This window comes from Labrys miyagiensis (assembly GCF_030160835.1).
Lineage (GTDB): Bacteria > Pseudomonadota > Alphaproteobacteria > Rhizobiales > Labraceae > Labrys > Labrys miyagiensis.
On sequence record NZ_BSPC01000032.1, the window covers coordinates 1 to 57,671 of the forward strand.

45 protein-coding genes are annotated in these 57,671 nt (G+C 64.8%); 23 read left to right on the top strand and 22 right to left on the bottom strand.

Features of this window, described 5'->3' with window-relative positions:
• Window positions 1–51 precede the first annotated feature (51 nt).
• Window positions 52–1,140, bottom strand: coding sequence for a saccharopine dehydrogenase family protein (locus QQL24_RS18085; protein WP_284313691.1), 1,089 nt, complete (start codon window positions 1,138–1,140; stop codon window positions 52–54).
• Window positions 1,141–1,260: 120 nt separating this feature from the next.
• On the opposite strand from QQL24_RS18085, the gene QQL24_RS18090 reads away from it, so the two are divergent.
• The 6 genes from QQL24_RS18090 to prmC all read left to right on the top strand — a co-directional run bounded on the left by QQL24_RS18090 (window position 1,261) and on the right by prmC (window position 10,493).
• Window positions 1,261–1,689: an Lrp/AsnC family transcriptional regulator gene (locus QQL24_RS18090; RefSeq protein WP_284313692.1), complete on the top strand. Its 429-nt coding sequence runs from the start codon at window positions 1,261–1,263 to the stop codon at window positions 1,687–1,689.
• A 146-nt stretch (window positions 1,690–1,835) separates the two neighbouring features.
• Entirely contained in the window at window positions 1,836–4,085 is a 2,250-nt protein-coding gene (locus tag QQL24_RS18095; RefSeq protein WP_284313693.1) for an OmpA family protein, read from the top strand.
• Between the two features lie 446 nt (window positions 4,086–4,531).
• Window positions 4,532–5,782 carry an aspartate kinase gene (locus tag QQL24_RS18100; RefSeq protein ID WP_284313694.1) on the top strand — a complete coding sequence of 417 codons (1,251 nt, stop codon included), beginning with the start codon at window positions 4,532–4,534 and terminating at the stop codon, window positions 5,780–5,782.
• A gap of 281 nt (window positions 5,783–6,063) precedes the next feature.
• Window positions 6,064–8,328, top strand: a complete 2,265-nt coding sequence (gene ptsP, locus QQL24_RS18105; protein ID WP_284313695.1) for a phosphoenolpyruvate--protein phosphotransferase — start codon at window positions 6,064–6,066, stop codon at window positions 8,326–8,328.
• Window positions 8,329–8,419: 91 nt separating this feature from the next.
• Window positions 8,420–9,499 (top strand): peptide chain release factor 1, encoded by a 1,080-nt coding sequence (gene prfA / locus QQL24_RS18110; RefSeq protein WP_284313696.1) that lies wholly within the window; start codon window positions 8,420–8,422, stop codon window positions 9,497–9,499.
• 142 nt (window positions 9,500–9,641) lie between these two features.
• Window positions 9,642–10,493: a peptide chain release factor N(5)-glutamine methyltransferase gene (gene prmC, locus QQL24_RS18115; RefSeq protein WP_284313697.1), complete on the top strand. Its 852-nt coding sequence runs from the start codon at window positions 9,642–9,644 to the stop codon at window positions 10,491–10,493.
• A 40-nt stretch (window positions 10,494–10,533) separates the two neighbouring features.
• Here the strand turns inward: prmC and QQL24_RS18120 are convergent, their stop codons facing one another.
• From QQL24_RS18120 to QQL24_RS18175, 12 genes are all read right to left on the bottom strand, one after another.
• The gene (locus tag QQL24_RS18120) at window positions 10,534–11,727 is read right to left on the bottom strand and encodes a S53 family peptidase (protein WP_284313698.1); all 1,194 of its coding nucleotides are present in this window, start codon (window positions 11,725–11,727) and stop codon (window positions 10,534–10,536) included.
• Between the two features lie 174 nt (window positions 11,728–11,901).
• Window positions 11,902–12,150: a hypothetical protein gene (locus tag QQL24_RS18125; RefSeq protein ID WP_284313699.1), complete on the bottom strand. Its 249-nt coding sequence runs from the start codon at window positions 12,148–12,150 to the stop codon at window positions 11,902–11,904.
• 113 nt (window positions 12,151–12,263) lie between these two features.
• Window positions 12,264–12,854 carry a CarD family transcriptional regulator gene (locus QQL24_RS18130; RefSeq protein WP_284313700.1) on the bottom strand — a complete coding sequence of 197 codons (591 nt, stop codon included), beginning with the start codon at window positions 12,852–12,854 and terminating at the stop codon, window positions 12,264–12,266.
• Window positions 12,855–13,449: 595 nt separating this feature from the next.
• Complete coding sequence (gene fdxA / locus QQL24_RS18135) at window positions 13,450–13,788, bottom strand: ferredoxin FdxA (RefSeq protein WP_284313701.1); 339 nt, start codon at window positions 13,786–13,788, stop codon at window positions 13,450–13,452.
• 147 nt (window positions 13,789–13,935) lie between these two features.
• Window positions 13,936–14,286, bottom strand: a complete 351-nt coding sequence (gene fdxA / locus QQL24_RS18140; protein ID WP_284313790.1) for a ferredoxin FdxA — start codon at window positions 14,284–14,286, stop codon at window positions 13,936–13,938.
• A gap of 277 nt (window positions 14,287–14,563) precedes the next feature.
• Complete coding sequence (locus QQL24_RS18145; RefSeq protein WP_284313702.1) at window positions 14,564–16,573, bottom strand: CocE/NonD family hydrolase; 2,010 nt, start codon at window positions 16,571–16,573, stop codon at window positions 14,564–14,566.
• 64 nt (window positions 16,574–16,637) lie between these two features.
• A complete protein-coding gene (locus tag QQL24_RS18150) occupies window positions 16,638–18,284 on the bottom strand; it encodes an ABC transporter ATP-binding protein (protein ID WP_284313703.1) in 1,647 nt (548 codons plus the stop codon).
• A gap of 10 nt (window positions 18,285–18,294) precedes the next feature.
• Entirely contained in the window at window positions 18,295–19,146 is an 852-nt protein-coding gene (locus QQL24_RS18155; protein ID WP_284313704.1) for an ABC transporter permease, read from the bottom strand.
• Window positions 19,147–19,155: 9 nt separating this feature from the next.
• Entirely contained in the window at window positions 19,156–20,106 is a 951-nt protein-coding gene (locus QQL24_RS18160; RefSeq protein ID WP_284313705.1) for an ABC transporter permease, read from the bottom strand.
• 127 nt (window positions 20,107–20,233) lie between these two features.
• Complete coding sequence (locus tag QQL24_RS18165) at window positions 20,234–21,808, bottom strand: ABC transporter substrate-binding protein (RefSeq protein ID WP_284313706.1); 1,575 nt, start codon at window positions 21,806–21,808, stop codon at window positions 20,234–20,236.
• A gap of 472 nt (window positions 21,809–22,280) precedes the next feature.
• Window positions 22,281–23,645, bottom strand: a complete 1,365-nt coding sequence (locus QQL24_RS18170) for an ammonium transporter (RefSeq protein ID WP_431310710.1) — start codon at window positions 23,643–23,645, stop codon at window positions 22,281–22,283.
• A gap of 46 nt (window positions 23,646–23,691) precedes the next feature.
• Window positions 23,692–24,030 carry a P-II family nitrogen regulator gene (locus QQL24_RS18175; protein WP_284313707.1) on the bottom strand — a complete coding sequence of 113 codons (339 nt, stop codon included), beginning with the start codon at window positions 24,028–24,030 and terminating at the stop codon, window positions 23,692–23,694.
• A 308-nt stretch (window positions 24,031–24,338) separates the two neighbouring features.
• Between QQL24_RS18175 and QQL24_RS18180 the strand changes: the two genes are divergently transcribed.
• Together QQL24_RS18180 and QQL24_RS18185 are read left to right on the top strand one after the other, a co-directional pair.
• The gene (locus QQL24_RS18180) at window positions 24,339–24,983 is read left to right on the top strand and encodes a thermonuclease family protein (RefSeq protein ID WP_284313708.1); all 645 of its coding nucleotides are present in this window, start codon (window positions 24,339–24,341) and stop codon (window positions 24,981–24,983) included.
• Window positions 24,984–25,047: 64 nt separating this feature from the next.
• Window positions 25,048–26,469, top strand: a complete 1,422-nt coding sequence (locus QQL24_RS18185; RefSeq protein WP_284313709.1) for a M48 family metalloprotease — start codon at window positions 25,048–25,050, stop codon at window positions 26,467–26,469.
• A gap of 195 nt (window positions 26,470–26,664) precedes the next feature.
• Here the strand turns inward: QQL24_RS18185 and QQL24_RS18190 are convergent, their stop codons facing one another.
• From QQL24_RS18190 to QQL24_RS18205, 4 genes are all read right to left on the bottom strand, one after another.
• Window positions 26,665–27,348 carry an RraA family protein gene (locus QQL24_RS18190; protein WP_284313710.1) on the bottom strand — a complete coding sequence of 228 codons (684 nt, stop codon included), beginning with the start codon at window positions 27,346–27,348 and terminating at the stop codon, window positions 26,665–26,667.
• An 18-nt stretch (window positions 27,349–27,366) separates the two neighbouring features.
• Window positions 27,367–28,536 (bottom strand): alpha-hydroxy acid oxidase, encoded by a 1,170-nt coding sequence (locus QQL24_RS18195; RefSeq protein ID WP_284313711.1) that lies wholly within the window; start codon window positions 28,534–28,536, stop codon window positions 27,367–27,369.
• A gap of 8 nt (window positions 28,537–28,544) precedes the next feature.
• Window positions 28,545–29,402 (bottom strand): amidohydrolase family protein, encoded by an 858-nt coding sequence (locus QQL24_RS18200; RefSeq protein ID WP_284313712.1) that lies wholly within the window; start codon window positions 29,400–29,402, stop codon window positions 28,545–28,547.
• Between the two features lie 296 nt (window positions 29,403–29,698).
• Window positions 29,699–31,189: an HAL/PAL/TAL family ammonia-lyase gene (locus QQL24_RS18205; RefSeq protein WP_284313713.1), complete on the bottom strand. Its 1,491-nt coding sequence runs from the start codon at window positions 31,187–31,189 to the stop codon at window positions 29,699–29,701.
• A gap of 115 nt (window positions 31,190–31,304) precedes the next feature.
• Here QQL24_RS18205 and gloB point away from each other — a divergent pair, with 115 nt between their 5' ends.
• The 8 genes from gloB (at window position 31,305) to QQL24_RS18240 (ending at window position 41,610) form a co-directional block, all read left to right on the top strand.
• Complete coding sequence (gene gloB, locus QQL24_RS18210) at window positions 31,305–32,072, top strand: hydroxyacylglutathione hydrolase (RefSeq protein WP_284313714.1); 768 nt, start codon at window positions 31,305–31,307, stop codon at window positions 32,070–32,072.
• A 12-nt stretch (window positions 32,073–32,084) separates the two neighbouring features.
• A complete protein-coding gene (locus tag QQL24_RS18215; RefSeq protein ID WP_284313715.1) occupies window positions 32,085–32,684 on the top strand; it encodes a hypothetical protein in 600 nt (199 codons plus the stop codon).
• Between the two features lie 358 nt (window positions 32,685–33,042).
• Complete coding sequence (gene kdpF, locus QQL24_RS36705) at window positions 33,043–33,129, top strand: K(+)-transporting ATPase subunit F (protein ID WP_431310712.1); 87 nt, start codon at window positions 33,043–33,045, stop codon at window positions 33,127–33,129.
• A 178-nt stretch (window positions 33,130–33,307) separates the two neighbouring features.
• Window positions 33,308–35,017, top strand: coding sequence for a potassium-transporting ATPase subunit KdpA (gene kdpA / locus QQL24_RS18220; protein ID WP_284313716.1), 1,710 nt, complete (start codon window positions 33,308–33,310; stop codon window positions 35,015–35,017).
• 12 nt (window positions 35,018–35,029) lie between these two features.
• Complete coding sequence (kdpB, locus tag QQL24_RS18225; protein ID WP_284313717.1) at window positions 35,030–37,081, top strand: potassium-transporting ATPase subunit KdpB; 2,052 nt, start codon at window positions 35,030–35,032, stop codon at window positions 37,079–37,081.
• Between the two features lie 163 nt (window positions 37,082–37,244).
• Window positions 37,245–37,850, top strand: a complete 606-nt coding sequence (kdpC, locus tag QQL24_RS18230; RefSeq protein WP_284313718.1) for a potassium-transporting ATPase subunit KdpC — start codon at window positions 37,245–37,247, stop codon at window positions 37,848–37,850.
• 313 nt (window positions 37,851–38,163) lie between these two features.
• Entirely contained in the window at window positions 38,164–40,833 is a 2,670-nt protein-coding gene (locus QQL24_RS18235) for a sensor histidine kinase (RefSeq protein WP_284313719.1), read from the top strand.
• Window positions 40,834–40,929: 96 nt separating this feature from the next.
• On the top strand, window positions 40,930–41,610 hold the full coding sequence (locus QQL24_RS18240; RefSeq protein ID WP_284313720.1) for a response regulator: 681 nt from the start codon (window positions 40,930–40,932) through the stop codon (window positions 41,608–41,610).
• Between the two features lie 82 nt (window positions 41,611–41,692).
• Here the strand turns inward: QQL24_RS18240 and QQL24_RS18245 are convergent, their stop codons facing one another.
• Window positions 41,693–42,292 (bottom strand): LysE/ArgO family amino acid transporter, encoded by a 600-nt coding sequence (locus QQL24_RS18245; RefSeq protein WP_284313721.1) that lies wholly within the window; start codon window positions 42,290–42,292, stop codon window positions 41,693–41,695.
• Between the two features lie 91 nt (window positions 42,293–42,383).
• Here QQL24_RS18245 and QQL24_RS18250 point away from each other — a divergent pair, with 91 nt between their 5' ends.
• Complete coding sequence (locus QQL24_RS18250; protein WP_284313722.1) at window positions 42,384–43,343, top strand: LysR family transcriptional regulator ArgP; 960 nt, start codon at window positions 42,384–42,386, stop codon at window positions 43,341–43,343.
• Between the two features lie 40 nt (window positions 43,344–43,383).
• Here the strand turns inward: QQL24_RS18250 and QQL24_RS18255 are convergent, their stop codons facing one another.
• Both QQL24_RS18255 and QQL24_RS18260 read right to left on the bottom strand, forming a co-directional pair.
• Window positions 43,384–44,292, bottom strand: a complete 909-nt coding sequence (locus QQL24_RS18255) for an aldose 1-epimerase (RefSeq protein ID WP_284313723.1) — start codon at window positions 44,290–44,292, stop codon at window positions 43,384–43,386.
• A 177-nt stretch (window positions 44,293–44,469) separates the two neighbouring features.
• Complete coding sequence (locus QQL24_RS18260; protein ID WP_284313724.1) at window positions 44,470–45,165, bottom strand: class I SAM-dependent methyltransferase; 696 nt, start codon at window positions 45,163–45,165, stop codon at window positions 44,470–44,472.
• A gap of 140 nt (window positions 45,166–45,305) precedes the next feature.
• On the opposite strand from QQL24_RS18260, the gene QQL24_RS18265 reads away from it, so the two are divergent.
• The 6 genes from QQL24_RS18265 (at window position 45,306) to QQL24_RS18290 (ending at window position 56,188) form a co-directional block, all read left to right on the top strand.
• Window positions 45,306–46,343, top strand: coding sequence for an aldo/keto reductase (locus QQL24_RS18265; protein WP_284313725.1), 1,038 nt, complete (start codon window positions 45,306–45,308; stop codon window positions 46,341–46,343).
• Between the two features lie 660 nt (window positions 46,344–47,003).
• Window positions 47,004–48,023, top strand: coding sequence for a cellulose biosynthesis protein BcsN (gene bcsN / locus QQL24_RS18270; RefSeq protein ID WP_284313726.1), 1,020 nt, complete (start codon window positions 47,004–47,006; stop codon window positions 48,021–48,023).
• A complete protein-coding gene (gene bcsA / locus QQL24_RS18275; protein ID WP_284313727.1) occupies window positions 48,020–50,218 on the top strand; it encodes a UDP-forming cellulose synthase catalytic subunit in 2,199 nt (732 codons plus the stop codon). Before bcsN ends, bcsA begins: the two co-directional genes overlap by 4 nt.
• On the top strand, window positions 50,215–52,665 hold the full coding sequence (locus tag QQL24_RS18280) for a cellulose biosynthesis cyclic di-GMP-binding regulatory protein BcsB (RefSeq protein ID WP_284313728.1): 2,451 nt from the start codon (window positions 50,215–50,217) through the stop codon (window positions 52,663–52,665). Before bcsA ends, QQL24_RS18280 begins: the two co-directional genes overlap by 4 nt.
• On the top strand, window positions 52,662–53,756 hold the full coding sequence (locus QQL24_RS18285) for a family 8 glycosyl hydrolase (protein ID WP_284313729.1): 1,095 nt from the start codon (window positions 52,662–52,664) through the stop codon (window positions 53,754–53,756). Before QQL24_RS18280 ends, QQL24_RS18285 begins: the two co-directional genes overlap by 4 nt.
• Complete coding sequence (locus tag QQL24_RS18290) at window positions 53,753–56,188, top strand: cellulose synthase (protein ID WP_284313730.1); 2,436 nt, start codon at window positions 53,753–53,755, stop codon at window positions 56,186–56,188. The genes QQL24_RS18285 and QQL24_RS18290 overlap by 4 nt, the downstream gene beginning before the upstream one ends.
• Before the next feature lie 136 nt (window positions 56,189–56,324).
• On the opposite strand, the gene QQL24_RS18295 is transcribed toward QQL24_RS18290, so the two are convergent.
• Both QQL24_RS18295 and QQL24_RS18300 read right to left on the bottom strand, forming a co-directional pair.
• Complete coding sequence (locus QQL24_RS18295) at window positions 56,325–56,861, bottom strand: HNH endonuclease (RefSeq protein WP_284313731.1); 537 nt, start codon at window positions 56,859–56,861, stop codon at window positions 56,325–56,327.
• A gap of 315 nt (window positions 56,862–57,176) precedes the next feature.
• Window positions 57,177–57,359: a hypothetical protein gene (locus QQL24_RS18300; protein WP_284313732.1), complete on the bottom strand. Its 183-nt coding sequence runs from the start codon at window positions 57,357–57,359 to the stop codon at window positions 57,177–57,179.
• Window positions 57,360–57,671 lie beyond the last annotated feature (312 nt).

A 57,671-nucleotide genomic window follows, 5' to 3' on the forward strand; every position in this document is an offset into this window, starting at 1 on the left:
GTTGTGTGCGCTCGCGTCGCGCCCTTCGCCCCAGAATTTATCTCACCTTCCCTACCGCCCCGCCGCCTGCGCGTAGGCACCGCCGAAGCGGTTCGCCAGGAAGGCCTCCAGCCCGATATCCTCCTGGCGGATGAAGCCGCGCTGCGGGAGTTCGCCCTTGGCCAGCATGTCGAGCACGGCGCAGATGGCGGAGGCCGTCGTCACCTGGATGGCGCTGCGCAACTGGGCGCCGACGCGGCGGCTGTAGATCTTGTTGGCATAGGTGTCCTGCACGAGATGGCCGTGGCGCTTGCCGCTGACGGTGACGAAGATCACCACCACATCCTGCACCGTGGCCGGCAGCGCATTCTCCAATATATCCTTCAGCACCTCGCGCCGGTGCCGAAGACCGAGATCGTTGAGCAGCGCCTTCATGATGGCGGCGTGGCCGGGATAGCGGATGGTGCGGTAGTTCAGCGTGCGCACCTTGCCCATATAGGTCTCGCAGAGGCTCCCGAGCCCGCCCGAGGTGTTGAAGGCCTCATAGGTCACGCCGTCGAGCGAGAATTCCTCGCGCTCCTCCATGGCCGGCATCTCGACGCGGTGGCCGTCGACGATCGCCTCGCAGGGCTCGCAATATTCGTTGATGACACCGTCCGTGCTCCAGGTGAGATTATAGTTGAGGGCATTGGAAGGGTATTGCGGCAAGGCGCCGACGCGCATGCGGATGGAATCCAGCGTGTCGAACTGCTTGGCGAGATCGTTGGCGACGATGGAGATGAAGCCGGGCGCCAGACCGCATTGCGGGATGAAGGCGCTTTCGGCCGAGGCCGCGAGATCGCGCACCCGGCGGGTGGAGGCGACATCCTCGGTGAGATCGAGAAAATGCACATTGGCCCGCGCCGCGGCCTCCGCGATGCGGGTGGTGAGGTTGAAGGGCGCCGCGCTCAGCACCGCGAAAGCGCCGGTGAGCACGGCGTCGAGCGCTTCCTCGTCCCGGATGTCGACTTCGCGCCGGATCACCGCGCCCGACAATTCGGCGCTGTCGAGCTGCTCCGCCGAGTGGTCGATCACGGTGACGCTGTAGTCCCCACTCACCGCCAGGATATCGGCGATGGTCGAGCCGATCTTGCCTGAACCCGCAACCACGATCCTGCGCATGCCGCCTCTCCCCTGCGAATCGCCCGTCACAGGATACTCTCGGCCTTCGTCCAATCGAAGCTGTCATTTCGACGATGTGCCGAGCTATCCCTGCATAACAAAGCCAGCTATATCGTCACTATGACGACGGCAGCCGACGACGCCCTGATTGCCATCCTGCGCGAGAACGCCCGTGCCTCCACGGCCGAGATCGCGCGGCGGCTCGGCGTTTCCCGGACGACGGTGCAAAGCCGGATCGAGAGGCTGGAACGGCGCGGCGTGATCATCGGCTACACGCTGAGGCTGTCGGAGGAGCACACCGGCGCCCTCATCCGCGCCCATGTCCTGCTCACCATCCTGCCCAAACTGATCCGCCAGGTGGAGGCCGGCCTGCGCGCGATTCCCGCCGTGCGCATGCTCCATTCGGTAAGCGGCAATGTCGACATGATCGCGGAGATCGAGGCCCGTTCCGTCGGTGAGCTCGACGAGTTGGCCGACCGCATCGGCGCGCTCGATGGGGTGGAGCGCACCTCCACCTCGGTCATTCTATCGACCCGAATCGATCGCTGATTCTCGGCGAGAGGCGCGCCGTCTTGAAATTGAACACTGTTCAATTCAGGAGGCATTGCGGCCTGGAAAGATGGCGCTACCCGTTCCGCGTTCAGTTTCGGTTCAGCCACAATCCGGATTATGGCGCTCCAACAAGAGAGGTTGCCATGTCCCTGCGCAAAAATTTGATCGGTCTGGTCGGAACCCTGATGCTTGCCGTTTCTCCCACGGCGATCGTGCTGGCGCAGGATACACAGACCCCCACGGTCGAGGCGCCCGGCAAGGCCTCGCCGGAGGATGTGATCAAGCGCCACAAGCAGAAGCAGCAGGGCGCCGGCGACGAATCACAGAATCCGGAGGGTGCTCCGCTGAAGCCGCGGCAGGGCCGGCAGAAGCCAGCCGCGCAGGATGATGCCGGCGGCGCTCCCGCGGCCGCCGATGATGGCGCCCCTGTCGTGAAACCGAAGCGCCAGAAGCCTGGGGCGGCCGAGCAGGACGGCGCCGGTGCAGCACCCAATGCCGCCGATGAGGGCGCCGGCGCGCCCGCCATGAAGCCAAAGCGCCAGAAGCCGAATGCAGCCCAGCAGGACGGCGCCGGTGCAGCACCCAGCGCCGCCGACGAGGGCGCTGGCGCACCCGCCATGAAGCCGAAGCGCCAGAAGCCGGATGCAACCCAGCAGGATGGCGCTGGTGCAGCGCCCAATGCCGCCGATGAGGGTGCCGGCGCGCCCGCCATCAAGCCGAAGCGCCAGACGCCGGCGCCGGCCGCCGAAACGGCCGCTCCCGCCACATCGGAGCCGGCCCAAAACAACGCACAGCCCGACAATGCGCAGCCTGACAACGGGCAGCAGCCCGGCACCGGCAAGCCGCCGCGCCAGAAGGGTCAGCGCCCAGCCAATGAGGGCCAGCAGGGTGGCGCCTCCCCCGCGATCGGGGGCGAGCCGCAGGCTCAGCCGGACCAGCAGCAGGGTCAAGGTCAGGGTCAGGGCAAGCACCGCGACCGTACCAACCAGCAGGGACAGCCCGACACCCCCCAGCCGGAGGCCACGCCCAACACGGCCGGCCAGCCGCAGAATCAGGGCCAGAAGCCGGGATCGCAGTTCCTTCCCGGCCGCCAGCGTCCGGCAGGCCAGGGCGCCGCCCCCGGCCAGGATCAGGGACAGGACGATGGCACGCAGCAGGGCCAGGGTTGGCGCAACCGCCTTCCCGGTCAAGGCAACCTCCCTGGTCAAGGCAGCCTCCCCGGTCAAGGCAACCTGCCGGGCCAGGGTGGCTTCCAGAATCAGCAGCAGGGCGGCGCCATGCCGCAGGGCCAGAGCGACTTCGTGCGTGCTCCGGTCAACCCGGTCGCCGAACAGCGCGCGCTCGGCCTGCTCAACGATCCTACGCCACCCGACCGTCTCAACAATCAGCAATTGCGTCAGCGGCTCGACGTGTATCGTGGCGCCCTTGCGGGGGGTAATCTCTCGCCGGGCACCGAACAGGCTCTGATCGAACGCCTCAACGGCGCCCGCGCTGCTCTCCGCAACCGCGTCTCCGACCAGGAATATGGTGGCCCGCAGAATGCCCAGAATGGGCGCAATTCGCCCTTCGGCCGCCCGCAATTCCAGGAGGGCATGCCGACCACCCAGGATATTCCCGCGATCCTGGCCGACCGCCGCCCCTCCAATGTGCTGACCATCGACCAGCTCAACCGCCGCATCCTGGTCTATCGCGACGCTTCCAACGACCAGCGCTACAGCCCCGACGACCGCCAGGCCTTCGCGCGATATCTGCAGGACGACCGCGGAGAGCTTCGCCGGCGCCTCATCAGCGATCGCGGCCAGCGCCAGGACCGCCTGCGCCGGCCCGACCCGGGCTACCGCCTCGACATGGATGTCGCCCCGCGCGGCCCGCGCCAGCAGAGCATCTGGGCGGCCGAAGTCGATGACGAGGAGATCGAGGAGCAGTTCGCCTCACGGCCACTGCGCCCGCTGCCGCGCCGCTACAGCCGCGCCGACTTCTTCGCCCAGCCCGAAATGGTGATGGCGCAGCCCACCGTGCGCCAGGCCATCCCCAGCGTCGAACTCGACACCATCCATTTCGGCTTCAACGAATCCTTCATCCGCGAAGAGGAAATGGCCAATCTCGATCGCGTCGGCCGCATTCTCGAGCGCATCGTCGCCGCCCATCCCAACGAAGTCTTCGTGATCGAAGGCAACACCGATGCGGTGGGCGACGACGCCTACAATTTGCGCCTCTCCAAGGAGCGGGCCGAGGCGGTGAAGCAGGCACTTACCCAATATTACGTGATCTCGCCGGACAATCTCGCGACGGCGGGCCTGGGCGAGCGCTATCTCAAGATCCCCACGCCCGAGCCCGAGCAGGAAAACCGCCGCGTGACTATACGCCGCGTCACCTCGCTGCTGGAGAATTGAGGGGATAGAAGCGCCGCGAGAGCCTCCCCCACGAAGCTGGGGGTATCGCGCACACTGCGTGTGCGCTGGCACGACGAAGTCGTGACGGAGGGGGCGTGGCCAGGAATGGGCAGGGGAAGCGGAAGCCTCGTTTCGTTTCATGCGCTCTGTTCTGACCACACCCCCTCCGACCTCACTTCGTTCGGCCACCTCCCCCAGCTTCGTGGGGGAGGCTTTGCGCGGCGCCTCCCCATTTGCCGTGCTGCTCCCCCTACCGCTTTTGCTTGAATTCCCCGCCCCTTTCGCTTACACCCCGCGGCGCGGACGCCCCCTGGCGTTCGCGCCCTTTCGCCTCATGCAGGGTGTCCGCTGCCGGCAGGATTTGCCGGCCCGTGCTCCTGCGGCGTAACCCATCGAGAGCGCCCTCCCCGATAAGCGTTCGAGAGTTGATCGGAGCCCAGTGGCCGATGTCCGGCAGTTCGCGTCCCCGTCTTGTCATGAAGTTTGGCGGCACCTCCGTCGCCACCGTCGAACGCATCAAGAATGTGGCGCTTCATGTCAAACGCGAGGTCGATGCGGGCTATGACGTCGCCGTCATCGTCTCCGCCATGACCGGCAAGACCAATGAACTCGTTGGCTGGTGCAACGAGGCGACCTCGCTCTACGACCAGCGCGAATACGACACCATCGTCGCCTCGGGCGAACAGGTAACTTCGGGCCTGCTCGCCTTGGTGCTGACCTCGATGGGCATCAAGGCCCGCTCCTGGCAGGGCTGGCAGGTGCCGATCGAGACCTCCAACGCGCATGGCTCGGCCCGGATCTCCGGCATCCCCTCCAAGAATCTCGACGAGGGCTTTGCCGCGCGCGAGGTGGCGGTGATCTCGGGCTTCCAGGGCATCGAACCTGTCAGCCAGCGCATCACCACGCTCGGCCGCGGCGGCTCCGACACGTCGGCGGTCGCAATTGCCGGCGCTGTTGGAGCCGAGCGATGTGATATCTATACGGATGTCGACGGTGTCTACACCACCGATCCGCGCATCGTGCCCAGGGCCCAGCGCATGGACCGCATCGCCTTCGAGGAAATGCTCGAAATGGCCTCGCTCGGTGCCAAGGTGCTGCAGGTGCGTTCGGTGGAACTCGCCATGGTGCACAAGGTTAAGACATATGTGCGGTCGTCCTTCGACGATCCCGCCAATCCCAATCCCGGAACCCTCATCTGCGACGAGGAAGACATCATGGAACAGCAGGTCGTGACCGGCATCGCCTATTCGAAGGACGAGGCGCAGATCACCCTGCGCGACGTCGCCGATCGCCCGGGTGTCGCCGCCGCCATCTTCGTGCCTTTGGCCGACGCCAACATCAATGTCGACATGATCGTGCAGAACATCTCTGCCGATGGCGCCTCAACCGACATGACCTTCACCGTGCCGCAGGCCGAGTTCCAGCGCGCCAAGGACGTCATCGACAAGGCCCGCCTGACGGTGAAGTGCGACAATGTCGAGACCAATATGGATGTCGCCAAGGTCTCGGTGATCGGCATCGGCATGCGCAGCCATGCCGGCGTGGCCGCCACCTGCTTCCAGGCTCTCGCCGGGCGCGGCATCAATATCCGCGCCATCACCACCTCCGAGATCAAGATCTCGGTCCTTATCGACGCCGTCTATACCGAGCTTGCTGTGCGCACGCTGCACACGCTCTACGGCCTCGATAAGGCCTGATTGATTGATTTTTATCCTGGCGCAATTCGCCAGTCAGGGCCGGAAAAACTCTTTCATTTTCCGGAAAAACTTGCGACAGGACAAAAAGTTAAGGCGTGCTTCGTTTGAGATCTTGAACGAAGCACGCTCCCGATTCATCGTATGCTTTGGAGCAAAACGCGTTTAGGTGGAAACGCCATTTTGCTCCGGCTATTGGTTTTGACGCGTTTTGCGAGTCTTGCCGATTCCGGCAGATCACAAAACGCTCAGGGGTCTGTCGACGACCCTGATGGAGGCATTGTATGCGTGGCGCGATCGGCGGTCCGCGCCTGCTCCTGAAACGGCTCCGCGAGGTGACGGCGGAACCCGTCTCGGCGCAGGAGCGGCTGGACAAGATTGTGGTGCTGATCGCCGCGAACATGGTCGCGGAGGTGTGCTCGGTCTATGTCCTGCGCACCGATGGCACGCTCGAACTCTATGCCACTGAAGGCCTCAATCCGAACGCCGTGCATCTGACCATGATGCGCAAGGGCGAAGGCCTGGTCGGCCTGGTGGCCAAGGAGGCGGAGGCCGTCACCACCTCCGACGCCCAGCACCACCCCTCCTTCTCCTACAAGCCGGAGACGGGCGAAGAGATCTACAACGCCTTCCTCGGGGTTCCCATCCTGCGCGCTGGCGAAACGCTCGGCGTGCTGGTGGTGCAGAACCGGGCGCAGCGCGTCTATTCGGAAGAAGAGATCGAGGCGCTGCTCACGGTCGCCATGGTGCTGGCCGAGATGATCGCCTCGGGCGAGTTGCAGGCCCTCGCCCGCCCGGGCGCCGACCTTGCCAGCCGCCGCGCCTTGCACATGACCGGCGCATCGCTCGCCGAGGGCGTCGGCCTCGGCCATGTCGTGCTGCATGAGCCGCGCGTGGTGATCAAGACGCTGATCGCCGACGATGTGGGCCGCGAGACCAACCGGCTCGACAATGCCATCGTGGGCCTGCGCGATTCCATCGACGCCATGCTCGACCGCGGCGACCTCGCCCGCGCCACCGAGACGCTCGACGTGCTCGAAGCCTACCGCATGTTCGCCCAGGACCGCGGCTGGATCGCCAAGATGCGCGAGGTCATCGCCACCGGCGTCACCGCCGAGGCCGCCGTGCAGCGCGTGCAATCCGACACCCGCGCCCGCATGCAGCGCGTCGCCGATCCCATCCTGCGCGAGCGGCTCTACGATCTCGACGACCTAGCCAACCGCCTGCTGCGCCAGCTCACCGGCGATGGCCATCACGTGCCGGCCGAGGCGATGCCGAAGGACGCCGTGCTGGTCGCCCGTTCCATGGGGCCGGCGGCTCTGCTCGACTACTCGCGCGACAGCCTGCGCGGCCTCATCCTCGAGGAGGGTGGCCCGACCAGCCATGTCGCCATCGTGGCGCGCGCGCTCGGCATCCCCACCGTGGGCGAAGTCGAAGGCATCACCAACCTGGTCGAGCCGGGCGACGCCATCATCGTCGACGGCTCCTCCGGCGACGTGCAGGTGCGCCCGGCCTCCGATGTCGAGCATGCCTATGCCGAGAAGGTGCGCTTCCGCGCCAAGCGCCAGGAGCAGTACCAGGCCCTGCGCAGCCGGCCCAACCGCACGCGCGACGGGCGCGATATCGGCCTCTTCCTCAATGCCGGCCTGCTGGTCGACTTGCCGCATGTGAAGGAAAGCGGGGCCGACGGCATCGGCCTGTTCCGCACCGAACTGCAGTTCATGATCGCCTCGCAATTCCCGCGCACCGGCGAGCAATACCAGCTCTACAAGGCAGTGCTGGAGGCGGCGGGCGATCGGCCCGTGACCTTCCGTACCCTCGATATCGGCGGCGACAAGGTGCTGCCCTATATGCACCAGATCGAGGAAGAGAACCCGGCGCTCGGCTGGCGCGCCATTCGCCTCGGCCTCGACCGGCCCGGCCTGATGCGCTCGCAGTTGCGCGCCTTGCTGCAGGCGGCCGCCGGGCGCGAACTCCGCGTGATGTTCCCGATGATCGCCGCGGCGGAGGAATTCGACCAGGCCCGCAGCGTGGTGGAGCGCGAAATCACCTTCCTGCGCCGCCACGGCAAGCCCCTGCCCGATCTCGTCAAGCTCGGCGCCATGGTCGAGGTGCCGAGCCTGCTGTTCCAGCTCGACGAAATCCTGGAGCGCACCGATTTCCTGTCGGTGGGCTCGAACGATCTCTTCCAGTTCCTCTATGCGGTCGATCGCGGCAATGCGCGTGTCGCCGGCCGCTTTGACACGCTCTCACCCTCGGTGATGCGCGCTCTGAAGATGATCGCCGACAAGTCGCATGAGGCCGGCGTGCCCGTGACGCTGTGCGGCGAGCTTGCCTCCAAGCCACTGGAGGCGCTCGCCCTCATTGGCCTCGGTTTCCGGCAGCTCTCGATGACACCCTCCGCCATCGGGCCGGTGAAGGCGATGCTGCTGGAGACGGAGGCGGCCGAGGTCGCAGATCTCGTTAAGCGCCATATCGCGCCCGGTGCCGAAAAGCCGCTGCGCCAGGCGCTGCGCGAATTCGCCGACCAACGCGGTATTCCGTTATAGCCTGGGAGCGCGGACATCCTGTCCGCTCTTTTCTCTCCAAGCGCGCCGTTTCCAAGAGCGGACAAGATGTCCGCGCTCCCAGGACCATCCCATGCTCCCCCTCGAACGCCTCGATGCCTTGCTCCGCCGCCGCGACTTCGTCGAAGCCGAGCTCGCGTCCGGCCCGGACGCCGAGACCTATGTCGCCCTGGCGCGCGAATTGTCGGAACTCGATCCGGTGGCGGCTGCCGTCCGCGAATGGCAAGGCGCGCAGGAAGAGCTCAAGGGCGTCGAAGCGATGATCGCCGAGCCTGCCATGGCCGGCGAAATGGCGGAGATGGCTGAGGAAGAGCGCAAGGCCCTGGTGGAGCGCATCGCCAGGCTCGAGACCGACATCAAGCTCTCACTGATCCCCAAGGACGCGGCGGACGAGAAATCCGCCATCCTCGAAGTGCGGGCAGGCACCGGCGGCGACGAAGCCTCGCTGTTCGCCGGCGACCTCTTCCGCATGTATCAGCGCTATGCCGATCTGCAGGGCTGGAAGACCGAGGTGCTGTCGGAAAGCGAGGGCACCATGGGCGGATACAAGGAAGCCGCCATGGCGATCCGCGGCAAAGGTGTGTTCGCCAGGTTGAAATTCGAATCCGGCGTGCATCGCGTGCAGCGCGTGCCGGTGACGGAAGCGGGCGGGCGCATCCACACCTCCGCCGCCACCGTCGCCGTGCTGCCGGAGGCCGAGGATGTCGACATCCATATCGACGAGAAGGACCTGAAGGTCGACGTCTTCCGGGCCTCGGGTGCCGGCGGCCAGCATGTCAACACCACCGACAGCGCGGTGCGCATCACCCATCTGCCCACCGGCATCGCGGTGGCCGTGCAGCAGGAACGCTCCCAGCACAAGAACCGTGCCCAGGCCATGGCGATGCTGCGCGCGCGTCTCTACGAAGCCGAGCGCGAGCGGGTGGATTCGGCGCGCGCCGCCGACCGCCGCGATCAGGTCGGCTCGGGCGATCGCTCAGAGCGCATCCGCACCTATAATTTTCCGCAGGGGCGTCTCACCGACCATCGCATCGGCCTGACGCTCTACAAGCTCGACCAGATCATCACGGGCGATGCGCTGGGCGAGGTGGTCGACTCGCTGGTGACCGAGAACCAGGCGAGATTACTGGCCGCCAGCGAGGCGAAGCAGTGAAGGATTTGCGCGGGAAACGCCGTGGCTGGGAGCGCGGACGTCCCCGTCCGCTCTTCGCTTGGCGTCAAGCACAACGTTTCCAAGAGCGGGTCGTCCGACACTCTCCGAGTGTCGGAGGGACGTCCGCGCTCCCAGGACGACCATGACCACCCTCGGCGCCCTTTATCGCGAGGCTCTCGCCGCCTTTCAGGCTGCGTCCCTGCCCACGCCCGAGCTCGACGCCCGCTGGCTGGTGGCCGAGGCTGCCAGCCTTCCTGCCAACGCCATCACCCTGGATCCGCAGCGAGCGCTCGCACCGGAAACCATTGCCAAGGCCCGCGCTTTCATCGCCCGGCGCCTCGCGGGAGAGCCGGTCGACCGCATCCTCGGCAATCGTGAATTCTGGAGCCTTGCCTTCCGGCTCGGCCCGGCCACTCTCTCGCCGCGCCCGGATACCGAGACCATCGTCGAGGCCTGCCTTGCCGTGCTGCCGGACAAGCAGGGCGCCTATCGCCTGCTCGACCTCGGTACAGGCACGGGCGCCATCCTCGTCGCCCTGCTGAGCGAACGGCCACAGGCAACCGGCCTCGGCATCGACAAGGCGGCGGATGCCGTGGCGATCGCCCGGCTCAATGCTGAGGACAATGGCGTTGCCGCGCGAGCCCGTTTTGCCGAGGGGGACTGGATGGGCGATATCGCCGGCGCGTTCGACCTCATCGTCTCCAACCCGCCCTATATCCCCTCCCCCGACATCGCCAGGCTCGACCGTGAAGTCCGCGAGCACGATCCGCGGCTCGCTCTGGACGGCGGAGAGGATGGCCTCGATGCCTATCGTGCCATTGCGGCGGCTGCCCCACGCGTTCTGGCGCCGGGCGGCATCCTCGTCTTCGAGCTCGGCATCGGGCAGGAAGAAGACGTGGCCGCCCTGATGCGGTCCGCCGGCTTCACCCTGCTCGGTCCAGCCCGCAGGGATCTCGGTGGGGTGGCAAGAGCCTTGGTGGGAAGGCTGGGATAGTCCGGGACCGCCGACTGAAAGGGAGCGATCCCGGAGGCGACTATGCCTTGTAGGGCGCGGGCGCGTCCTGCGTCGTGAACAGGTTCGCCAGCTCATGCGCGATCAGGACACCAAGACCGCTGCAGGGGTCGGGACCGATCGTGGCCACGTAGCCGTCATTGTTGCCCTCGGTGATATCCTGGAAACAATCTCGATTGGCCCACAGGATCGGGTTGACGAAACCGTTGCTCTTCTTAGCGAAGGCGGCAAACAGGCCGGCATAAAGGGGAGCGACAGCGCTGGTGCCGCCGGTTACCCGCTCACTGCCATGGACGAAGATCCTGTAGCCGGTATTCTTGTCGGCGTTCCCCGCCACGTCGGGCACCATGCGGCCAATGCCGACGGGGGCTCCCCTGGCCCAGGCCTGTGGGAAGAACAGGCTCGAATAGCCGCCGCCTGTCCCGATCCCATTGATCTTTCCCGGATCGTTGTTCCAGACGACTTCCTTGTCGCGCGTCTTGCTGGTGCCGGCACAAGCCACCGCATGCGGGCAGGCGGCCGGCAGGTTCACCGTCTTCTGCGCTTCGCCAGCATTGGCTTCGCGGTCGCCGGCGGCTGCGAAGACCGTCATGCCCAGCGCCGCCGCGCGGATGAGAGTTGCCTCCAATTGCACGGCGACATTCTGGCCGAACTTCCAGAACAACCATTCCCAGGCATTCTCGGGAGCGCCCCAGGAAATCGAGAGGACGGAGCAGCCATCGGCGGCGGCCTTCTGGATCGCAGGAGCCATCGAGCGCAGATCCATGTCCGTCCAGTAGACGCGGATTTTGGCGGGCTGGCCGGTCGCGACATAATAGGCGGAAGCGGCCACTTCGATGTCCAGAGCGATCTCCACATCCGGATCAAAGTCCTCGCTAACAGGCTGATTGGGGCGGTTGCCGACGCCATTGATCACGATATTCTTTACCTCGGGCATCGGTTGCCCGATGCCCTCGAAATAGGCCTCGAGGTCGCTGGGCTGGTAGCCACCGCCCATGGCCAGGATGCCAATCACGCCGCCGCCTTCCAGGCCCTTCGGCCAGCCATAGGCCTCGCACAGTTCGGGTACGGTCCAGGTCTTCGCCACGGGATCCGGTGCAAACTGCTTCGGCGGACGCGCCTGGGGAAGTTTGTCCTCCTTCAGGTCGATCATTTCGAAGAAAGGCCGGCACTTCGGAACATCCTTGCGCTGGCTCATGGATCGGTGGATGGTCATCGCTCAAGCTCCTGATTCAAGTAAGCACGCGGATTCGGCGGCGGGCAGCACGCTCGGCCACCGATCCGACCTTCCAACTCATCAGGCAGCCCGGACTGCCCACGCACTGACGGCGTCGTCATTCCGTCGGCGGCGATTGTCGCACAAAGCCTAGACAAAGCTGTGCGACGACGCTCACGCCGACATCGCCCCCCAGTATTGTAACTCGATTAGCCGCAAGGGTGTGAGTTCAGCGTGAATCGGCTGAAGTAAAGCGGTCGTCACGAAGCAGCGCAGATGACGTAGCGGAAGAAAAAGCCTGCCACACATGCCTTCATGACGGCGCCAAGCGCGTTCCAGCGATTGAGCCAGATGGCGCAAGTCTTTCCAGTCAAAGGGCTTTTTCGCAGCCATCATGCCGCGCCTGGCGCGACGATCGATCACCAGACTTGGCTGCCGGCCGGGCGCGCCAGCGCCGCCAGCAGTGGCCCCTGACGGTCGGCAATAAAAAACCCCGCCGAAGCGAGGTTTTTCGAAGTTCTGAAAGGAAGCGAGGCTTACGCCGCCTCTTCCTCTTCCGTGGCATCCTCGAAATCCGCATCGGCGTCAGCTTCCTTGGCGCCACCGCGCTTCGGGCCCTTGGCAAGATTGGCCTCGATCACCTTCACGGATTCAGAATCCGTGAGGTCGTCGACGGCGGCAAGCTCGCGCGCCATACGGTCGAGGGCCGCTTCATAGAGCTGGCGCTCGGAATAGGACTGCTCAGGCTGGGCGTCGGAGCGATAGAGATCGCGCACGACTTCGGCGATGGCGATCAGGTCGCCCGAATTGATCTTCGCTTCATATTCCTGCGCACGGCGCGACCACATGGTGCGCTTGATGCGGGCGCGGCCCTTCAACGTTTCCAGCGCCTTGGCGACGATAGCCGGCTCGGACAGCTTGCGCATGCCGACGGAAGCGATCTTGGTGGTAGGAACGCGCAGAGTCATCTTGTCCTTGGCGAAGGAAATCACGAACAGCTCAAGCTTGAAACCTGCAACTTCCTGCTCGTCGATCGACACGATTTTGCCAACACCATGCGAGGGATACACGATGCTCTCGCCAGTCTTGAAACCCTGCTTCGTGGACGTCTTCTTCGCTGTCGTCATGACGCTTCTCAACGCTCCTATCTATGGCGGTCCACGACAAAGCGCAGCCGCATCAAATCACGGGCAGACACAGCCTGCAGCCGTTAACATCATTCGACATTGAAACCAGGCCAAAGCTCAAAAGCCGCCGCGAGGAAAGTCGAACTGAGGATGGTCAAAAAATTCCATGTATCTCTTCGCGTTGACCACGCCCCGAGATAGAGATCCCTTGAAGCTGAGCACAAAAAAATTGCCCCTGTGCGGAGCGGCGGCGGGGTAACTCGGTCTCTCTCTGACCCATTTGAGCTATATATACCAAAAATAGGCAAAAATCAACGGTTTCGCATATAAAATCGGCACTTAAAGCGCTTGTTAGGGTTTACGTGTCGAGTTTTTTGCGAATAGCCGCTATGCAAAAAGTGACGAGCCGGCTCATAGGGTATCGATTTATTCAGCCACCGCCGATCGAACTCTCAGTTCGATCTCAATATCGCACCGGGAGTTCATCACCGGCGGAAGGGTCCGATGCGTCACACCCTCCCTTGCACCCAGGGACCGATGGAGACCGAAGGGGGAGCGGCGATCACAGACCACCACGCCCCTTTGCGGCAGTAGATCAGGCGTCGCCCTGGCCGGGCTCCGGCGAGAGCAGTTCAAGCTTGTCCGGCTTGCCGTCCCACTCCTTGGAGTCGGGGAAGCTTTCGCGCTTGACCGTGATATTCGGCCAGGACTGGGCGAATTTCGCGTTCAGCTCGAGCCAAGCTTCCAGGCCCTTCTCGGTATCGGCCTTGATCGCATCTGCCGGACATTCGGGTTCGCAGACACCGCAATCGATGCATTCGTCGGGATGAATGACGAGGAAGTTCTCGCCTTCGTAGAAGCAGTCCACCGGGCAGACTTCCACGCAGTCCATATATTTGCACTTGATGCAGTTCTCAGTGACCACGTAGGTCATGCCAGACAATCCCGAAAGTTTATAATCTTGCTAAATGTGCGTAGCCGAACTGGGGCGAGGGTTCAAGGCACGCCAGCACAGAGCAGCCATTCGTCGCGGTACAGGCTTTACAAGACTCCACCACACTCGGCCCCTCGTACCTGTCCCCTACCCGGCCTGTCCTGCATCACCGGCGCCCGCATGCGGCGACAACGGTGCAAGCTTGCCGGGCCTGCCGTCCCACGCCTTGGCATCGGATAGAGGCTCGCGCTGCACCGTGATCTCAGGCCAGACCTGAGCGTAGCGCGCGTTCATTCCGACCCAGGCCTCCAGCCCTCGCTCGGCATCGGAGCGGATCGCATCAGCCGGACAGGCCGGTTCGCAGATGCCACAATCGATGCAGAGCGTGGGATCGATGACGAGCATGTTCTCGCCTTCGCGGAAGCAATCGACCGGGCACTCGCTCACGCATTCCATATATTTGCATTTGATGCAGTTCTCGGTGACCACCCAGAGCAAAGCGCCAGACGGAAGCGGTGCTTTGCTCTGGCTCAATGTTTCGACGCGTCTTTGCAATTCTTGGCGATTCCGCCAAATCGCAAAAACGCTTTGGGTCATGTCGGCCATTCCATCAGGGGTTGAACCCGATGGGATGGCTATGAATCCTATACGGCATACTCAAGGCGCAATTGCGGTCGGAGCGTTCTACTTTCGGATCAAATCACCAAGAAACGCAAAATGCCTCTGCCTCCAACGCGTTGAGCAAAAAGAGCGTTTCAACCTGCACACGTTTTGCTCAGAGGAGATCGCGGCCGATCTTCTCATGCCAGCGGCGCTCGGCCGCCAACTCGCCATCGGCGAAAGCCTTGAGCTCACCTTCCAGGATGAAGTCGGTGATCGTTGCCTGCATCGATGTTTTCACTTCGACGCGGATGTCCCAGCCCTTGCGACCCATCTCATAGTCTTCCGTCAGGCGATAGCATGCGCTGAGCGGGTCGTCGCCCTTGATGGTCAGCTCGCGCCTGAGGCTGTGGGAGAGCGTGGTGTCGATCTCGTCGAAGCGCAGCACTCCCTCGCCGAACAGGCCGCCCTCGCCATGGGTGACATAGGCAGCGGTGTTGGTGAGAAGGTCGAGGGCCGTGGTCCGAGTCACCGACCCGTCCGCGACCTTGGTTGTGGGTGCCCGCGCCGCACTCATCGCCGGCTCGAAGACGACATCGGGCTCCACTTTCTTCGCACGCACCGGCAGGCGCAGTTCGCCCGGGCAGCGCAGCGTCAGCGTCACCGCTTCCGGCGCCGGCCAGATCAACGGCCAATAGGCAGTGGACAGGGCCAGGCGGATCTTGTGGCCGGGGGCGAGACCATAGCCGCAGTCGCTGAGCCTGAGGCGGATGCGGTAGAAGCGGCCGGGCTCGAGCGCCTCCGGTTCGGCATGGCTGTCTCGATGGGTGAGATTGAAGACGGCATAGGCGATGCGGCGCGAGGAGCCATTGGGCGCGATATCGCACAGCCTTGCGCAGAGCTGCGCCACCGGCCTGTCTGCCGCAAGCTCTACTTCGATCTCCGGCGCCCCGAGCAGTTCCAGACGTTCCGTCAGAACCTCGCTGTCGAAGCAGCAGGAGAAGGCATCGTCATGGCGCTGGTCGGCCGCCTCCTCGCCGGTGACGCCGGTGCCCATCCATTCGCCCGAGGTCGATCCCGTCCAGGCCGGAGAGGTGAAGGCGATCTCGGCCGGCGACCTGGGCACTGCCGTCAGGACGCCCGGCGCCAGATGGAACGTTGTCGGGGCAATCTCAGGCGATGGCCATTTCATCTCGCCGACGAAACGGCCGGGCACGGGATCGCGATGGCCGGGCGGGGTCCATTCCTCGATGAAGGCGCGCAGCATCGGCTCGGCCATGATGCCGCGATCCCGGCCCTTCAGCCAATGGTCCCACCAGCGCGTCGCTTCCTGCAGGAAGCCGATGGCCGGGCCGGGCACGCCATCCTGCGGATAGATATGCGCCCAGGGGCCGATCAGGCCGAGGCGCGGCACCTGCAGGCCCTCGAGCAGGCGCGGGATGGCGTTGGTATAAGCGTCGCCCCAGCCGCCCACTGCGAGGACCGGGCACTGGATGGCGGAAAAATCCTCGCAGATCGAGCCATGCCGCCAATAGGCATCGCGCCTTTGGTGACTGAGCCAGAGCGCCGGGAAGAAGGGCACGTGGTTGAGCCGCTCCAGCCATTGCGCCCGCCAAGCTTCGCCGACCAGGGCCGGATCGGCAGGGCGGGCCTGGTAGGCCAGCATGATGGAGCCCCACCACAGATTGTCGTTGAGCAACGTGCCGCCCATGAAATGGATGTCATCGGCATAGCGGTCATCGGTGGAGCAAACGGTGATGATGGCCTTCAACGCCGGCGGGCGCAGCGCCGCGACCTGCAAGCAATTGAAGCCGCCCCAGCTCTTGCCCATCATGCCGACCGAGCCGGAGCACCAGGGCTGGGCGGCGAGCCAGGCGATCACCTCGCAGGCATCGTTGAGCTCCTGCGGCAAATATTCGTCGTCCATCAGCCCGTCGGACTCGCCCGAGCCGCGCATGTCGACGCGGATGGCGGCGTAGCCATTCTCGGCGAACCAGCCATGCATCGGCTCGTCGCGCCCGCGCGTGCCGTCGCGCTTGCGGTAGGGAATATATTCGAGGATGGCCGGCACGGGCGTGGCCTCGGCATCCTCTGGCAGCCAAAGCCGTGCTGCCAGCTTTGTGCCATCGGAGAGCGGAATGAAGAAATGTTCGATGATACGGACGGCGGTCATCGCAATATCCAAATGTAAAAAAATATACTCAAATAAAAAGGGCCGGTCCGAAGACCGGCCCCCTTAATCATTCCGCTCAGACCAGGATCTGGCCCTTGCGGCTGGCCAGAATGCTGTCGAGCCAATGCGTATCCATCTCGGGCACCGAGCTGATGAGCTTCTCGGTGTAGGGGTGGAAGGGTGGCGAGAAGATCTCGGCCGTCGGGCCCTGGGCAATGATCTCACCCCTCAGCATCACCGCCGTGCGGTGAGCGATGCGCTTCACCGTACCGAGGTCGTGAGTGATGAAGATGTAGGACAGGCCGAGATCGTCCTGTAGCTTTTTAAGGAGCTTGAGCACATCCTCGGCCACCAGCGGATCGAGCGCAGAGGTCGGCTCGTCGCAGATGATCACTTCCGGCTCGGCTGCCAGAGCGCGGGCGATGCAGATTCGCTGCTTCTGGCCACCCGAAAGCTGGCCAGGGCGGCGATCGGCGAAGTCTTCCGGCAGGCCGACCTTGCGTAACAACTCGAGCACACCCTTGCGGACCTCCGCTCCCGAGCGATTGAAGTAGAATGAGATCGGACGGCCGATGATCTGCGCCAGCGTATGGCGCGGATTGAGCGCCACGTCCGGCAGCTGATGCACCATCTGCAGCCGGCGCAGGATATCCTTGCTGCGCTGGTGGAGCGCCGGCGGCAAGGTCTTGCCATTGAGGGAAACATCGCCTTCCCAGCGCGGCAGCAGCCCCACCACGATGCGGGCGATGGTGCTCTTGCCCGAGCCAGATTCGCCCACGACCGCCAGGGTCTCGCCCTTGGCGAGCTTGAAGGAGGCATTCTTGACGATCGGCACGGGACCATAGCCTGCCGTGACATTCGTCATCGACAGGACGGGCTGCTCGACATTGACCGGCGCACTCAGCTGGAGGTGCTCGGCATTGCGCCTCTCGTTGACCAGCGCCGTGGCGTAGTCGGTCTTCGGCTGTTCCAGGATCTGCTGCGCACTGCCTACCTCGATCATCTTGCCATGCCTGAGCACCATGATGCGATGGGCGATCTGCGCGACAACCGCGAGGTCGTGGGTGATATAGAGGCCCGCCGTGCCAAATTCGCGGATGAGGTCACGCAGGAGGGCAAGCACCTCGATCTGCGTGGTGACGTCGAGAGCGGTGGTCGGCTCGTCGAGCACGATCACGTCCGGACGGCAGCTCATCGCCATGGCAGCCATGGCGCGCTGCAGCTGGCCACCCGACACCTGATGCGGATAACGTTCGCCGATGGTGTCGGGGTTGGGCAGTTGCAAGGTCCGAAAGAGCTTTTTGGCGTAGGTTTCAGCTTCGGGCCGCGTCATCACTCCATGCATCACCGGTGCTTCGCAAACCTGGTCCATGAGGGTCATGGAAGGATTGAACGAAGCAGCGGCGCTCTGGGCGATATAGGCAATGCTTTTGCCACGGAAGTTGCGGCGCTGAGCGGCGGTGGAGGCCCGGAGCTCGGTGCCGTCGAGCTTGATCGAACCGCCGGTGATGCGCATGCCGGCGCGGGCATAGGCCATCGATGCAAGGCCGATGGTCGATTTGCCGGCGCCTGATTCACCGATGAGGCCGAGGATCTCGCCGCGCTTGAGGGTGACGTCGACATTGTCGACGAGCACGCGGCCGGTGATGGTCTCGACCTTGAGCTTTTCGAGCTCGAGGATGAGATCGGTCGAGGGCGCGGAGTTGGGTTTGGTGTCTGCCATCTTGGCCCCCTTACATTTCTGCCTGCGCGCCGGACGGGCGAGCATCGATCGACAGGAACCAGTCGACGACAAGATTGATGCCGACCGTGAGAAGTGCAATCGCGGCGGCGGGATAGAGCGCCGAGGGCGAGATCGTGGGGATGACCTTGGACAGGGTCAGGCTCTGCATGTCGTCGCGCACCATGCCACCCCAATCGGAGAGCGGCAGCGGCACGCCGAGACCGAGGAACGAGAGCGCCGCAATCATCAGGAAGTTGAAGCAGAAGCGCAGGCCGAATTCCGACATCAGCGGCGCCATGGCGTTGGGCAGGATTTCGCGCCGCACCACCCACATCAGGCCTTCGCCGCGCAGCCGCGCCACTTCGACGAAGTCGAGCGAGGCGAGGTTCATGCCGAGCGCACGCGCCAGGCGGAACACGCGGGTGGAGTCGAGGAAGGCGAGGGTCAGCACCAGCGAGGTCAGGGTCTGGCCGAAAATGCCGAGGATGATCAGCGCCCAGATCAATGACGGGATCGACAGGATGATGTCGCACAGGCGGGAGAGGAAGATGTCGACCCAACGGCCGGTCACCGCAGCGATCAGGCCGGTGGTAATGCCGATGGCAAAGGAGAGCAGCGTGGTGATGAGAGCGATGCCGATGGTGAGCCGCGCGCCATAGACGAGGCGGGTGAAGATGTCACGGCCGAGCTTGTCGGTGCCGAGCCAGCTCGTGTGCGAGATGCCCTGGAACATCTTGCCCACGATCTGGGTGTCGGTATAGGGCACCAGCAGGGGCCCGATGAGCGCCACCGCGATATTAATGAAGATGATGGCGAGGCCGATGACGGCAGTGAGCGGCGCTTTGTGTCCGAAGATTTTCATGCTGCCCTCTTACCGTGGGTGCCGCAGACGCGGGTTGAGGATGATCGCCATCACGTCGGCAATCGTATTGAGAATGATGAAGACGGCGGCGAAGAGCATGCCGCAGGCGAGCACCACGGGGATATCACGCTTGCTGACCGCGTCGATCATGTATTGGCCGACGCCGGGATAGGTGAACACCTTCTCCACCACGACGACGCCGACCACGAGATAGGCGATGTTGAGCGCCACCACCGAGATGATCGGCGAGGCCGCATTCGGCAAGGCATGGCGGGCGACGACGCGGCTGCGCGTCATGCCCTTAAGGAAGGCCATTTCGATATAGGGCGTCGACATGATCGACAGCACGGAGTTGCGGGTCATGCGCATCATGTGGGCGCAGACCAGACAGGTCATGGCCACCGCCGGCAGGAAGGTGGCGATGGCGCGCGCCCATAGGCTCATTTCCGGCGTGACGCTCGCCGTCGGGGCGAACCACATGCCCTTGCCGGTCAGGAAGAGGATGAGGATGCCGCCGACGAAGAACTCAGGCATGGAGATGGCGACCAGCGCGCCGATATTGGCGGCCCGGTCGGCAATGCGCCCTTCGGTGATGGCGCAGGTCACGCCGGTGATGATGGCCAGCGGAACCGAAAGCAGCGTCGCAAAACCGGCGAGCCAGATCGTGTTCTTGAACCGCGGCCAGAGATCTTCGACGATGACGCGCTGGTTCGTATAGGACTTGCCGAAGTCGAAATGGGTGAGGACGTTCCACAGCCAGGCCAGGTAGCGCTGCCACGCCGGCAGGTCGAGACCGACATCGTGCCGGTAGGCGGCGACGGTTTCAGGAGTGGCGGACTGGCCGAGCACCGCAGTGGCGGCATCGCCAGGCAGGGCAAGCGTCAACAGGAAGATGATCAAGGAAATGGCGAAAAGCGTCACCACCCCCTGTATGATGCGCCAAGCAATGAGACGTCCCACAGCGGCGTCCTTTCCGAACTTGTTAATAGAGGCGCGTTCACGGAGCAGTTCCCCCCGCCCGCGGTTCGACCTTCGTCTTGAAAGGAAAAGGGGTGCGGCTGATACGCCGCACCCCCCGGTTTGACTATCAGGCGAACCAGCCCTTTTCGGCAATGCGCTGGTCACACATGTCGTAGCGCGGATGCGGGGCGGTACCCATGACCTTCTTGGAATAGCCGTCGAGATAATCGCCGACCGCGTAGCAGACCATGCCGCCATCGTCATGGATCATCTTCTGGGCCTCGGAGTACATTTGCGTACGCTTGGCATCGTCGGTTTCGACACGGGCCGCGATGACGACCTTGTCGAAATCCTCGCGCTTCCAATGCGTGTCGTTCCAGTTGGCTGACGACAGGAAGGTCTGCGAGAGCTGGAGGTCGACCGTCGGGCGGCCGCCCCAGTAAACGGCGCAGAAGGGATCCTTCAGCCAGACGTTGGACCAGTAACCGTCACCCGAGACGCGCGTGACGGTGAGGTCGATGCCGGCCTGCTTCATGGCTTCCTGGTAGAGCACGCCGGCGTCGGTCGCGCCGGAATAGGCGCCTTCCGAGACCTTGAGCTCGATCTTGGGCGAACCAGCCTTCTTGTAATAGGAAGCGGCCTTGTCCGGATCATAGGGGGTCTGCGGCACGTCCTTGGCATAGTATTTGTTCGAAGGCGAGACCGTCGTGTCGTTGCCGATGGTGGCGTAGCCCATATAGACGGTGTCGACGATCTTCTTGCGGTCGATGCCGTATTTCAGGGCCATGCGCAGGTCGGCACTGGTGTAGGGATCGTTGTCGCACAGCGCCACGAAGGCGAAGCGGTTGCCGGTGCCCTTGGTCTGCACGACGCTGGTATCCGGCGAGGCCGTCATGATGTCCATCGTCTTGGCATCGAGGCGGTTGATGGCGTCGACCTGGCCGGCGAGCAGGGCCTGCATACGGGCGGTGGCATCGGGAATGTACTGCAGCTCGATGCCATCGAAATTGCCGCGGCCGGTTTTCCAGTAATGGCCGGAATTCTTGGTGACGAGGCGCACGCCCGGCTCGAAGGTTTCGAGCTTGTAGGCGCCGGTGCCGTCGGGCTTGGAGAAGTCCGTGAAATTGTTCGGCACGCACAGGATATGATAGTCGGACAGGTTGAAGGGCAGGTCGAGGTTGCCGTCCGACAACGTGATCTGGATCTGGTTGGCGCTGAGCTTCTTGATGTCGGTGATCGAGGACAGCAGGTCCTTGGCGGCCGACTTGGTGTCACCGCGATGCAGGTTGAGCGAGTAGATCACGTCATCCGCATCGAGCGTCTTGCCGGAGTGGAAGGTCACGCCCTTGCGGACGTTGAAGATCCAGTCCTTGGCGCCGGGCTTGAATTCCCAGCTTTCCAGCAGTTCGCCGGTGGCGCTGCCGTCGGCGCCGATCTCGACCAGGCCATTCCAGATCTGGTAGCCATAGGAGATCGGAATCGAATCGGCATAGGTACGCGGATCGAGGCTGTCGGAAGCCGAGCCGCCTTCCATGCCGAGGCGGAGGGTGCCGCCCTTCTTGGGAGTATCCTGAGCCATGGCCGAGCTGCTCAGCGCGCCCAGGCCACCGAAGCTCAATCCGAGGGCCGCGGCGCTCTTCATGAGTTCGCGGCGGTCAAGGATCAGGCCCGACCCTTGCTGCGTAAAGTTCTTACCCGTCATATCTGTGGTTCCCTGCGGCTCGCCTGAATGGAAGTTTCGCCCGTTTGCCCGGGCGTTAACTCGCCCACTATCGTGGCTTGCAACCTCCCGTGCAAGAGACTTACAAACGACATCAAATGACAGCAGAGCGACGTCGTGTCATTTTTCCTAAGGGAAAGGCGAGCCTAAAAATTTGGCTTTGACCGCAAGGTAAAGCAGGTTTCACGCACAATTATCGCAAAAATCTGGAGATTGAGGGGGTGAAAAGCCCCGAAAATCCACTGCTCTAAATACGACCCGTCCTGTCGTATTTTAGACAATGCCGTTAACCAGTCCGACATGAAGAATGAGCCGGCGCCGCATTAATTTTAATGCCAGCCCGAATTTTCCCTGTGCAGGCGGGGATCGGGGCAGCCATTCCCCTGGCCTGGACGTCGAAAGACCCCGGCTTGCGCCGGGGCCTTCCTGTCTGGATAGCTGACTATCCGAGGGATCAGTGATGCACGGTCTCGCCGTGGAGGTTGATGTCGAGACCCTCGACTTCGAATTCCTTCGAGACGCGCAGGCCGATCGTCAGGTCGATGACCTTCAGGATGATGTAGGTGGCAACGGCGCAGTAGACGAAGGAAACCGCCACGCCATAGCACTGGGTACCGATCTGGGCGAAGTTGCCGTCATAGATCCAGCCCTTGCCGGCCGAGTTGATGGCATTGGAGGCGAAGACGCCGGTGAGGATGGCGCCAAGCGCACCGCCCACGCCGTGCACGCCCCAGGCGTCGAGGGCGTCGTCATAGCCGAACACCTTCTTCATCTGCACGGCCGAGAGGTAGCAGATGATGCCGGCGAGGATGCCGATGAGGAGGGCACCTGTCGGGTTGACGAAACCGGAGGCGGGCGTGATGGCCACCAGACCAGCGACGGCGCCAGAGATCATGCCGAGGATCGAGGGCTTCTTGGCCACGATCCATTCGACGAACATCCAGGCCAGCGAAGCGGCAGCGGTGGCGATCTGGGTTGAAGCCATGGCCATTCCGGCATTGACGTTCGAGGTCACGGCAGAACCCGCATTGAAGCCGAACCAGCCCACCCACAGGAGGGAGGCGCCGATCAGCGACAGCACGAGATTGTGGGGCGCCATGTTCTCGGTGCCGTAGCCGACGCGCTTGCCGATCACCAGGCAGGAGATGAGAGCGGCCGTACCTGCATTGAGATGCACGACGGTGCCGCCGGCATAGTCAAGCACGCCAGAGGAGCCGAGCATGCCACCGCCCCAGACCCAGTGGGCGATCGGGCAGTAGACGAGAAGCAGCCACAGACCCATGAACCACAGGAAGGCCGAGAACTTCATGCGGTCGGCAAAGGCACCGGCGATCAGCGCGGGCGTGATGATCGCGAAGGTCATCTGGAAGCACATATAGACCGACTCAGGAATGGTCGGCGCGAGCGCGCTGGTGGCGTTCAGGCCCATCGGCCGCAGCAGTGCATAGGAGAAGCCACCGAGCCAGGACTGATGCGAGCCGCCATCGGTAAAGGCGAGGCTGTAGCCTATCACCATCCAGAGCACCGTAACGAGAGCAGTACAGGCGAAGCTCTGGCCGAGGACGGCCAGGACGTTCTTTTCGCGCACCATGCCGCCGTAAAACAGCGCCAGGCCCGGAATGGTCATCATCAGAACGAGCGCGGTGGAGGTCAGCATCCAGGCCGTGTCGCCGGTATCGATCTTCGGCGCGGCGGCCGCCGCGGCCGGAGCAGCTGCCGCTGCATCGGGGGCCGTCTGAGCCAAGGCAGGCAGCGCAATCAGCAGGCTGACGGCGATCAGCGCTGGCACCGCATATTTGAGGGATCGGGAAAGTGTCATCGAGCGGAAATCCTGTCTCGTACAGTGGGTGTCCAGGGAGCGGGTCTCAGAGGGCGTCGCCATCGCGCTCGCCGGTGCGGATGCGCACGGCGGTTTCGAGCGGGGTGACAAAGATCTTGCCGTCGCCGATCTGGCCGGTCTTGGCGGCCGCGGTGACCGCATCGATCACCTTGCTCACCAGTTCCGAGGGAACGGCGACTTCGATCTTCAGCTTCGGCAGGAAACTCACGGCATATTCGGCGCCGCGATAGATTTCCGTATGCCCCTTCTGCCTTCCGTAACCCTTGACCTCGGTCACGGTCAGACCGTGCACGCCCAAGGCGGTAAGTGCATCGCGCACCTCCTCGAGCTTGAACGGCTTGATGACGGCCATCACTATTTTCATGCTGTTCTATCCCCTTCGAGAACCGGTTACTCCGACCTCGGACACGAGCTTCACCGCAAGACGAGCTTTCGGAAGGAAAGTCGCGTCACGGCCTGCCCCGCCCTTTCAAGTGGCGTGCCAACCGCGTGCCAATGTGCTAACACCATGAAAAATCATACGAAAAACCTCAACTGCCGCTTTTGGAATCAGGGATGCTCGCAAGGTCTGCACAAAAAATAGGCATTTCGTTCGCTATTGTGGCATTTTGGGGGATGGCGACGCCGGCATTGGGCGATCCTTGTGCAATCGAGGCGCAGTCTGGCGAAAGCGTGACGATTTCAGACACGAATGCGGACGGCCATCTCGTTCTCGCCGACGGGCGAGAGGTGCGCCTGGCTGGTCTCGACCAGGCCTCGCTGCGCCTGCCACCCCTGGCCGGAACCGCAGCGACGCTGATCGCGGCGACGGGGCCCGACCGCCATGGCGCCCTGCGCGGCGCTCTCTATATCGATGGCCGCGATCTTGCATCGGATCTTGCCGCGAGGGGGCTGGCGCGCATCCGCCCGGCCATCGGGGACGAAGCCTGTTACACAGAATTAATGACTGCAGAGGACAATGCCCGCCGGGCGCGGCTTGGCCTCTGGGCCGATCCGGGCTATGCAGTCGCCGATGCGGCGGCTCCAGAGGCCGTTGCCCGCCATGCCGATGGCTTTGCCATTGTGGCGGGACGCGTGCTGCATGTTGGAGTGACGAAGACGACCGTGTGGATCGATTTCGGCAAAATTTGGCGGGAGGACGTGACCTTGGCGATTCCCGCCAAACAATGGCCACGGTTCGAAGCCAGCGGTCTTTCCGCCGCTGTCCTTGAGGGCAGCCATATCAGGGCGCGCGGTATCGTCACCATGCGGGACGGGCCGCGTATCGAAATTACCGAGCCGGCGGCGATCGAACAGGTCGCGCCGGTGTCGCCATGAAAGGATCGGGGTGCTGAGCGGGATACGGGTCGGGCGTGGGGCAGTATATCGGAACTGGGCGCAGTTGAGCACCCTTGCGTTGGCGCTCGGCCTTGCCTCCTGCGCCTCAGTCTCCGACAACGATCCATCGGTGACGCAGACCGCAAGCGCCACGACACCGACCTCGCTGCCGGCGGAAGCCCCGCGCGTGATTGCTCCGCCCAACGCGGACGAGCGCGAGAGCGCGCGCGTGCTCGCGGCCTATGGGGGCGCCTATCGCGACGCCAGGCTCGAGCGCTATCTCGACGATCTCGTCCAGCGCCTCGCCGCGCAGTCGGACCGGCCCGACATCCCCTACAAGCTGACGGTGCTGAACGCCTCCTCCATCAACGCCTTCGCCCTGCCCTCGGGCAAGCTCTTCGTCACCCGCGGCCTGCTGGCGCTCGCCAATGACGATGCCGAGATCGCGGCGGTGATCGCCCATGAGATGGCGCATGTCTCCGCCCGCCATGCCCAGGCGCGTGCCGATGCCGAGCGCAACACCCAGCTCGTCTCGGGCGTCGGCGATATGCTGCACAACACCTCCCTGGCGACCTCGAGCCAGGGCAGTCTCGCCGCCTTCTCGCGCCAGCAGGAGCTTGCCGCCGACGAGATCGGCATCCGCACCATCGCCAAGGCGGCCTTCGATCCCTATGGCGCCTCCCGCTTCCTGACCTCGATGCGCCGCCAGGTGGAGGCGCGGGGCCGGCCGACCACGCCGGACTTCCTCTCCACCCATCCCTCCACACCCGAGCGTATCGCCAAGGCGAATGAGGAGGCGGCGCAATATGGCCAGCCCGGCTCCGGCGAGCATGACAAGTTCGGCTATCTCTCGGTGATCGATGGCCTCACCTATGGTGAGGATCCGAGCCAGGGCTATGTGCAGGGCCGCGTCTTCTGGCAGCCGCGCCTCGCCTTCACCTTCACCGCGCCGCCCAGCTTCACGCTCGACAACACGCCGCAGGCCATTCTCGGCATCGACGGCAATGGCAGGGCGCTGCGTCTCGACACGGTGAAGACCAAGGACGGCCAGTCGTTGCAGGCCTATCTCGGCTCGGGCTGGATCTCGGGCGTCGATACCGGTTCGATCACCACGCTCAACATCAACGGCAACGAAGCCGCCACGGCGGTTGCCCGCGGGCAGGACTGGAGCTTCCGCCTCTATGCCATCCGCTTCGGCGGCGACGTCTATCGCCTGATCCTGGCCGCCCGCAACCTCGATGCCTCCACCGATGCCCTGTTCCAGCAGACGGCAAGCAGCTTCCGCCACATGACTCCGGACGAGCAGCGCAACGTGCATCCAGAGCACATCGACATCGTCACCGTGCGTGCGGGCGACACCCTGCAGTCCCTGGCGGCGCGCATGATCGAGCCGCAGGACCAGCTCGAACGCTTCCTCGTGCTGAACGGCTTCGACGACAACACGCCGATCAAGCCGGGCGACCGCGTGAAGATCATCGCGCAGTGACTGGGAGCGCGGACGTCCCTACGACACTCAAGAGAGTGTCGGACGATCCGCCTCTCGAACCACTTCGGCGTGAGAAAGGGGCGCGACCGTAGGTTTGTGCCCTTTCTTTCATCCACGTCGTTTCCAAGAGCGGACATCGCGACATGCACGCGCATGTCGCTGTGATGTCCGCGCTCCCAGGAAACGCGCTCCCAGCTACACCTCCTTGAACCGCCCCGCATCCACCATGGCCTGGATGAAGCCGGGCACCTTGAGGCCCGCCTTCACCCTCGCATCGAAATCCGCCTCCGCCGCCCTTACTAGGGCGAGGCGGGCGATCGTTTCCTCGATGCGCGCGAAGGGCACCACCACCACGCCATCCTCGTCACCCACCACGATATCGCCGGCACTCACGGCGACGCCGCCCACCACCACGGGAAAGCCCACGGTGCCCGGGCCGTTGCGCACGGGCGAGTTTGGGGTCACGCCGGCGGCGAAGCATGGCAGGCCGACGGCCCTGAGGCCGATCTGGTCGCGCACCAGGCCGTCGGTGACGAAGGCGGCGATGCCCGCATTCTTCATCATGCCGAGCATGAGGTCGCCGATCACCGCCACTTCGTGGAAGCTGTCGGCCGCGCACATCACCACATCGCCGGGCTGGGCCGCCAGGATGGTGCCGAAGGCGGCGAGATTGTCGTTGGCGCCGGTGTGGCAGGGCAGAGCCACGCCGTGGAAGGACTGCGCCACGGTGATCGGCTTGATACGGTAATTTACCGCCCCGCGCCCGTTCATGGCATCCACCACGAAGCCGGCCTGCACGCCGGCAAAGGCGGCGACCTGTTCGGCCGAGGGCCGCGGGAAATTGCGGCGAATCTGCAGGAGCGGCGGGTCTTCGATCATGGTCCAATATCCCAATCTTCAGTGAAATGAGCTTCGGCGGATGAGGCTCGGCTTGATGTCGGCAATGCTGCGCAGGCCGCACAGGCCCATGACGCGGTCGATCTCCCGCCGGAAGGTTTCGAGCACGTGGGCGACACCCGCTTCGCCGGCGACAGCGACGCCCCACAGATGCGGACGCCCCTCCAGGCAGGCGGTAGCGCCGAGCGCGAGCGCCTTCACCATATCGGCGCCGCGGCGGATGCCGCCATCGACGAGCACGGGCATGCGGCCCTGTACTGCCTCGACCACGCCAGGCAGCGCGTCGAGCGAGCCGATGGCGCCGTCGAGCTGGCGTCCGCCATGGTTGGAGACGATGACGGCATCGATGCCGTGCTGCAGCGCCTCGCGCGCCTCGTCGGGATGCAGTACGCCCTTGAGAATCAGCGGTCCCCGCCACTGCGCGCGCAGGGCATCGACATCAGCCCAGTTCATGCCCTGGTCGAGCAGCGACTGCATGCGCGCGGCCAGGGTCTTGATGTCGGCCTTCTCGCCATCCCGCACATAATTGCCGAAATTGATGCGCTGGAGCTCCTCGCGCATGCGCCAGAGCCAGGGCGCCTTGAGCGCCATGCCGGCGACATCGAGCGGACCGAAGCGCGGCGGGATGGAGAAGCCGTTGCGCAGGTCACGCTCGCGCTTGCCGAGCACCTGGTTGTCGGTGGTGAGCACCAGAGCGTCATAGCCTGCCGCCTCGGCCCGGCTGGCGAGCTCGCGCGTGAAGCCGCGATCCTTGTAGATGAAGACCTGCATCCAGCGCGGCGAGGCGCCGATCCCAGCCACATCCTCGAGCGTGCAGACCGAGCCATGGCTGAGGCAGAAGGCCGTGCCGGCGGCCGCGGCGGCGCGGGCGATGCATTGCTCGGCCTGCGGCCAGAACAGGCCGGCAAGACCGGTCGGCCCCAGGATCAGCGGCATGCTGAGCCGGTGGCCGAACAAGGTAATCGAAAGGTCGCGCTCCCCCGCCCCGTTCAGGGGCTTGGGCAGGAAGACATAATCGTCGAAGGCCGCCTCGTTGCGGCGTAGGGTCCATTCGTCCTCCGCGGCGCCATCGGCGAAATCGAAGACGAATCGCGGCAGGGCCGAGCGGGCGAGCAGGCGCATGGCCTCGATGCTGTAGCCGCCCGTCTGCAGATCCGGCTGGCCCGGCATCATCGCTCTCAGGTCGTCAGGCGATAGAAGGCGATGGCATTGTCGCGGAACAGTTTGCGCCGCTCGTCCGGCGAGCAGCCATGCGTGATCTCGTCGACGACATGCACCCAGTCGGGGTAGGTGCCGGCGAGTTCCAGCACATGCCAGTCGCTGCCGAACATCACGCGATTGAAGCCGAAAGTCTCCAATGCGTGCTCGATATAGGGCGTGATCTGGGACCGGGTCCAATTGCGGTGATCGGCCTCGGTGCTCACGCCCGAGATCTTGCAATGCACGTTCGGCAGGGCCGCGAGCCGCCTGAGATCGGCGCGCCAGGGATCCAACTCGCCCGCCTTGATCGCCGGCTTGCCGATATGGTCGAGCACGAAGCGGATTTCCGGGCACTGCTCGACCATGCGGACGGCGTTGGGCAGATGATGATGGAAGATGCAGATGTCGAAGGAAAGATCGTGCGGCGCCAGCAGCTTCAGGCCGGCGATGAAATCAGGCCGGATGCAGAAATCGGGATCGGGCTGGTTCTGGATCAGCCGCCGCACGCCACGCACCGGCTTGAAGGCGACCAGCTTTTCGAGATCCGCCTTGATGGCAGCGCCCCGCTCCAGCGGCAGGCAGGCGACGGCGCCACCAAGCCGCGGATCGGCGGCGGCGAGGTCCGACACCCAGGCCGCCTCGTCGAGATACTGCCCCTCGTCGACATCGACCTCGACGAAGACGAAACGCTCGATCTCGACCGGCGAGGCTGCGGCCATGAGATCGGCGGGCGAAGCCTTCGGCCTCAGCCCCGGTGCATTGCGCGTCCAGGCATAGCCGAGCCGGGTGGGATCGAGCAGATGCACATGGGTGTCGACGATGGGATAGTCGAGCATGGGGTCGCCTCACCTGTTCGGACCGTCTGCGCGGCCTTGCAATGGCGTGGGATGGTATGGTCGGACAAGTAGAGCGTCAACCGACCTTGAATGAAGGGGCGCGACTCGGCCTCCCCCACGAAGCTGGGGGAGGTGGCATTGCGAAGCAATGACGGAGGGGGTGTGGGCGGAGTGAGGCTCGGAAAACGGACTCAGATCGATGCCTCCCGCGCTCTATCCTGGCCACACCCCCTCCGAGCCGGCTTCGCCGGCCCACCTCCCCCAGCTTCGTGGGGGAGGCTTTCACGTCGCGCCCTCTACCCCCACTGCCCTGCCCAGATCGCTTCCGCCAAGCGCGACACATCAGGCCCGCTCGGTCGATCCTCCTCCAGCCTGTCGACATGGGCGCGCACGAAGTCGCGGATGCGGGCGGTGCCCTGGCCGAGCTGCACGCTGCCCCTCAGGTCGATGCTCTGGGCCGCCACCACCATCTCGCAGGCGGCGAGATAGAGCAGGCGCTCGGCGGCCTCGGCGAGCTTGGTGACGGCAGCGGGCGCGTTGGCGGCATGGTCCTCGACGCCGTCGGCGGCGTGGAGCAGGGCCAGCGTTGCCGGTTGAGCGCGCGCCCGGATCTCGCCCTCGAGCGCGCTGATCGCCTTCTGCAGCGTGGCAAAGCCGGTGCGGCTCTGGCCCATGGGCGTGAGGAAGCGCGGCTGGTCGGAATAGGCAGGCGACATCAGCTTGAGGGCGCGCTGGGCCGAGATGGTCGCCACATGGGACAGGGCTTGCGACAGCGCCTCGAAGCGCAAAGTGAAGCCTGTCATGTCGAAATTGCCATTCGATTTCAGCTGCCTGTCGACGATGACCGGATTGTCGCCCGAATGATTGAGCTCGAGCAGCACCATCGCCTCCGCCTCGGCATAAGCGGTGCGCGCCGCGCCATGTACCGGCGCCACGCAGCGGAAGGAGAGCGGATCCTGCACGCGCCGGCTTGCCTTGTTCTCGCCGAGCGGCCCGCCGACCAGCAGGGCATAGACGGTCCGAGCTGCCTCGAGCTGGCCCGGCGCCGGACGGGCGGCGTTCACCGCCTCGGCGAGCGGCGAGATATTGGCGCCGAAGGCTTCCATCGAGAGAGCAGCGGCGCGGTCGAGCGTATCGAGCGCCAGGCGCACATCGGCCAGCGCCAGGGCGCCACGCCCGGCCGAGGCGGCATTGGCGACGACAAGGGCATGGCCGTCCTTGGGGCCGATCGGCACGGGCTGCAGGCCGGCACGCTTCAGCGCCTCGCCGCCGCCCATGCGCTCGCCGCCGATCTCGGCCTCGCCATCGCCGAGCAGCGCGAGCGCCATATGGGCGAGCGGGGCGAGGTCGGCGGCACCGACCGAACCGATCGAGGGCACGATGGGATGGAAGCCGGCATTGAGGGCATCGACGAGAGCCTGTGTCACTGCCAGCGACACGCCGGTCTGGCCGACGCTCATGCCGGCGATGCGGGCGGCCATCATGGCACGCACCTCCTCGGCCGGCATCTCCCCGCCGACACCGACGGCGCGGGCGAAGGCGACACGGCGCTGAAAGGCGGCGAGATCGTCCGGCGAGAGGCGGGTATCGACGCCGGCGCCGAGCCCGGTGGTGAGACCATAGACCGGCTTGTCGTCGGCAATGGCCTTCTCGATCACCGAGCGCGCCGCCCTGATGCGATCCTGTGCTGTCGTCGATAGCGCAGCCGGCCGGCGCCCCCGCGCGATCGCGGTGAGCGCCTCGATCGTCAAAGGCCCATCGCCGATCACCACAGTTTCGCCAGACATTCCCAAAGGCTCCCGGATTGTGACTTCTTCATTGTGACTTGGCGAAGCACACTCCCTGCGTGACCTCGCGCGCCTGATCGCTTAGAAGGGTCTGCCCTTACAAGCGAGAGTGAAAATGAGCGCGCTGATCGAACTTTTCTTGTGCCGCACCGACAATTTTGGCGTGCTTCTCCACGACACCGACACCGGCCGCACCGCCGCCATCGACGCGCCCGAGGTCGAGGCGATCGAAGCCGCCCTCACCCGCCGCGGCTGGCGCCTCACCGATATCCTGGTCACGCATCACCATGAGGACCATGTCGCCGGCATCGAATCGCTGAAGGCCTCCTATGGCTGCCGCGTGGTGGCGGCCAAGGCCGATGCGCACCGCATTCCGGTGGTGGACGAGACGGTCGAGGAAGGCGGCAGCGTTTCGGTCGGCACGCTGACCGCTGGCATCATCGACACGCCCGGCCATACGGTGGGCCATATTTCCTATCATTTCCCCGAGCAGAAGCTGCTCTTTGCCGCCGACACCCTGTTCTCGCTCGGCTGCGGGCGCCTGTTCGAGGGCACGCCGGCGCAGATGTGGACCTCGCTCCTCAAGCTGCGCGCTCTGCCCGACGACACCGCGCTCTATTGCGGCCACGAATATACGCTCTCCAATGCCCGCTTCGCCGTGACGGTCGATCCCACCAACGGGGATCTCGCCAGGCGTGCGAAGGAAGTGGAGGCGCAGCGCGCCGAGCATAAATTCACCCTTCCCGTGCTGCTGGGCGCGGAAAAGCGCGAAAATCCCTTCCTGCGCGCCGACGTGCCTGATGTGGCCAAGGCCGTCGGCCTGGACGGCGCCGACGCGGCGACGGTGTTCGCCGAGTTGCGCGAACGCAAGAACAACTTCTGAGCAGAGGCTGGAATGGGACGCGAAGCCCTCGTGCCCTGCCGCTGGAACGGACGCTGCGCCGAGGTGAAGGCGCTGCTGGAATCGCGCGAGTTGATCCTGCGCGGTGGGCTCAAGGGCCGCTTCGCCATTGCCGAGATGAGCGAGATCGGCGCCGAGGGCGAGGAGCTGCATTTCCGGGTAGGCGAGGATAGTCTCGCCTTGGCGCTCGGCGCCGATCTCGCCACGAGCTGGGCCAAGAAGCTCGCCACCCCGCCGCCCTCCCTCGCTCAGAAACTCGGCATCGGCAAGGAGGCCCGAGTCTTGGTGATCGGCGAGGCCACGGAGCCCACATTGATCGAGGCACTTGCCGATGCCCGAGCCACCGATGCCAAGGCAGCACAACTCAGCCTTGCCATCGTCACCAGCGCAACCGAGCTGGCGACAGCCGTGACCTTCCACGAAGCCCTGCCAGCCGGCGCCCCGATCTGGATCGTGCATGGCAAGGGACCGCACGCCGCTTTCGGCGAAGCGCCGGTCAGGCGGGTGATGCGGGAGGCCGGCTATCGCGACAACAAAGTCTCGGCCGTGTCGCAAACCCTGTCAGCCACCCGCTACGCCCGCCCGAAGGGGTGAGGACTTTCCCGGGATCGCAGGCACCTCAGCCACAACCATCGTGATGGTTGTGGCGGTGACCTGCTCTGGGAAACGGGACATGTGGGGATGGGAAAGGGCAGGCGTCTCGCCTGCTCTGGGAAACGGAACGCTGGAGGATAGGGAGGGCATGCAGATCCTGGCGCATCCTTACACTTCCCTTATATCCCCGCCCCACAATCGGAATCGAACCCTGACGCGCTTTGGTGGCACACCGTCCTCACGCCCAACCGCGTAGGAGTTTGCCATGCTTGATCTTGCTTATGTGGCGCTGGGCATAGGGGGACTGTTCGTTCTTGTCCTCTATGCCCGCGCCCTCGACAGGCTGTGAGGAGGACCCATGTTCGATCCCATCCTCGGCCTTGTCGTCGCGCTCGCCCTCGGCGCCTATCTCGTCGCCACGCTACTGAAGCCCGAGCGCTTTTAGCCCATTCGTTTCCCGCCTTGCGTGCCCTGCGCCGCCGGCCGCCCCCGCGCCGGCGCGATGACGCGCGACGGGAGCGGGGCCGCCGCATTCGGGAAGGCGGCCCCGCTTCCTGCTTCCCACGCCCGCCCCGGGCCTTCGCCAAGTGCTGCGAGGGCCCGTATCCCTTTGGAGAACTTCCATGTCCTTGAACGGATGGCTTCAGATCATCCTTCTGTTCGCCCTGGTCCTCGCAGTGGTCAAGCCACTGGGCGCCTACATGGCCCGTGTCTTCACCGGTGAGAGGACATTCCTCTCTCCCGTGCTGGCTCCCGTCGAGAAGGGTTTCTATGCCCTGTCCGGCATCGACCCGGCGAAAGAACAGAACTGGCTCACCTACACCATCGCCATGCTGGTGTTCAGCGCGGCCGGCTTTGCCTCGCTCTATGCGATCTTCCGCCTGCAGGTCTGGCTGCCGCTGAACCCGCAAGGCTTTCCCAACCTGACGCCGGATCTCGCCTTCAACACCTCGGTGAGCTTCGTCACCAACACCAACTGGCAGTCCTATGCCGGCGAATCCACGATGAGCAATTTCAGCCAGATGGCTGGCCTCACCGTGCACAATTTCGTCTCGGCCGCCACCGGCATTGCCCTTGCCATCGCCGTTACCCGCGCCTTCATCCGCTCGGGCGTCACGACGATCGGCAATTTCTGGGTCGATCTCACCCGCTGCACCCTCTATGTGCTGCTGCCGATCGCCATCATCGTCGCCATCGCCTTCGTGGCCCTCGGCATTCCCCAGACCATGCTCGGCACTATCGATGTCGGCACGCTGGAGGGCGCCAAGCAGACGCTGGCCATCGGCCCGATGGCCAGCCAGGAGGCGATCAAGCAGCTCGGCACCAATGGCGGCGGCTTCCTGAACGCCAATTCCGCTCACCCCTTCGAGAATCCGAGCGCGCTCGCCAATTATCTCTCGATCTTCTCCATGCTCGCGATCTCCTCGGCCCTGGTCTACACCTTCGGCCAGATGGTCGGCAGCCGCCGCCAGGGCTGGGCGCTGCTCTCGGCCATGGCCGTGGTGCTGATCGCCGGCGTCAGCGCGGTCTACTGGGCTGAGACGTTCGGCAACCCGATCCTCGCCCATCTCGGCGTCGATCCAAGCCTCGGCAACATGGAAGGCAAGGAAGTCCGCTTCGGCCAGGCCATGTCCGCTGTGTTCGTGGCGGCCACGACGGGCCTGTCCTGCGGCGCCGTCAACACCATGCACGCCTCGCTCACGCCGCTCGGCGGCCTTATCCCGATGTTCCTGATCCAGCTCGGCGAAGTTCTGCCCGGCGGCGTTGGCTCGGGCCTCTACGGCATGGTCGTCTTCGTCGTGCTCAGCGTGTTCATCGCCGGCCTGATGGTCGGCCGCACGCCGGAGTTCCTCGGCAAGAAGATCGAGGCTCGCGAGATGAAATACGCCATGCTGGCGGTGCTGATCCTGCCGGTCTGCATCCTCGGCTTCGCCTCGATCTCCGCCATGGCGTCCTTCGGCATTTCGCAGATCGAGAATGCCGGCCCGCACGGCCTCAGCGAGATCCTCTATGCCTTCACCTCGGCGACCGGCAATAACGGCTCGGCCTTCGCCGGCCTGTCGGCCAACACGCCCTGGTACAACACCACGCTCGGCATCTCCATGGTCCTCGGTCGCTTCGGCTACATCGTGCCCGTGATGGCAATCGCCGGCTCGCTGGTTGCCAAGACCAAGGTCCCAACCTCGGCCGGCACTTTCCCCACCCATACGCCGCTCTTCGTCGGCCTCCTCGTCGGCGTCATCCTGATCGTAGGCGGCCTGCAGTTCTTCCCGGCTCTCGCGCTGGGACCCATCGTCGAGCATTACCTGATGCTCGCCGGCACAACCTTCTGAGGAATGGCAATCATGTCATCCAAACCCACTGCCCCCTCTCTCTTTGATGCGGCCATTGTACTGCCCGCCATCAAGGATGCCTTCATCAAGCTCGACCCCAGGCTCCTCGTCCGCAACCCGGTGATCTTCGTCACCGAGGTGGTGGCGGCCCTGGTCACCGTGCTCTGCCTGCGTGACCTCGTGATCGGCCAGGGCATCGTCTTCTCGGCCCAGATCGCCGCCTGGCTCTGGTTCACCGTGCTGTTCGCCACCTTCGCCGAAGCCGTCGCCGAGGGGCGCGGCAAGGCGCAGGCCGAAAGCCTGCGCAAGACCAAGTCGGACCTCAAGGCCAAGCGCCTGGCCTCACCGACCGCAGCCAACAGCAATTACCAGGTGATCGACGCCACCAAGCTCAATATGGGGGATGTCGTCATCGTCGAAGCCGGGGACCTCATCCCCGGCGATGGCGAGGTGATCGAAGGCGTCGCCTCGGTGAACGAAAGCGCCATCACCGGTGAATCGGCCCCGGTGATCCGCGAATCCGGCGGCGACCGTTCGGCTGTCACCGGCGGCACGATGGTGCTGTCCGACTGGATCAAGGTGCGTATCACCACGCAGCCCGGCTCCTCCTTCATCGATCGCATGATCGCCCTCGTCGAGGGCGCCGAGCGCCAGAAAACCCCGAACGAGATCGCCCTGTCGATCCTGCTCTCGGGCATGACGCTGATCTTCCTGATCGCCGTCGTCACGCTTTGGGGCTTCGCCGGCTATTCGGGCACAGTGGTCTCGATCACCGTGCTGGTCGCCCTCTTGGTCACGCTGATCCCGACCACGATCGGCGGCCTGCTCTCGGCCATCGGCATCGCCGGCATGGATCGCCTGATCCGCTTCAACGTGATCGCAACCTCGGGCCGCGCCGTGGAGGCTGCCGGTGACGTCGACACGCTGCTGCTCGACAAAACCGGCACCATCACCTTCGGCAACCGCATGGCGACCGAATTCATCGCCGTGCCCGGCATCAGCGACGAGGAGCTCGCCTCCGCCGTGCTGCTCGCCAGCCTCGCCGACGAGACGCCGGAGGGACGCTCGATCATCGCGCTCGCCCAGGGCGATTATGGCCTGAGGGAGCCTGATCTCACCTGCAAGAAGATCACCACCATCCCCTTCGCCGCGCAGACCCGCCTGTCGGGTATCGACATCGACGGCCGTTCCGTCCGCAAGGGCGCCGTCGACTCGATCGTGAAGTTCGCCGGCACCACGCTGGAAGCCGCTCCACCCGCCTTTCGCCAGGCGGTGGAACGTGTGGCCCGCACCGGCGGCACGCCGCTGGGCGTCGCCGATGGCAGCCGCATCCTCGGCGTGGTGCATCTCAAGGACGTGGTGAAGCCTGGCATCAAGGAGCGTTTCGCCGAGCTCAGGGCCATGGGCATCCGCACCGTGATGGTGACGGGCGACAACCCGATCACCGCGGCCGCCATCGCCTCCGAAGCCGGCGTCGACGACTTCCTCGCCGAAGCCACGCCTGAGGAGAAGCTCGCCTATATCCGCAAGGAGCAGACCGGCGGGCGGCTGATCGCCATGTGCGGCGACGGCACCAATGACGCGCCGGCCCTGGCGCAGGCCGATGTCGGCGTCGCCATGCAGACCGGCACCCAAGCCGCCCGCGAGGCCGGCAACATGGTGGACCTTGACTCCAGCCCGACCAAGCTGATCGAGATCGTCGGCATCGGCAAGCAATTGCTGATGACCCGCGGCTCGCTCACCACCTTCTCGATCGCCAACGACGTCGCGAAATACTTCGCCATCATCCCGGCCTTGTTCATCGCGACCTATCCGGCGCTCGGTGCCCTGAACGTGATGCGCCTGTCCTCGCCACAATCGGCGATCCTCTCGGCGGTGATCTTCAACGCCCTGATCATCATCGCCCTGATCCCGCTGGCGTTGAAGGGTGTGGCCTACAGGCCGGTTGGCGCCGCGGCTCTTTTGAGGCGCAACCTGCTGGTCTACGGCGTCGGCGGCATCATCGTGCCCTTCATCGGCATCAAGGCCATCGACCTCGTCGTGGCCGCGCTGCACCTTGTGTGAGGAGGCGCGCATGCGGGACGGATGGAGTGTCGCTCGCTGGCTGGCCCTGTCCGATCGATGCCGATCGCTGGCCCGCATATCGCACTTGCCCCTCCCCGGCTTCGCGGGGAGGGCTTTCGCCCTCCAAGGCAACCTCGTTTTACCGCTCCAAAGGAGCAGACTCATGTTGACTCATATTCGCCCCGCCATCGTGATGATGGCTCTCTTCACCATCCTGTGCGGCGGGATCTATCCCTACTTCATCACCGGCGTTGCCCAGGTGGCCTTTCCCTCCGCCGCCAATGGCAGCCTGGTGAGCCGCAACGGAGCGGTGGTAGGCTCGGCCCTGATCGGCCAGAACTTCACCTCGGACAAATATTTCCAGGGCCGCCCCTCGGCGACCACAGGCACCGATCCGAACGATGCCACCAAGACGATCGCCCAGCCCTACAATGCCGACAACTCCACCGGCTCGAATCTCGGACCGACCGCCAAGCCCCTCGTGGATCGCGTCACGGCCTCGATCGCCGACCTGCGCAAGCAGGGCGTGACCGGTGACATTCCGGCCGACGCCGTGACCACTTCCGCTTCCGGCCTCGATCCCGATATCACGCCGGCCGATGCCGCCATGCAGGTCGCCCGCGTCGCCAAGGCGCGCAACCTGCCCGGGGATCAGGTGAGGAGCGTGCTCGACGCCCAGACCTCCGGCCGCCTGTTCGGCGTTATCGGCGAGCCGCATGTGAATGTGCTCGCGCTCAACCTCGCGCTTGATGCAACAACGACGAAGTGAGACGATCGAGTGAAATCTAATTTGGCACCATTCTTGTAGAGGTTAGCGCTGCCCCTCACCTCTATCCTCTCCCCGTAAACGGGGCGAGGGGACTTCGATGCCGCGCTTTGTCCTCAGAGCACTCATCTCGCCCAACGGTTGGGCGAGATGAGACGCTAACCAATAAATCCCGACGATTGTGTCCCCTCGCCCCGTTTACGGGGAGAGGATAGAGGTGAGGGGCAGCGCTAACGCAGCAGGATTTGTTCCATTCGCTCATACAGTGTCTGAGGTGCTTTGAAAGGCAAGAGCGCACGGACTTTCTAAGGTTCCAATGCACCCACCACCCGACAAGCGACCCGATCCCAATGCCCTGCTCGCCCTTGCGGGCCGCGAGGGGCGAGGACGCCTGACCGTCTTCCTCGGCGCAGCGCCGGGCGTCGGCAAGACCTACGCCATGCTCTCCCGGGCCCGGCGAGAGAAGGATGCCGGGGTCGATATGGTCATCGGCGTCGTCGAAACCCATGGCCGCACCGAGACGGCGGCGCTGATCGAGGGGCTGGAGATCCTGCCGCGGCGGATGATCGATTATCGCGGCCGCGAACTCGACGAATTCGACATCGATGCCGCCCTCGCCCGCCGGCCGAAGCTGATCATCGTCGACGAACTCGCCCACACCAATGCGCCGGACAGCCGCCATCCCAAGCGATACCAGGATGTCGAGGAACTGATCGGCGCCGGCATCGACGTATGGACGGCCCTGAACATCCAGCATCTCGAAAGCCTGGTCGACGTGGTCTCGCGCATCACCGGCGTCACCGTGCGCGAGAGCGTTCCGGACAGCGTGATCAAGAAGGCCGACGAGGTGATCGTGGTTGACATCACGCCGGCTGAACTCATCCAGCGCCTGGAGGCCGGCAAGGTCTATTTGCCCGAAAACGCCAAGCGCGCCGCCGACGGCTTCTTCAAGCCCGGCAACCTGACGGCCCTGCGCGAGCTGGCGCTGCGGCGCACCACCGACCGCGTCGACGACCAGATGATCGCCTATCTCCGGCAGAACGCCATCGAGGGCCCCTGGGAGACCGCGGACCGCCTGCTCGTCTGCATCGGTCCCGACACGCTGTCTGAAAAGGTGGTGCGAACGGCAAGCCGCCTCGCCAACGGGCTCAACGCCCATTGGCTGGTCGTCACCGTCGAGCGCCCCGGCCAGGATGCAGCCGATGCCGCCGCAATGGCCCGGCTCGACGAGACATTCCGCCTTGCCGAACGGCTCGGCGCCGAGACGCAGCGCGTGAGCGGGCATGACTATGTCGGCGAGATCCTGCGCCTTGCCCGCCGCGAGAATGCCACGCAGATCGTGCTCGGCCGCGGCGAGGCCGGCTGGTGGCAGCGCCTGACCGGACGCTCTTTGCCCGACGCGCTGCTGCGCCAGTCCAGCGATATCGGCATCTGCGTCATCACCGACGGAGAGAGCGACACGCCGCCGACGCGGAAAAAAGGGCGCCGATGGGAGATGCCGCCGCTGCTCAGCACGATCGGTGTGGCGGTCGGCTCGGTCGCAGCCGCGACGGCTATCGGCGTCGGCCTTCGGCATTTCACGCCGCTGCCCAATCTTTCCATGCTCTTCCTGATGGCGGTGCTGGTCTGTGCCCTCACGGTCGGGCGGCTCAGCGCCATCGTGGCGGCGGTGCTCTCCTTCCTCGCCTATAATTTCTTCTTCATCGAGCCGATCTACACCTTCACGGTCGCCCAGCCCTATGAACTCTTCGCGCTGGTGATCTTCCTGATCGTCGCCGTCACCACCGGTGATCTCGCCGGCCGCGTGCGCGACCGGGCCGAGGGCGCCGGACGGCGGGCGACCAATCTACAAGCGCTCTACGAATTCTCGCGCAAGCTCTCGGGCATCACCAGCGTCGATGACGTGGTCTGGGCCGGCGTCGCCCATGCGCAGGCAACACTGCACGGCCAGGTGGCCATCGCCATCCCGGTCGAGGACGAACTCACCGTCTCCGCCGCCTGGCCGCCCGACACCGTGCTTGATTCCACCGACATGACGGCCCTGCGCTGGGCCTTCGAGAAGCGCGAGAATGCCGGCAAGGGCACGGAGACCCTGCCCAATCTGCGCTTCCAGTTCCGGCCGATCATGGCGCCGCACGGCCCCGTCGGCGTGTTCGGCTTCGAGCAGCCCAAGGACGCCCCGCCCCTCAGCCCGACCGAGGAGCGCGTGCTCGGCGCCATCCTCGACCAGACGGCGATCGCCATCGACCGCGCCCAGCTTGCCCGCGAGAATGCCCGCACCGTGGCGCTGGAGGAGAGCGAGAAGCTGCGCGGGGCCCTGCTCTCCTCGATCTCGCATGACCTGCGCACCCCGCTCTCCTCGATCACCGGCGCCGTCACCAGCCTGCGCGAATTCGGCCGCAAGATGAGCCCGGAAAGCCGCGACGACCTGCTCGCCTCGATCGAGGAGGAAGCCGCCCGCCTGTCGCGCTTCGTCTCCAACCTGCTCGACATGACGCGCATCGAGGCCGGCGCCCTCAATGCCAGGCGTGACTGGGTGGATGTTCCCGACGTCGTCCGCGCGGCGGTGGAACGAGCGCGAAAAGCCTTCCCGGAGCGGGCGGTCGAGGTCAGCGTCGCGTCCGAGCTGCCGCCGGTGCGCGGCGATTCCACCTTGCTCGGCCAGGTCCTGTTCAACCTGATCGACAATGCGCATAAATATGGCGGCGAGGATACACCCACCACCATCTACGCCCGGCGCGAGGACGCAGAGGTGGTGGTCACCGTGACCGACCAGGGCAGGGGCATCCCGCCGGCGGACCTCGAAAAGATCTTCGACAAATTCTATCGCCGCGGCAAGGTGGATGGCCGCGCGGCGGGTACCGGCCTCGGCCTGTCGATCAGCCGCGGCTTCGTCGAGGCGATGGGCGGCACCATCACGGCCGAGAGTCCGGCCGTGAGGAAGCGCGGCACCCGCATTGTCATCCGCCTGCCGGTCGGGGCATGATCGGGGGCGGGTCTTCAGACCCGCCGGAACCACGTCGTTTGCAAGAAAGGCGGGTCTGAAGACCCACCCCCCGAAAGAGATTGAGCCTAATCCTTCATGCGTGTCCTGGTTGTCGACGACGAGCCTCAGATCCAGCGTTTCCTCAAGCCTGCCCTTTCGGCGGCGGGCTATGAGGTGACGGACGCCGCCAATGGCGCCGACGCCATGCGGCTGATCGCGACCTCGGCGCCGGATATCGTCATCCTCGATCTCGGCCTGCCGGACATGGACGGCAAGGACATCATCACGCGCGTGCGCGAATGGTCGAAGGTGCCGATCATCGTGCTGTCCGCCCGCGATCGCGAGACCGAAAAGATCGCCGCCCTCGACCTCGGTGCCGACGATTATGTCGAAAAGCCCTTCGGCATCGGCGAGCTGATCGCTCGCATCCGCACCGCCTTGCGCCACAAGGCGCAGGACAGCGGCGCCGCCACCAAATTCGAGAGCGACGGCCTCGTCATCGACACGCTGAAACGCCTGGTCAGCCGCGACGGCGAGCCGATCCGCGTGACACCGAAGGAATATGATCTCCTCGCCATGCTGGTGCGCCATGCCGGGCGGGTGGTCACGCATCGCCAGCTCCTCACCTCGGTGTGGGGCTCGGCGCATGGGGACGACCTGCATTATCTGAGGGTGTTCATCGGCCAGCTCAGGGCCAAGATCGAGCGGGATCCCGCCAACCCCAGGATCATCCAGACGGAGTCGGGGATCGGCTATCGGCTGAGGGACGAGGAGTGACTGGGAGCGCGGACTTCCAGTCCGCTCTTCCTCACTCTCAAACGCCACGTTTCAAGAGCGGACTGGAAGTCCGCGCTCCCAGTCATACCGCCAGCTTCAACGCCAGCCCGCACATCGTCATGCCGATCAGCACATCCAGCGCCCGCCATGCTCCCGGCTTGGCGAACACCGGCCGCAGCAGTCGCGCGCCATAGCCGAGCGAGAAGAAGAACAGAAAGGAGGCCGTGCCCGCGCCGACGCCGAACGCGAGCTTCTGCCCGCCATATTGCGTGGAGATGGAGCCGAGCAGCACGACAGTGTCGAGATAGACATGAGGGTTGAGCCAGGTGAAGGCGAGGCAGGTAGCGAGCGTGCGCGCGAGACTCTGGGCATTCGCGTCCGAGGGCGACAGGCCGCCCTGGCTCATCAACGCCGCGCGAAAGCTGCGCAGGCCGTAGGCTGCCAGGAAGAGCGCGCCGCCATATCGCATCACCGGCTCGATCCAGGGCACAGCGATGCCGACCGCTCCGAAGCCGCCGACACCGATGCTGATCAGCACCGCATCCGACAACGCGCAGGCAAGGCAGACCGCGAACACATGCTCCCGCCTGAGCCCCTGTCGCAGCACGAAAGCGTTCTGCGCGCCGATGGCGACGATGAGGCTGAGGCCGAGCAGGAAGCCGGAAAAAGCAGCGGTGAACATGACGATCCCTCTGGAAGACGGGATTTGACTAGCCCAAGCAGCGCGCTTAGAGAAATTAAACAACCTAACGCGAGTTTAGAGAATCTAATCGATGCTCGATTATGCCCTGCTTGACGCCATGGCGGCCGTCATCCGCACCGGCAGCTTCGAAAAGGCGGCCCAGCAGATCGGCGTGACGCCCTCGGCCATCTCGCAACGCGTGAAGCTCCTGGAGGAGCGGCTCGGCACCAGCCTGATCATCCGCGGCCAGCCCTGCACGGCCACCCCGGCAGGCAGCCGGCTGAGCCGGCATGTCGAGGAGATCGGCCTGATGGAGCATACGCTCAGGGCCGATCTCGGCGATGTCTTGCCGGTCGGCCGGGTGCCGACCATCCGCATCGCCGTCAACGCCGACAGCATGGCGACCTGGTTCCTGCCTGCCCTCGCCGGCCTGGAGGGACGGCTGTTCGACCTCGTGCTCGACGATGAAAGCAACACGGCCGAATGGCTGCGGCGAGGCGAGGTGAGCGCCGCAGTCAGCACCGCGCCTGGCCCGGTGCAGGGTTGCGGCAGCCGGGCGCTCGGCGCTCAGACCTATGTGGCCACCGCGAGCCCCGCCTTCATGCGGCGCTGGTTCGCGGACGGGGTCAGCGAAGCGGCCATCGCCGCGGCGCCCTGCCTCACCTTCAACAGCAAGGACGAGTTGCAGGATATCTGGATCGCGCAGGTTTTCGGCCGGCGCGTGGCAAGATCCACGCACTGGATCCCCTCCTCCCACGGCTTCGTCGACGCCGCGCTGGCCGGCATCGGCTGGGGCATGGATCCCGTCTCGCTGGTGGGCGAGCATCTGACGGCCGGCCGGCTGGTTGAACTGATGCCGGGTCACCCGCTGCTCGTGTCGCTCTATTGGCACTGGAGCCGGGCGGTGGAGAGCGGGCTGCGAGAGGTGACGGAGTCGGTGGTGAGGACAGCGCGGGAGAGGCTGGGAGCACGGACGTCCTTGTCCGCTCTTGGTAACGAGGCGTCTGCAGGAGATAGAGCGACCAAAGCCGGTGGTTCCATGCCGGTCTGAAGACCGGCACACCGAAGGACGCTACATGTGGCGCTCCCAGTTACGCCTTCATCCAGCTCATCCTCACTTTTCCGGCCATCCCTTCCCCCGGCGCGAGGCGCTTCAGCCCGCCGCCATCGGCATGATGATGCGCGTCGGCGCTATGGCTCATCGGCTCGAAGCAGAAGAACTCATGGGCGTAGCCGGGATCGAATGCCGGATCCGAGATGAAGATGAGATAGCGCCCGAACAAGGGATCGGCTTCGATCTCGAGGCTCAGGCCGCCCTCCGCCCAGGCGATCTCAGCCTTGCCATCCCAGCCCTCAAACAACGTATTCACCCAGCGGCGCGGCAGGGGCGCAGCCTGCGCAAACACGATATCGCCCGACACCCTCTTGCGCACGGTCGGCACCCATTCGCTATCCTCCTCCCAATAATCGGAGGCGATCGCCGTGAGCCGGGTTCCGGGGGTCAGCGGGAAATAGGGGTGCCACCCCAAGCCGAAGGGTAGCGCTGCCTCGCTCCGATTGTTCACGCTGAGCGCCATCTCGAGGACGTGACCCTCGATACGGATGGTCTGCTCGGCCTCGTAAACATAAGGCGTACCCGGCGCATGATGGGCTTCGAGCCTCAGCCGCAGGAAATTCGGCGCCCGCTCGGCGACCTCCCAGCGCGTCGTCCAGCCATCGCCATGCAGGTAATGCTTGTCCCAGGGCATGTTGGGCATGAGATCGTAGTCGCGGCCTTCGAAACTGAAGCGGTTGCCACGCACCCGATTGCCGAAGGGCGTGAGCGGGAAACTGGCGGCGTGCAGCGGATTGCGCTCCTCGCCTTGGGGCGGCGCACGCAGCAGCGGCACCTGCCGGCCGTCGATTTTCGCCAGCACGCGCCAGAGGGCCCCACCCTGCGGTGCGACATCGACGATCAGCGCCTGGTTCTCCAGCCTGATGTCGCTGCTTTGACTAGTCATTTGCAAGATACTCGATCACGACCTCGCCCGCCTTGCCAGCCGGCATCAGCGCATAAGCCTCCGCCGCTTCCATCCCGCGCCAGAGACGCCGATGACCTTTTTGTCTATGAATTTCTCAAACCAGGCAGAGCTTCGCAACGGCCTCCGGCCATCAATCCGATATCAAATATACCATAATTAAAGAGATAAATAGGATAATTGCTTTCGCGCGACCCGTCGGCAGGCCAGCATCGCATGGTCCCACCAGGGATTGATGCCGAGCGCCTGATCCTTGACGGCAAAGCCTGCCGTGGCGAGTTCCTCCGTCAGCGTCGCCAGCGGCTTGAGCGTCCGGTAGGACTCGCCATCCCGCATGAGGCAGCCGCGTCCGGCATCGAAGCGGGCTTGCGCCTCGGCGGATTTGGGCGGCGCCACCATGCTGCTGACGAAGAACAGCCCGTGTGGCCGGAGGATCCGGCGCACCTCGGCGAGGCAGGCGGTGCGGTCGGGGCCAATCAGGCAGTGCAGGCACTGGCCGTCGATCACGGCGTCGAACTGCCCGGCCGAGAAACGGGGCATGGCGCTGGCAAGGCCGATCTGGAAGTCCCCCGTCTGTCCGGCTTCGGCGAAGATCTCGCGGGCCCAGGCGATGGCGGTCGGCGCGATATCGATGCCCCAAACAGAATGGCCGCGCTCGGCCATCGCCAGCGCCGTGCGGGCATTGCCGCAGCCGAGTTCCAGCACGCACGCCGGTGGCGGTGGGAAAATGCCCGCACGGTCTAGCTGGTCGAGCCTGTTCAGAAGGCGCAAAGCCCTATCGGGCTGCGGCACCACCGCCCATCCCGGCCCGCCCGCCGCGCGCAGGCGCTGATACTCAGCCTCATAATCGAACATGAGCCATTCCCACTGCCTCGGAGCGGGGATGGAAACACGGAGCGCCCTGAGTCGTCCCGGCTCTGGACAGCGCCACTTTTGCCGCTACCATTGTCTGACAAATCACTCTCCAAAACGACGAACGTTCAGGGATGGAAACCATGACCTTGCCCACCTTGCCAGGCAATGCCGCACCGCGCCGGCTCGGCCGCACGTCGGTCTCGCTCACGCCCGTGGGTCTCGGCGGCGGGCCGATGGGCGACATGTTCGCCCATCTCGACGAAGCCGACGTGCGCGCCACCTTCGACGCGGCCTGGGACGCCCAGATGCGCTATTTCGACACCTCTCCGTGGTATGGCCGCGGCATGAGCGAGCTGCGCTTCGGCGCCAATCTGCGCCAGCGCCCACGGGACGAGTTCGTGCTCTCGACCAAGGTCGGCCGCGTCTTCGACCGGCCGCAGGATCCGGTAAACTTCAAGGGTCCGTTTTGGGCCGGCGGCCTGAAGTTCCAGGAGCGCTTCGACTATACCTATGATGGCATCATGCGCTCCTACGACCAGAGCCTGATGCGAACAGGCATCAATACCTTCGATCTCCTGCTGATCCACGACCTCGACGTACGCCATGTCGGCTCGGCCGATCTCGTCGCCCAGCATTTCATCGATCTCGAGCGCTCGGGCTGGCGGGCGCTGGAGACTCTGCGCCACTACAAGGAGATCAAGGGCATCGGCGCCGGTGTCAACGATCTCGGTACCATCCCGGAAATGCTGAAGCGATTCGACATCGACTTCTTCCTGGTGGCGATGCCCTACACGCTGCTCGACCAGGGACCGCTGGATCACGAGTTCCCGCTGTGCCAGGAGCGCGGCGTCGGCGTGGTGATCGGCGCGCCCTTCGCCTCAGGCATCCTCGCCACCGGCACCAGCGTGCCGACGCCCTATTACCGCTACATGCCGGCCGAACCGCCGGTGATCGAGAAGATGAAGAAGATCGAGGCGGTCTGCGCCGCCCACAAGGTGCCGCTCAAGGCTGCCGCCTTCCAGTTCGTGCTGCGCCATCCCATCGTCGCCAGCGTGATTTCGGGAGCCGTGACGCCGGAACAGGCGCGGGAGAATGTCAACCTGCTCGGCGGGGAGATCCCCGAAGCCTTCTGGAGCGACCTCAAGCATCAGGGGCTGATCGACGCGCGAGCACCTTAGAGGGGAAGGAGCAAAAGCCGCCTGTGACGACGAGTCGACGGCATTGGACCTGCCTCGGAAGCCACGACGGCCTCTGTCGCAGCCGGGCCGCAAGTCACGCAGCAACTTAAGTCCCGTGACAGGGCCGGCCTTGCGCAGTCTTCAACAGGAGCGACGGGTGTCTTTCTCAAGGGAATGGGCCTGACTATCCATCCTGGGCCGTCACGGGCTGCGCCGCACTTCTGAGCGAAGTTAGCTCGACTTCCGTCCTACGCCATATGGCCGATCACCCTATTCGCAAGACGTAGGCATCAGCCCACCCAGACCCAAAAGAAAAACTGGAGGAAAAGCATCCGAAACGTCCGGATGCTTCCTGCCAAGAACTCCCTCCTCGTCCTGCTACCGATGCCGGTAGGGAATATCCTGGAAAGAATACATTCTTTCTGAGAGCCATCTTCTATATCATAAAGAAGAACATATTTCATCTCTAGAAGATCTTATTTGTTTGATAAAATTAAAAATAACAGAAAAATTCCAAACGATATTATTTTTAATATTCACAACTGACGCATGGTCAGCCAAATTATTGGTATGCCCAAATCAAACAAAGATATTGACGTGAAGCCTTTGTTAGCTTTTGACTTCAGGAGTCACAGTTCGATTGCGTGAAATGGTATATTCATGGAGCATCCCGCCGATGCCACAGGTTTGTCTCGACGGGGTACGAGCCATCCTTTGGTAATTCTACCAATCCAGCGCGCCAATCGTGCACAAAAAATACGCAGATGGTCATGTAGATTTGCAATACTACTTTCCGTAGGGTCAAATTTCGCTCTGTCTGGCTGCGGCGCGCCACGCACGATCATATCCGGATCATCGGTCACGACGGTCCCGCCGGAGGCCGCCTTCGTCTCACTGGGTGCGAGCACACCGGCCGTCGTTTCCGTACTCCAGACCGCTTATGCGAATGCCACGCGGCAAACCATCGCGCTTGCAACCGATGGGTCTGCGCCAGGGCAGAACCAGTTGCGTGTCGACATCTTCGGCATCAGCAACGAGAACGCCGGCGCCGAAAGTACGCTGGCGGATCGCTCGCTCAGCGAGGATCAATTGACCACCGAGGCCGAGGCGGCGCTGCCGGGGGTGCCGCTGCACCGCTCGCTCACCTATGTGCAGAACCAGTACGGGCCGTTCGGCTATGCGCTCGGCCGGGCCGCGCGGGAATCGTGCATCTATGCCTGGCAGCGCATCGCGACACCGGACCTCGACGTTTCCCTGTTCAACCGGCGCGCCACCATCTCGATCCGCCTGCGCCTGTGCGAGCCCAATGCTACGGAGACCAATCTCGTCGCCGCCATGATGGGGCTGCATGTCAATGCCTCCCTGTCGAGCGGCAACTGGTCCCAGGCGCCGCGCCCCCTGTCCCCTGATCTTGGCGCCGCCGGTGCTCCGATGGGGCCCTCCCCCGCCTCGGCTGTGCCCGCGCCGGCCGGCCCCGCAAGAACCGGCACAAAGCGTGCGCGCAGGCCCGTGCGTGCAAGCGCAAAACCGGCACCCGCAACCACCCAGCCCGGCAACCCGCCTGAAGGAAATGGTGTGACGATTCCCCCGCCTCCAGCAGTCGAGGCTCCCGGCACCGGAGCGCCAGCTGTCCCGCCGCCACCCGTGATTCCGGCGCCGCCCCAGGGAGCGCAGCCATGACCAAGGTCTTCGTCGCCCTGCTCTGGGCGCTCGCGTCTGTCTTCGTCCTCATATTGGTCACCCTGCCGATCAGCCAGCAGGCCCACCTCATCGCCGGCACGGCGGTGGTGATCGCCATGGCATTCCTGAAGGTATTCAAACCGAGCGGCATCTGGCGTCCGGTCGCCCTTGCCCTCGGCACCTCCATCGTGCTGCGCTATGTCTACTGGCGCACCACCAGCACGCTGCCGCCGATCAACCAGCCGGAGAACTTCATCGTCGGCCTGACCGTCTATCTCGCCGAGATGTACTGCGTGTGCATGCTGGCGCTGTCGCTGTTCGTGGTGTCGTCGCCTTTGCCCTCGCGCGTGGCGCCGCGACTCAAGGACGAGGAACTGCCCAGCGTCGATGTCTTCGTCCCCAGCTACAACGAAGGCAGCGAACTCCTGGCAAGGACCCTGGCGGCGGCGAAAGGCATGGACTATCCGCCGGACAAACTCCATGTCTACCTGCTCGATGACGGTGGCACCGAACAGAAGCGCAATGCCCAGAACATCGAATCGGCAACGGAGGCACAGCAGCGCCATGCCGAACTGAAGAGCCTGTGCGCCGGACTGGGCGTGCATTATCTCACCCGCGCCCGCAACGAACACGCCAAGGCCGGCAATCTCAACAATGGCCTTGCCCACTCCTCCAGCGAGATCGTGGTCGTCTTCGATGCCGACCATGCCCCCGCCCGCGACTTCCTTCATTGCACCATCGGCTTCTTCAAGGACCACCCGAAGCTGTTCATGGTCCAGACGCCGCATTTCTTCCTCAACCCGGACCCGGTCGAGCGCAATCTGCGCACCTTCCTGAAGATGCCGTCCGAGAACGAGATGTTCTACGGCATCATCCAGCGCGGCCTCGACAAGTGGAATGCCTCCTTCTTCTGTGGCTCGGCCGCCGCCCTCAGCCGTGCGGCGCTCGCCGAGACCGGCGGCTTCAAGGGGCGCAGCATCACCGAGGATTGCGAGACGGCGATGGAACTCCATGCGCGCGGCTGGCATAGCATCTATGTCGACAAGCCCCTGATCGCGGGCCTGCAGCCGGCGACCTTTGCCAGCTTCATCGGCCAGCGCTCCCGCTGGGCACAGGGCATGGTGCAGATCTTCCTGTTCCAGCGCCCTTTCATGAAGCGCGGACTCAGCATCTCGCAGCGCATATGCTACATGTCGAGCATCCTGTTCTGGTTTTTCCCGGTGGCGAGATTGATCTTTCTCATCGCGCCGATGTTTTACCTCTTTTTCAATCTGGAGATCTTCGTTTCATCAGGTCAGGAGTTTCTATCCTATACGCTCTCATACATGCTCGTGAACCTGATGATGCAGAACTATCTCTATGGTTCGTATCGCTGGCCCTGGGTTTCCGAGCTCTATGAATATGCGCAGACACTCTATCTCCTGCCGGCGCTCATCTCGGTGCTCATGCATCCCACCAAGCCAACCTTCCGGGTGACCGCCAAGGACGATTCGGTCGCCGAGAGCCGGCTGTCCGAGATCGCCTGGCCGCTCTTCGCCTTCTTCTGCGTGATGCTCGCCGGCATCGCCATGACGATCTTCCGGTTCATCGAACAGCCCTACAAGGCGGATGTGACCGTGGTGGTCGGCCTGTGGAATATCCTGAACGTGCTGCTCGCCGGCTGCGCGCTCGGCGTGGTCTGCGAGCGTGGCGAGCGGCAGTCGACCCAGCGCGTGAAGGCGGACAGGCGGTGCGAGCTGACTTTCGGGGAAACCACCGTCAGCGCCATGATCGAGAACGTCTCGGCCTATGGCGCCGGCATCCGCCTGGTCGGCCCCGTCAAGGGCCTGTCGCGCGACAGCCATCTGCGCATCCGCTTCACCCCGTTGACGAAGCTGGATGGCGATCCCGAACTGCCGGTCGTCGTCCGGAGGATCGACAGCAATGCCGGCACGACCACTGTGGGCGTGCGTTATGTGACGACGGAGCCGGTCCATTACCGCCTCATTGCCGATCTGCTCTATGCCAATTCGGATCGTTGGACGGCCTTCCAGGCGGGGCGCCGCTACAATCCGGGCCTGGTGCGTGGCACGATCTGGTTCTACGCCCTCGCTCTCAAGCAAACGATCAGGGGCCTGGTCTACCTCTATCGGGCCTCGGTACCGGCGCGCGCGGCAAGCGTGGCGCCCCAGAAAAGCGCGGGGGAGCCTACATGAGGCGCCTCGCCCCAACCCTTCTTGCCGTGGCGGTGATGCTGGCAGGCCTGCCCCAGTTGCGGGCGGAGGACTCGGCGTCTCCCTTCGACATGACACCGGAACGCGGCAAAATACCTGCGCGGCCTGCAATGCCGCCGCCTGCCACACCCGAGCCCGCACAGACTGCTCCCGCACCCGCCGCTTCGACACCATCCACGCCCAGCCCGCCCAAGGTGGAGCAGGCGGTGATCAGCCCGCTCGATCGCCCTATCCTGCCTTTCCGCCACCTCGTCCTGGAAGGGGAGATCGACAGCCGGGCCTGGAATGTCGTCCTGACCGGGGAGCAGGCCGCGAGCCCTGCCACGCTCACGCTCGGCTACAAGGCCGCCGTGATGGTGGCGCCGGAAACTTCGCGCCTTGCTCTTTTCGTCAACAACCAGGCCATCTTCGACGCGCCGGTGGCAGCCACCGACGAGGTCGGCAAGCTGTCGGCGGAGCTGCCTGCCGGTCTCCTGAAGGCTGGTGCCAATCTCTTCCGCCTGCAGATCGTCCAGCGCCACCGCACCGATTGCACCATCAGCTCCACCTATGAGTTGCGCACCGAGATCGACAGCACAGCGACGGCACTTCATTTCCGCGCTCCGGCGGCGGCACGCCTGTCACGCGTCGAGGATCTTGCCGCCATCGGCCCTGATTCCAATGGGCTCGCGCATCTGCGCATCCTCATGCCTTCCCTCGGCCGTAAGACCTTGACGGGTCCCGTGCTTCGCTTCTCCCAGGCCGCGGCCGTCCTGATCGCCATGCCGAGCCTCAGCATCTCGGTCATGGCCCGCCCGGACGAACCCGTCGATCCCGGCACCGTGACGGCGGCCATCGGCACGGCCGATGAGTTGCGCCCGATGATACGGGGCCTGCCGGCGGATGCGGCCTCCCGCCCCATCGTGACCTTCGTCGACGACCCCGCCCTCGGCTCCTCCACCCTGGTGGTCTCGGGCCCCTCCTCTGCCGCGGTCTCGCAGGCCGTCGATGCCGTGGCAAGCCTGGCCGACAGGCCGAAGGGGCGCGCCCGCGACGTGCTAGACACCAGCCGCTGGTTTGCGCCCAATCCGCCGCTGCTCGTGCAGGCGAGCCACCTCAAGCTCGCCGATCTCGGCGTCAGCACGCAGGAATTTGCCGGCCGCCGCTTCAAGACCGAATTCCAGATCGGCATGCCCTCGGATTTCTACGCGGACTCCTCGGGCGAGGCGACCCTGCTGCTCGATGCGGCCTATAGCGGCGAGGTGCTGCCCGGCAGCCACATGGACATCTATGTCAACGGCGACATCGCTGCGACCACGCCGATGAGCACCAGCGGCGGGGACATCCTGCGGCACCTGCCGATCCGCATTCCGATGACCCATTTCCAGCCCGGCCCGAACCGCATCACTTTCGAGGCCCAACTCCACACCAACGCCGACCTCGAATGCGCGACCGGGCCGACGAAGGGCAGCAACCGCTTCGCCCTGTTCGACAGCAGCGAGTTCGTGATGCCGGGCTACGCCCGCATCGCGCAGCTGCCCAATCTTGCGGCTCTCCAGGGCACGGCTTTTCCGTATAATTCCTCCACCGATCCGGTGGCGCTCGTGCTCAGCAGTTTCGACGCCGATACGATGTCGGCGGCGGCGACGCTGCTTGCCCGCATGGCGGTCGCGGCGGGGCGCCTGATCGAACTCGATCTCGATGCGCCCTCACTCGATAATCGCAACACGCTCTTCGTTGCCCCCGCCCCAGCAATCCCCGACCCCGTGCCGGCACAGCTCGACCTCGACGAGCAGTTGCGCAGCGGCTGGAAGGCCCGCGAGGAGGTACCGCAAGGCCCGGTCGTGGCCGGCAACACCCTCGGGCCTACCACGGCACCGACGCTTCCGGTGGCCGCCAGCGAACCGTCCGACACGCAGGAGACCTTCGATCGCTGGCGCGACACGCTGTCGACGGAAGGGAGCGGCTGGCAAGGCAATGTCAGCGCCTTCGAGGACTGGCTGCAGCGCACTTTCCAGGTCTCCAGCCAGACCCTGCGCTTCCTGCCCTCCCGTGATGTTCCCTATCATCCCTCGCGCGATGCCACGGTGATGATCGCCCAAGGCCCGAGCCCGAGTGGCGACAAGGCCTGGACGCTGATCACCGCTCCCACCGAGAACCTCCTGCGCCAAGGCGCAACCACCTTCACTGCCAGCCCGCAATGGTTCCAGCTCAGCGGCAGGCTGGTGACCTACAATGCGCGAGTCGCCGAGGTGCAGACCCAACCCGTCACCACCTTCTCCTTCATCCCCACCCAACCCGTTTCTTTCACCAATCTGCGCCTGGTCGCGGCGAACTGGCTGTCGGAAAACCTCCTGGCGTTCGCCGTCCTGCTTTTTGCCGCTTGCCTGCTGCTTGGCCTTGCAACAGCCTTGTTCCTGTCCCGCATAGGCCGGAGAAGTTCCCCATGACCAGGCGCCGCGGATCCGGCCCTATCCCCCTGCTGGCTGCGCTGGCCATGACTGCGGCGTCCCTGCTGCCGCTCGGCCCCGGCCATGCGGCGCCACTGGGCGAGCCGGCCCGGCCGGGCACGCTGACAGCCCAGCAATGGCAGCCCTGGCGCGACCGCTTCGTGACGCTGGACGGACGCGTCGTCGATACCGCCAACAAGAATATCAGCCACAGCGAGGGCCAGGGCTACGGCCTCCTGCTCGCAGTGCTCGCGGAGGATCGCGAGACCTTCACGCGCATCTGGACCTTCACCCACAATGAGTTGCTGCTGCGCGACGACGGGCTGGCGGTCTGGCGCTGGGATCCCGACAGCAAGCCGCATGTCACCGACATCAATGACGCCGCCGACGGCGACATCCTCATCGCCTATGCCCTCGCTCTGGGCGGCGATCTGTGGAAGGTAGCTTCCTGGACCGAGACTTCGCGCACCATGGCGGCCGCGATCGGCCAGCGGCTCGTGCATCGCGCCGAGAGCCGCACCATTCTGTTGCCGGGCGTGAAAGGCTTCGGTGCACAGGACCGGCCTGATGGCCCCGTGGTCAATCTCTCCTACTGGATCTTCGAGGCGCTGCCGGTGCTTGCGCATCTGGCGCCCAATGCCGACTGGCAGGCCCTGGCCGCCAGCGGGCACGACCTGGTACGGGAAGCGCGTTTCAGCAGCGCAGCGCTGCCAGCCGACTGGATCTCGCTGAAATCCGCCAAGCCTGCCTTGGCTTCCGGTTTCGCACCACGATTCAGTTATGACGCCGTGCGTATTCCACTCTATCTGGTGCGTGCCGGCGTGAGCGACCGGGATCTGCTCGAACCCTTCGCCAAGGCCTGGGGCGACGGCGGCGCAGCGCCGGCAATCGTCAATCTCGAAGATGGCCAGCCTGCCGGCACCATGGACGATCCCGGCTACCGCATGATCGGGGCCGTGCTGCAATGCGCCCTGGAGCGCAAGCCTGTCCCGGCCGAGCTGCGCTCGCCGAAACTCGATGTCTATTATCCCGCCACGCTCTATCTGCTGGCCCTCGCCGGCGTGGCGCAACATTATCCGGAGTGCCTGTGAGACCGCCCGGCTTCCTCGCCATCGTCCTGGGATTGCTACTGTTCTGCAGCGTGGCCTGGCAGATCGTCGGCCTATGGAACCAGCCGGGCAACGTCTACCGGCCTTCGAGTGAAAGCCGTCCCCTGGTCCAGCGTGCCCCCGTAACCGCGAGTACTGCCCAGGCGGCGGAGATCCTCACGCCGAGGAGCGACAGCAACGGTCAGCCCCCGGCCGCCCCCGCCGCGCCGCCCGCACCAGCGCCGGCTGCACCAGCGCCGGCAACCCAGCCGGAGGCGGCGCCGGCGCCACAGGCAGCGGCACCGGCGGTCAAGCCCGCGGTCGACGAGACGGCGTTGCGCTATTTCGCGCGACAGGGCGATACCAAGCGCCTGAACACCGAGATCGCGCGCCTGCGCTCGCTCTATCCGGACTGGGTGCCGCCCGACGATCCCCTGAAGGGGACGCCGGTCTCCGATCCGCAGCTCGACGCCCTCTGGCAGCTCTACACGCAGGGCCAACTCGCCGCGGCCCGCGCCGCCATTGCGGCACGCCAGGCCAAGGAGCCGGGCTGGGCACCGCCGAAGGACCTCCTCGACCGTCTTTCTGTCGCGGAGACACGCGAACGGCTGGTGAATGCCTCGAACCTCAAGCAACATATGACGGTGATCGAGCTGGCGACGACGACACCGAGCCTGCTGACCTGCGGCGACGTCGACGTGCTCTGGCGCGTCGCCGAGGCCTTCGCGCAGACCGATCGCGCCATGCGGGCACAGGACGCCTATCGTTACATCCTCACCTCATGCACCGATCCGCGCGACCGGTTGTCAACCATGCAGAAGGCGACGGCCCTGCTGCCGCGCGAGGATCTCGAGCCGCTCTTCGCGCTCGGCCATACGGGTACCGACGGCGACGAGTTTCACTCGATCCGCGAAGGGCTGGCGCGCAACGCTATCGCGGCCGGGGCCGCCGACGCCAAGGCCAGCGCCGATCCGGCCGACCTGAAGCTTCTCCAGGATGTTGCCGGCGCCAGCAATTCCCCGGCCGATGCTCTACTGCTCGGCAGCTATTTCCGCCTGCATGGCGATCCCGTCCAGGCCGAGCACTGGTATCGCCTGTCCTATGAGCACCAGAACGCCGCCCCGGCGGCCGAGGGTCTCGCCCTTGCCCTGATCAGCCTGAAGCGTGCGGCCGAGGCAGAGGCCATCCTCGCCCCCTGGCACGACACCAATGACGGAACCCGCAAGAGCTATATGGCGACGATCGCCAATCTCCTCGCCCAGCAGCCGCCACCGGTGCTGGCGACGGATGTGCTCTCCCGCTTCGTCACCGCAGTGGCGACCCAGCGCGATCCCGCCGCGGCGCAGCAGCTCGGCTGGTATTCGCATTTCTACCGGCAGGACGAGACGGCGGCTCGCTGGTTCGCGGCTGCTCTCAGCTGGAATCCGGACGATGAACCTTCGGCCTTCGGATTGGCCATCGCCAACCTGGCCATGAACAGGCGCGATGCGGCGCGCAGCGTCGTGAATGCCTGGGGCCAGCGCTCGCTTCGCATCCGGGCGCTCGTCGACCCAGCCGCCGCGCGGGAATTGGCACGCACGGGTATGCAGGCGGTGCCACCCCAGCAGACATTCCAGGCCCCGCAGACGTTCCAAGCCCCGCAAACTTTCCCGACCCCGCAGGCGGTCCAGAGTCCGACCCAGCAGGTCATGCCGGTTGCGCCCGCAGCTACGGCCCCGACGCCGCAGAGCCCCACTCCTCTGCCCCAGGCCGCACCCATGCCAGCACCGGCGCCCCAGGCAGCGATGCAGGCCCCGTTGCCCGCCCCTGTCCAGCCCACCCCTGTCCAATCCGTTATGGACCAGCCGGTGGCGATGGCGGAGCCGCAGGCCGAGGCGCCGGCTCCGCGCAACGCCTCCCGGCGTCCGCGGCGCGGCGGCCCTGCCTCTGCTGCCGTCCCCTCTCCGGGTCGCGGCGGCTGCCCTGGTGGTCTCGCGGGCGGCTGGTGCCTGATGAAGCTCGATCGCCCCTCCGAAGCCGTGATCGCCTTCCAGGGCGCGCTGTCCGGGGGCTCGGCACAAAGCCGGCAGGATGCGGCCTATGGCTTGTCGCTGGCCTATCTCCGGCTGGGCCTGACCTCCCAGGCTGCGACCGCCTCCACGCAGGCGCCCCTGCAGGCGGGACGGGCGCGTGACCTCAATCTCTCCATCCTCACGCAGCGCATCCTCGCCGATTACCAGGCAGGCCACTATGCGCAGGTTCTGATCGGGCTCGACACCCGGGCCACGCTGGCACCCGAGCAGACCGATCTCCTGTTGCTGCGTGGCTGGTCCTACTACCACCTCCAGCGTCTCACGGAAGCGCGACGGGTGTTCGAGACCCTCGCGGCGGCCGGCAACCAGGACGCGGCTGGAGGCCTGCAAGCGGTCAGGGAGGCGACCCACAGCCGCTACTGACAAAAATGGCGCCTCCGCCGAGAGCGTTTTGCGATTTGACGGAATCGGTAAGAATCGCAAAGACGCGTTAAAACAAAGAGTTAGAGCAATGGGCGTTTGCGTGTAAACACGCTTTGCTCTAGCGGAGGCGCCTCTCTTACGAGACCAGCTCGCTATCCCAATAGAGATAGTCGACCCAGCTCTCATGCAGGTAGTTGTGCGGGTAGCGCCGGCTCGCCTCGAGCAGATCCCAGGGCGAGGGCCGGGCCGGCTTGCGGATCGGCCTCATGTCCATTCTATCCGCCTTCTGCGCGTTGCAATCGCCGCAGGCCGCGACGATGTTCTCCCACGAGGTCGCCCCACCCTTGGAGCGCGGGATCACGTGCTCGAACTGCAGGTCGCGGGCCTGGAAGCCCTCGCCGCAATATTGGCAGCTGAACTCGTCGCGCAGGAACAGGTTGAACCGGGTGAACGGCACCGTGCGGTCGACCTTCTGGTAATCGCGCAGGGCGACCACCGAAGGCAGGCGCATCGTCGTCGAGGGACTGCGAACCACGGCATCATATTCCGCCACCACGCTTACGCGGTCGAGAAACACGGCACGCAGCGCATCCTGCCAGGACAGGAGCGACAACGGAAAATATCTCAGGGGCCGAAAATCGGCGTTCAAGATGAGCGCAGGATGCGATGACATGACGACCTCAATGACTCAACACTTTACTCCTGGGGTGACGGCGGGTTGGAGGAATGGGATGACCGGTTGCCCGGCCGGCGGATAGGCTTTGGTTCGGCTTTCGCTGTCAGGCCTCCGGCCAGCCCCGTTGGCTGGTCTAGCTGGACGGTTGTCCGGCAACGAAAAAACAGGAAGATGACAAGAGAATGTGCGGCGCGTGGCCAGATACGGGCGTGACGAGGCGCGCGATCGGGCGCACGACGAAAACTGATCTGGATGATACGGGCGTACAAACCCTCCTGCCATCAAGGCGGAGGGGACTGCCCTGCCGCCGGATTATATGGTGTGTTGACTGAACACCGCTTTTCCGGCGGCTTCATTCAACGTTGACAGCGTATCCCTGCCGCAACCCTCATGCATCACGCCGCCGCGGACGCGCGATTCCAGGCACGGCGCAAAGGCCGGTAGAATGCGGGCGTCATAAGCAAACGCAAAAGGGGCGACGAGGATCTGCAACATGGTTTCCTGGCTCGGGAAGGGAAGAGCCCTTCCTGATGACTAGGCTTATGGCTCTCGATACGCGCAAAAATCAAGCCAGAAACGGCGATCCCCCTTCCGAAAAGTCAACTTTTTCGACGCTATTGAGTAATTCAAATCTCGGTTCGAGATGGCCGGATAATCTATTATCTTATAATATAAGATCGGCCGCCGGCAGTGCACCTTCCTCAGCGATGAGAATTATTGCTTCCATCGCGATTGTCTCGCCGCGCATTGCAAGGCCGCGGCGTGGCTAGCCGGGCCGGTGGGGCGGCCAAAGGCATCGCCACGGTA

Bases quoted from the DNA above. Each gene is read 5' to 3' on its own strand.
- QQL24_RS18150 (WP_284313703.1), bottom strand. From the start codon at position 18,284: ATGGCAGACACCAAACCCAACTCCGCGCCCTCGACCGATCTCATCCTC.
- QQL24_RS18300 (WP_284313732.1), bottom strand. From the start codon at position 57,359: ATGTTGCAGATCCTCGTCGCCCCTTTTGCGTTTGCTTATGACGCCCGC.
- kdpC (WP_284313718.1), top strand. From the start codon at position 37,245: ATGTTGACTCATATTCGCCCCGCCATCGTGATGATGGCTCTCTTCACC.
- QQL24_RS18195 (WP_284313711.1), bottom strand. From the start codon at position 28,536: ATGCCGGGCCAGCCGGATCTGCAGACGGGCGGCTACAGCATCGAGGCC.
- prmC (WP_284313697.1), top strand. From the start codon at position 9,642: ATGACCACCCTCGGCGCCCTTTATCGCGAGGCTCTCGCCGCCTTTCAG.
- QQL24_RS18255 (WP_284313723.1), bottom strand. From the start codon at position 44,292: ATGACTAGTCAAAGCAGCGACATCAGGCTGGAGAACCAGGCGCTGATC.
- QQL24_RS18095 (WP_284313693.1), top strand. From the start codon at position 1,836: ATGTCCCTGCGCAAAAATTTGATCGGTCTGGTCGGAACCCTGATGCTT.
- QQL24_RS18285 (WP_284313729.1), top strand. From the start codon at position 52,662: ATGACCAGGCGCCGCGGATCCGGCCCTATCCCCCTGCTGGCTGCGCTG.
- QQL24_RS18130 (WP_284313700.1), bottom strand. From the start codon at position 12,854: ATGACGACAGCGAAGAAGACGTCCACGAAGCAGGGTTTCAAGACTGGC.
- bcsN (WP_284313726.1), top strand. From the start codon at position 47,004: ATGGAGCATCCCGCCGATGCCACAGGTTTGTCTCGACGGGGTACGAGC.
- QQL24_RS18215 (WP_284313715.1), top strand. From the start codon at position 32,085: ATGGGACGCGAAGCCCTCGTGCCCTGCCGCTGGAACGGACGCTGCGCC.
- QQL24_RS18170 (WP_431310710.1), bottom strand. From the start codon at position 23,645: ATGACACTTTCCCGATCCCTCAAATATGCGGTGCCAGCGCTGATCGCC.
- QQL24_RS18235 (WP_284313719.1), top strand. From the start codon at position 38,164: ATGCACCCACCACCCGACAAGCGACCCGATCCCAATGCCCTGCTCGCC.
- QQL24_RS18250 (WP_284313722.1), top strand. From the start codon at position 42,384: ATGCTCGATTATGCCCTGCTTGACGCCATGGCGGCCGTCATCCGCACC.
- QQL24_RS18200 (WP_284313712.1), bottom strand. From the start codon at position 29,402: ATGCTCGACTATCCCATCGTCGACACCCATGTGCATCTGCTCGATCCC.
- ptsP (WP_284313695.1), top strand. From the start codon at position 6,064: ATGCGTGGCGCGATCGGCGGTCCGCGCCTGCTCCTGAAACGGCTCCGC.
- QQL24_RS18190 (WP_284313710.1), bottom strand. From the start codon at position 27,348: ATGATCGAAGACCCGCCGCTCCTGCAGATTCGCCGCAATTTCCCGCGG.
- fdxA (WP_284313701.1), bottom strand. From the start codon at position 13,788: ATGACCTACGTGGTCACTGAGAACTGCATCAAGTGCAAATATATGGAC.
- QQL24_RS18205 (WP_284313713.1), bottom strand. From the start codon at position 31,189: ATGTCTGGCGAAACTGTGGTGATCGGCGATGGGCCTTTGACGATCGAG.
- QQL24_RS18175 (WP_284313707.1), bottom strand. From the start codon at position 24,030: ATGAAAATAGTGATGGCCGTCATCAAGCCGTTCAAGCTCGAGGAGGTG.
- QQL24_RS18155 (WP_284313704.1), bottom strand. From the start codon at position 19,146: ATGAAAATCTTCGGACACAAAGCGCCGCTCACTGCCGTCATCGGCCTC.
- QQL24_RS18165 (WP_284313706.1), bottom strand. From the start codon at position 21,808: ATGACGGGTAAGAACTTTACGCAGCAAGGGTCGGGCCTGATCCTTGAC.
- QQL24_RS18265 (WP_284313725.1), top strand. From the start codon at position 45,306: ATGACCTTGCCCACCTTGCCAGGCAATGCCGCACCGCGCCGGCTCGGC.
- QQL24_RS18260 (WP_284313724.1), bottom strand. From the start codon at position 45,165: ATGTTCGATTATGAGGCTGAGTATCAGCGCCTGCGCGCGGCGGGCGGG.
- QQL24_RS18280 (WP_284313728.1), top strand. From the start codon at position 50,215: ATGAGGCGCCTCGCCCCAACCCTTCTTGCCGTGGCGGTGATGCTGGCA.
- QQL24_RS18100 (WP_284313694.1), top strand. From the start codon at position 4,532: ATGTCCGGCAGTTCGCGTCCCCGTCTTGTCATGAAGTTTGGCGGCACC.
- bcsA (WP_284313727.1), top strand. From the start codon at position 48,020: ATGACCAAGGTCTTCGTCGCCCTGCTCTGGGCGCTCGCGTCTGTCTTC.
- QQL24_RS18240 (WP_284313720.1), top strand. From the start codon at position 40,930: ATGCGTGTCCTGGTTGTCGACGACGAGCCTCAGATCCAGCGTTTCCTC.
- QQL24_RS18090 (WP_284313692.1), top strand. From the start codon at position 1,261: ATGACGACGGCAGCCGACGACGCCCTGATTGCCATCCTGCGCGAGAAC.
- kdpB (WP_284313717.1), top strand. From the start codon at position 35,030: ATGTCATCCAAACCCACTGCCCCCTCTCTCTTTGATGCGGCCATTGTA.
- QQL24_RS18085 (WP_284313691.1), bottom strand. From the start codon at position 1,140: ATGCGCAGGATCGTGGTTGCGGGTTCAGGCAAGATCGGCTCGACCATC.
- QQL24_RS18120 (WP_284313698.1), bottom strand. From the start codon at position 11,727: ATGACCATCCACCGATCCATGAGCCAGCGCAAGGATGTTCCGAAGTGC.
- prfA (WP_284313696.1), top strand. From the start codon at position 8,420: ATGCTCCCCCTCGAACGCCTCGATGCCTTGCTCCGCCGCCGCGACTTC.
- QQL24_RS18295 (WP_284313731.1), bottom strand. From the start codon at position 56,861: ATGTCATCGCATCCTGCGCTCATCTTGAACGCCGATTTTCGGCCCCTG.
- kdpA (WP_284313716.1), top strand. From the start codon at position 33,308: ATGTCCTTGAACGGATGGCTTCAGATCATCCTTCTGTTCGCCCTGGTC.
- QQL24_RS18245 (WP_284313721.1), bottom strand. From the start codon at position 42,292: ATGTTCACCGCTGCTTTTTCCGGCTTCCTGCTCGGCCTCAGCCTCATC.
- gloB (WP_284313714.1), top strand. From the start codon at position 31,305: ATGAGCGCGCTGATCGAACTTTTCTTGTGCCGCACCGACAATTTTGGC.
- kdpF (WP_431310712.1), top strand. From the start codon at position 33,043: ATGTTCGATCCCATCCTCGGCCTTGTCGTCGCGCTCGCCCTCGGCGCC.